This is a genomic window from Micromonospora sp. NPDC049047, assembly GCF_040649135.1.
In the GTDB taxonomy this organism is placed as follows: Bacteria; Actinomycetota; Actinomycetes; order Mycobacteriales; family Micromonosporaceae; genus Micromonospora.
In genome coordinates this window covers 56,916-114,586 of record NZ_JBEZEY010000018.1, presented here as the reverse complement: position 1 = coordinate 114,586, position 57,671 = coordinate 56,916, and the positions used below count along the sequence as shown (strand labels likewise).

The 57,671-nt window shown below is 72.4% G+C and carries 53 protein-coding genes and 1 pseudogene (2 of these 54 cut by a window edge); 49 read left to right on the top strand and 5 right to left on the bottom strand.

What is annotated here, in order from left to right:
* Window positions 1-471 carry the 3' end of a histidine--tRNA ligase gene (gene hisS, locus AB0B86_RS24905; protein WP_357413223.1) on the top strand. It extends 858 nt beyond the left edge of the window, so the window shows 471 of its 1,329 coding nt (coding positions 859-1,329); the start codon falls outside the window, past its left edge; it ends in the stop codon at window positions 469-471.
* A gap of 77 nt (window positions 472-548) precedes the next feature.
* Window positions 549-1,484 (top strand): acyl-ACP desaturase, encoded by a 936-nt coding sequence (locus AB0B86_RS24900; protein ID WP_357413242.1) that lies wholly within the window; start codon window positions 549-551, stop codon window positions 1,482-1,484.
* Between the two features lie 187 nt (window positions 1,485-1,671).
* Here the strand turns inward: AB0B86_RS24900 and AB0B86_RS24895 are convergent, their stop codons facing one another.
* Window positions 1,672-2,178, bottom strand: coding sequence for a PaaI family thioesterase (locus AB0B86_RS24895; RefSeq protein ID WP_357413225.1), 507 nt, complete (start codon window positions 2,176-2,178; stop codon window positions 1,672-1,674).
* A 56-nt stretch (window positions 2,179-2,234) separates the two neighbouring features.
* Here AB0B86_RS24895 and AB0B86_RS24890 point away from each other — a divergent pair, with 56 nt between their 5' ends.
* On the top strand, window positions 2,235-2,711 hold the full coding sequence (locus AB0B86_RS24890; protein ID WP_357413227.1) for a helix-turn-helix domain-containing protein: 477 nt from the start codon (window positions 2,235-2,237) through the stop codon (window positions 2,709-2,711).
* A gap of 273 nt (window positions 2,712-2,984) precedes the next feature.
* Complete coding sequence (locus AB0B86_RS24885; protein ID WP_357413229.1) at window positions 2,985-4,028, top strand: S1 family peptidase; 1,044 nt, start codon at window positions 2,985-2,987, stop codon at window positions 4,026-4,028.
* 97 nt (window positions 4,029-4,125) lie between these two features.
* Here AB0B86_RS24885 and AB0B86_RS24880 read toward each other — a convergent pair whose 3' ends face one another.
* Window positions 4,126-4,845: a DUF998 domain-containing protein gene (locus AB0B86_RS24880; RefSeq protein WP_357413231.1), complete on the bottom strand. Its 720-nt coding sequence runs from the start codon at window positions 4,843-4,845 to the stop codon at window positions 4,126-4,128.
* A 185-nt stretch (window positions 4,846-5,030) separates the two neighbouring features.
* Between AB0B86_RS24880 and aspS the strand changes: the two genes are divergently transcribed.
* From aspS to AB0B86_RS24860, 4 genes are all read left to right on the top strand, one after another.
* Complete coding sequence (gene aspS / locus AB0B86_RS24875; protein WP_357413244.1) at window positions 5,031-6,836, top strand: aspartate--tRNA ligase; 1,806 nt, start codon at window positions 5,031-5,033, stop codon at window positions 6,834-6,836.
* A gap of 72 nt (window positions 6,837-6,908) precedes the next feature.
* Entirely contained in the window at window positions 6,909-7,577 is a 669-nt protein-coding gene (locus tag AB0B86_RS24870; RefSeq protein WP_357419887.1) for a sugar nucleotide-binding protein, read from the top strand.
* Between the two features lie 71 nt (window positions 7,578-7,648).
* Window positions 7,649-8,248, top strand: coding sequence for a helix-turn-helix domain-containing protein (locus AB0B86_RS24865; RefSeq protein WP_357413235.1), 600 nt, complete (start codon window positions 7,649-7,651; stop codon window positions 8,246-8,248).
* Window positions 8,249-8,259: 11 nt separating this feature from the next.
* Window positions 8,260-9,546: an MFS transporter gene (locus AB0B86_RS24860; RefSeq protein ID WP_357419893.1), complete on the top strand. Its 1,287-nt coding sequence runs from the start codon at window positions 8,260-8,262 to the stop codon at window positions 9,544-9,546.
* A 34-nt stretch (window positions 9,547-9,580) separates the two neighbouring features.
* Here AB0B86_RS24860 and AB0B86_RS24855 read toward each other — a convergent pair whose 3' ends face one another.
* Entirely contained in the window at window positions 9,581-10,321 is a 741-nt protein-coding gene (locus AB0B86_RS24855; RefSeq protein WP_357413237.1) for a GNAT family N-acetyltransferase, read from the bottom strand.
* A gap of 140 nt (window positions 10,322-10,461) precedes the next feature.
* Here AB0B86_RS24855 and AB0B86_RS24850 point away from each other — a divergent pair, with 140 nt between their 5' ends.
* From AB0B86_RS24850 to AB0B86_RS24745, 22 genes are all read left to right on the top strand, one after another.
* Window positions 10,462-10,674, top strand: a complete 213-nt coding sequence (locus AB0B86_RS24850; protein ID WP_007458297.1) for a hypothetical protein — start codon at window positions 10,462-10,464, stop codon at window positions 10,672-10,674.
* Between the two features lie 74 nt (window positions 10,675-10,748).
* The gene (locus tag AB0B86_RS24845) at window positions 10,749-12,287 is read left to right on the top strand and encodes a replication-associated recombination protein A (protein ID WP_357413239.1); all 1,539 of its coding nucleotides are present in this window, start codon (window positions 10,749-10,751) and stop codon (window positions 12,285-12,287) included.
* 2,420 nt (window positions 12,288-14,707) lie between these two features.
* Window positions 14,708-15,400: a hypothetical protein gene (locus AB0B86_RS24840; protein ID WP_357411627.1), complete on the top strand. Its 693-nt coding sequence runs from the start codon at window positions 14,708-14,710 to the stop codon at window positions 15,398-15,400.
* Window positions 15,401-15,549: 149 nt separating this feature from the next.
* Complete coding sequence (locus AB0B86_RS24835; RefSeq protein WP_124823092.1) at window positions 15,550-16,014, top strand: DUF948 domain-containing protein; 465 nt, start codon at window positions 15,550-15,552, stop codon at window positions 16,012-16,014.
* A gap of 29 nt (window positions 16,015-16,043) precedes the next feature.
* Complete coding sequence (locus tag AB0B86_RS24830) at window positions 16,044-16,349, top strand: hypothetical protein (RefSeq protein ID WP_357411618.1); 306 nt, start codon at window positions 16,044-16,046, stop codon at window positions 16,347-16,349.
* Window positions 16,346-19,024 (top strand): alanine--tRNA ligase, encoded by a 2,679-nt coding sequence (gene alaS, locus AB0B86_RS24825; RefSeq protein ID WP_357411617.1) that lies wholly within the window; start codon window positions 16,346-16,348, stop codon window positions 19,022-19,024. Before AB0B86_RS24830 ends, alaS begins: the two co-directional genes overlap by 4 nt.
* 72 nt (window positions 19,025-19,096) lie before the next feature.
* Window positions 19,097-19,555 (top strand): Holliday junction resolvase RuvX, encoded by a 459-nt coding sequence (ruvX, locus tag AB0B86_RS24820; RefSeq protein WP_357411616.1) that lies wholly within the window; start codon window positions 19,097-19,099, stop codon window positions 19,553-19,555.
* Window positions 19,556-20,755 (top strand): endolytic transglycosylase MltG, encoded by a 1,200-nt coding sequence (gene mltG / locus AB0B86_RS24815; protein WP_357411615.1) that lies wholly within the window; start codon window positions 19,556-19,558, stop codon window positions 20,753-20,755.
* 93 nt (window positions 20,756-20,848) lie between these two features.
* The gene (locus tag AB0B86_RS24810; protein WP_357411626.1) at window positions 20,849-21,661 is read left to right on the top strand and encodes a shikimate dehydrogenase; all 813 of its coding nucleotides are present in this window, start codon (window positions 20,849-20,851) and stop codon (window positions 21,659-21,661) included.
* A 103-nt stretch (window positions 21,662-21,764) separates the two neighbouring features.
* A complete protein-coding gene (locus AB0B86_RS24805; RefSeq protein ID WP_357411614.1) occupies window positions 21,765-23,477 on the top strand; it encodes a glycosyl hydrolase in 1,713 nt (570 codons plus the stop codon).
* Between the two features lie 212 nt (window positions 23,478-23,689).
* Complete coding sequence (locus AB0B86_RS24800; RefSeq protein ID WP_357411625.1) at window positions 23,690-25,639, top strand: hypothetical protein; 1,950 nt, start codon at window positions 23,690-23,692, stop codon at window positions 25,637-25,639.
* Between the two features lie 112 nt (window positions 25,640-25,751).
* Entirely contained in the window at window positions 25,752-26,285 is a 534-nt protein-coding gene (locus tag AB0B86_RS24795) for a DapH/DapD/GlmU-related protein (protein ID WP_357411613.1), read from the top strand.
* Window positions 26,278-27,864: a lipopolysaccharide biosynthesis protein gene (locus tag AB0B86_RS24790; RefSeq protein ID WP_357411612.1), complete on the top strand. Its 1,587-nt coding sequence runs from the start codon at window positions 26,278-26,280 to the stop codon at window positions 27,862-27,864. Before AB0B86_RS24795 ends, AB0B86_RS24790 begins: the two co-directional genes overlap by 8 nt.
* A gap of 68 nt (window positions 27,865-27,932) precedes the next feature.
* On the top strand, window positions 27,933-29,234 hold the full coding sequence (locus tag AB0B86_RS24785) for an O-antigen ligase family protein (RefSeq protein WP_357411624.1): 1,302 nt from the start codon (window positions 27,933-27,935) through the stop codon (window positions 29,232-29,234).
* On the top strand, window positions 29,231-30,859 hold the full coding sequence (locus AB0B86_RS24780; protein ID WP_357411611.1) for a lipopolysaccharide biosynthesis protein: 1,629 nt from the start codon (window positions 29,231-29,233) through the stop codon (window positions 30,857-30,859). The genes AB0B86_RS24785 and AB0B86_RS24780 overlap by 4 nt, the downstream gene beginning before the upstream one ends.
* A gap of 8 nt (window positions 30,860-30,867) precedes the next feature.
* A complete protein-coding gene (locus AB0B86_RS24775; protein WP_357411623.1) occupies window positions 30,868-31,770 on the top strand; it encodes a sulfotransferase domain-containing protein in 903 nt (300 codons plus the stop codon).
* Complete coding sequence (locus AB0B86_RS24770) at window positions 31,767-33,029, top strand: hypothetical protein (RefSeq protein ID WP_357411610.1); 1,263 nt, start codon at window positions 31,767-31,769, stop codon at window positions 33,027-33,029. The genes AB0B86_RS24775 and AB0B86_RS24770 overlap by 4 nt, the downstream gene beginning before the upstream one ends.
* Before the next feature lie 211 nt (window positions 33,030-33,240).
* Complete coding sequence (locus AB0B86_RS24765) at window positions 33,241-33,720, top strand: UDP-N-acetylglucosamine--LPS N-acetylglucosamine transferase (RefSeq protein WP_357411609.1); 480 nt, start codon at window positions 33,241-33,243, stop codon at window positions 33,718-33,720.
* Window positions 33,717-34,385: a glycosyltransferase gene (locus AB0B86_RS24760; protein WP_357419886.1), complete on the top strand. Its 669-nt coding sequence runs from the start codon at window positions 33,717-33,719 to the stop codon at window positions 34,383-34,385. Before AB0B86_RS24765 ends, AB0B86_RS24760 begins: the two co-directional genes overlap by 4 nt.
* Window positions 34,382-35,305, top strand: coding sequence for a glycosyltransferase family A protein (locus AB0B86_RS24755; protein ID WP_357419885.1), 924 nt, complete (start codon window positions 34,382-34,384; stop codon window positions 35,303-35,305). Before AB0B86_RS24760 ends, AB0B86_RS24755 begins: the two co-directional genes overlap by 4 nt.
* Window positions 35,306-35,405: 100 nt before the next feature.
* The gene (gene aroC / locus AB0B86_RS24750) at window positions 35,406-36,584 is read left to right on the top strand and encodes a chorismate synthase (protein ID WP_357411606.1); all 1,179 of its coding nucleotides are present in this window, start codon (window positions 35,406-35,408) and stop codon (window positions 36,582-36,584) included.
* The gene (locus AB0B86_RS24745; RefSeq protein ID WP_357411605.1) at window positions 36,584-37,087 is read left to right on the top strand and encodes a shikimate kinase; all 504 of its coding nucleotides are present in this window, start codon (window positions 36,584-36,586) and stop codon (window positions 37,085-37,087) included. The genes aroC and AB0B86_RS24745 overlap by 1 nt, the downstream gene beginning before the upstream one ends.
* 28 nt (window positions 37,088-37,115) lie before the next feature.
* On the opposite strand, the gene AB0B86_RS24740 is transcribed toward AB0B86_RS24745, so the two are convergent.
* On the bottom strand, window positions 37,116-37,844 hold the full coding sequence (locus tag AB0B86_RS24740) for an alpha/beta hydrolase (protein ID WP_357411604.1): 729 nt from the start codon (window positions 37,842-37,844) through the stop codon (window positions 37,116-37,118).
* 79 nt (window positions 37,845-37,923) lie between these two features.
* On the opposite strand from AB0B86_RS24740, the pseudogene AB0B86_RS24735 reads away from it, so the two are divergent.
* The 5 genes and pseudogenes from AB0B86_RS24735 to nusB all read left to right on the top strand — a co-directional run bounded on the left by AB0B86_RS24735 (window position 37,924) and on the right by nusB (window position 41,848).
* Window positions 37,924-38,923: pseudogene (locus AB0B86_RS24735) on the top strand (YafY family protein).
* Between the two features lie 10 nt (window positions 38,924-38,933).
* On the top strand, window positions 38,934-40,013 hold the full coding sequence (gene aroB / locus AB0B86_RS24730) for a 3-dehydroquinate synthase (RefSeq protein WP_357411602.1): 1,080 nt from the start codon (window positions 38,934-38,936) through the stop codon (window positions 40,011-40,013).
* Entirely contained in the window at window positions 40,010-40,441 is a 432-nt protein-coding gene (gene aroQ / locus AB0B86_RS24725) for a type II 3-dehydroquinate dehydratase (RefSeq protein WP_357411601.1), read from the top strand. The genes aroB and aroQ overlap by 4 nt, the downstream gene beginning before the upstream one ends.
* A gap of 415 nt (window positions 40,442-40,856) precedes the next feature.
* A complete protein-coding gene (gene efp / locus AB0B86_RS24720; RefSeq protein ID WP_007458344.1) occupies window positions 40,857-41,414 on the top strand; it encodes an elongation factor P in 558 nt (185 codons plus the stop codon).
* Window positions 41,415-41,437: 23 nt separating this feature from the next.
* Window positions 41,438-41,848, top strand: coding sequence for a transcription antitermination factor NusB (gene nusB, locus AB0B86_RS24715; RefSeq protein WP_203176905.1), 411 nt, complete (start codon window positions 41,438-41,440; stop codon window positions 41,846-41,848).
* A 75-nt stretch (window positions 41,849-41,923) separates the two neighbouring features.
* Here the strand turns inward: nusB and AB0B86_RS24710 are convergent, their stop codons facing one another.
* Complete coding sequence (locus AB0B86_RS24710) at window positions 41,924-42,412, bottom strand: transcriptional regulator (RefSeq protein WP_007458348.1); 489 nt, start codon at window positions 42,410-42,412, stop codon at window positions 41,924-41,926.
* 288 nt (window positions 42,413-42,700) lie between these two features.
* Here AB0B86_RS24710 and pyrR point away from each other — a divergent pair, with 288 nt between their 5' ends.
* The 14 genes from pyrR to AB0B86_RS24640 all read left to right on the top strand — a co-directional run.
* Window positions 42,701-43,285 (top strand): bifunctional pyr operon transcriptional regulator/uracil phosphoribosyltransferase PyrR, encoded by a 585-nt coding sequence (gene pyrR, locus AB0B86_RS24705; protein WP_357419884.1) that lies wholly within the window; start codon window positions 42,701-42,703, stop codon window positions 43,283-43,285.
* Entirely contained in the window at window positions 43,282-44,208 is a 927-nt protein-coding gene (locus AB0B86_RS24700; RefSeq protein ID WP_357254827.1) for an aspartate carbamoyltransferase catalytic subunit, read from the top strand. The genes pyrR and AB0B86_RS24700 overlap by 4 nt, the downstream gene beginning before the upstream one ends.
* Window positions 44,205-45,482 carry a dihydroorotase gene (locus tag AB0B86_RS24695; RefSeq protein WP_357411599.1) on the top strand — a complete coding sequence of 426 codons (1,278 nt, stop codon included), beginning with the start codon at window positions 44,205-44,207 and terminating at the stop codon, window positions 45,480-45,482. Before AB0B86_RS24700 ends, AB0B86_RS24695 begins: the two co-directional genes overlap by 4 nt.
* Window positions 45,482-46,645, top strand: a complete 1,164-nt coding sequence (gene carA, locus AB0B86_RS24690) for a glutamine-hydrolyzing carbamoyl-phosphate synthase small subunit (protein WP_357411598.1) — start codon at window positions 45,482-45,484, stop codon at window positions 46,643-46,645. The genes AB0B86_RS24695 and carA overlap by 1 nt, the downstream gene beginning before the upstream one ends.
* Window positions 46,638-49,985: a carbamoyl-phosphate synthase large subunit gene (carB, locus tag AB0B86_RS24685; protein ID WP_357411597.1), complete on the top strand. Its 3,348-nt coding sequence runs from the start codon at window positions 46,638-46,640 to the stop codon at window positions 49,983-49,985. Before carA ends, carB begins: the two co-directional genes overlap by 8 nt.
* A 145-nt stretch (window positions 49,986-50,130) precedes the next feature.
* Window positions 50,131-51,174: a quinone-dependent dihydroorotate dehydrogenase gene (locus tag AB0B86_RS24680; protein WP_357411622.1), complete on the top strand. Its 1,044-nt coding sequence runs from the start codon at window positions 50,131-50,133 to the stop codon at window positions 51,172-51,174.
* A gap of 250 nt (window positions 51,175-51,424) precedes the next feature.
* Entirely contained in the window at window positions 51,425-52,699 is a 1,275-nt protein-coding gene (locus AB0B86_RS24675; RefSeq protein ID WP_357411596.1) for an adenosylmethionine--8-amino-7-oxononanoate transaminase, read from the top strand.
* Between the two features lie 62 nt (window positions 52,700-52,761).
* Window positions 52,762-53,598: an orotidine-5'-phosphate decarboxylase gene (gene pyrF, locus AB0B86_RS24670; protein WP_357419883.1), complete on the top strand. Its 837-nt coding sequence runs from the start codon at window positions 52,762-52,764 to the stop codon at window positions 53,596-53,598.
* A gap of 178 nt (window positions 53,599-53,776) precedes the next feature.
* On the top strand, window positions 53,777-54,094 hold the full coding sequence (mihF, locus tag AB0B86_RS24665) for an integration host factor, actinobacterial type (protein WP_112584585.1): 318 nt from the start codon (window positions 53,777-53,779) through the stop codon (window positions 54,092-54,094).
* Between the two features lie 25 nt (window positions 54,095-54,119).
* The gene (locus AB0B86_RS24660) at window positions 54,120-54,653 is read left to right on the top strand and encodes a guanylate kinase (protein ID WP_357411594.1); all 534 of its coding nucleotides are present in this window, start codon (window positions 54,120-54,122) and stop codon (window positions 54,651-54,653) included.
* A gap of 63 nt (window positions 54,654-54,716) precedes the next feature.
* Window positions 54,717-54,980 carry a DNA-directed RNA polymerase subunit omega gene (gene rpoZ, locus AB0B86_RS24655; protein ID WP_074318577.1) on the top strand — a complete coding sequence of 88 codons (264 nt, stop codon included), beginning with the start codon at window positions 54,717-54,719 and terminating at the stop codon, window positions 54,978-54,980.
* A 14-nt stretch (window positions 54,981-54,994) separates the two neighbouring features.
* Complete coding sequence (gene coaBC, locus AB0B86_RS24650) at window positions 54,995-56,203, top strand: bifunctional phosphopantothenoylcysteine decarboxylase/phosphopantothenate--cysteine ligase CoaBC (RefSeq protein WP_357411593.1); 1,209 nt, start codon at window positions 54,995-54,997, stop codon at window positions 56,201-56,203.
* Window positions 56,204-56,290: 87 nt separating this feature from the next.
* The gene (metK, locus tag AB0B86_RS24645) at window positions 56,291-57,484 is read left to right on the top strand and encodes a methionine adenosyltransferase (protein ID WP_357411592.1); all 1,194 of its coding nucleotides are present in this window, start codon (window positions 56,291-56,293) and stop codon (window positions 57,482-57,484) included.
* Between the two features lie 59 nt (window positions 57,485-57,543).
* Window positions 57,544-57,671, top strand: the 5' end (the start) of a protein-coding gene (locus AB0B86_RS24640; protein WP_357411591.1) for a primosomal protein N'. 1,792 nt of this gene lie beyond the right edge of the window; only the first 128 of its 1,920 coding nucleotides appear in the window; the start codon lies at window positions 57,544-57,546; its stop codon lies beyond the right edge, outside the window.

Genomic DNA, 57,671 nt, shown 5'->3' with positions numbered 1-57,671 from the left:
ACCGTCTACGAGACCCAGCTGCGCGGCTATGAGCGGTTCGGCTCGATCTGCTCCGGAGGCCGGTACGACAACCTGGCCAGCGCCGGTGCCACCTCGTACCCCGGGGTGGGTATCTCGATCGGCGTGACCCGGCTGCTCGGGTTGCTGTTCGGCGCCGGTGACCTGTCGGTCTCCCGCTCGGTGCCCACCTGCGTCCTGGTGGCGTTGGCCGACGAGGAGCACCGCCCGGCAAGTGACCGGATCGCGGCGGCGCTGCGGGCCCGCGGCATCGCCACCGAGGTCTCGCCGAGCGCGGCGAAGTTCGGCAAGCAGATCCGTTACGCGGAGCGGCGCGGCATCCCGTACGTCTGGTTCCCGGGTGCCGACGGGGGGCCGGACGAGGTGAAGGACATCCGCTCCGGTGCGCAGGTCACGGCGGGTGCGCAGGAGTGGGTGCCACCCCTGGCGGACCTCCGGCCGGTGGTCAGCTGACTCTCCCCACTGGCGCTCATGGCCACGGGGACCTACGGTAGCGTAAGTTACGCCACCGTAGGGAGTTTCTCGTGACCATGAGCACCACGCTTAGCCAGACCGCGCTCCTCGTCGAGTTGGAGCCGGTGGTTGCCCGCAACCTCGACCGCCACCTTTCGCTGGCCAAGGAGTGGTTCCCCCACGAGTACGTGCCGTGGAGCGAGGGGCGGACCTTCGACGGGCCGCTCGGTGGCGAGGCGTGGTCACCTACCGACTCCACGATTCCCGACGTGGCCCGCACCGCGCTGATCGTGAACCTGCTGACCGAGGACAACCTGCCCTCGTACCACCACGAGATCGCCACCCTGTTCGGCCGGGACGGCGCGTGGGGCACCTGGGTGCACCGGTGGACCGCGGAGGAGGGCCGGCACGGCGTCGCGATCCGCGACTACCTGACGGTCACCCGGGCGGTCGACCCGGTGGCGTTGGAGCGGGCCCGGATGACGCACATGTCCGAGGGCTACACGAACGCCCACGGCGACGAGGTGCTGCACTCGCTGGCGTACGTGTCGTTCCAGGAGTTGGCCACCCGCATCTCGCACCGGAACACCGGCAAGGCCACCGGCGATCCCGCCTGCGAGGCGCTGCTGGCCCGGGTGGCCGCCGACGAGAACCTGCACATGGTCTTCTACCGCAACCTGCTCGCCGCCGCGTTCGAGCTGGCCCCGAGCCAGGCCATGCGGGCGGTCGCCGACGTGGTGGCCGACTTCCAGATGCCGGGCGCCGGCATCGACGGGTTCGCCCGCAAGTCGGTGGCGATCGCCCTGGCCGGCATCTACGACCTGCGCCAGCACCGGGACGAGGTGCTCCAGCCGGTGCTGCGCCAGTGGGACGTCTTCAACGTGACAGGTCTCGACGCCGACGGCGAAGCCGCCCGCGAGCAACTCGCCGCCCAACTGGACAACCTGGACCGCGCCGCGACCCGCTTCGAGGAAAAGCGCGACGCCCGAGCCGCCCGCCTAGCCCTCCGCTAACCCCCACCCACCTGCCCCACCCCACCCCACCCCGACCCGCCCCGGCCCGCCCCGGCCGCCCCGCCCCGGCCGCCCCGCCCCGGCCCGGCCCGTTGATCATGAAGTTATTGCCACTCGCGTCGGCGTGTCGTGGCAATAACTTCATGATCGACGCAGAGGGGGGTGGGGGGCGGGGGCGGGGGCGGGGTTAGGGGAGGGGGAGGAGGAGGCAGGTGCTGGTGGCGTGGGCTATCAGGCGGGAGTTGGCGTCGGTGATGCGAGCCTCGGCCAGGGCCGTGCGGCGGCCCCGTTGCAGCACCGTGCCCGCGCAGCGCAGCGTGCCACTGTCGACGGTGACCGGACGGAGGAACTTCACGTTGAGGTCCAGCGAGGTGTAGCCGACGCCGGCCGGCAGGGTGGTGTGCACGGCGCAGGCCGCGGCGGTGTCCAGCAGCGTCGAGAGGACGCCGCCGTGAACGCTGCCGAGCGGGTTGTAGTGGAACTCCTGCGGGGTCAGCTCGACGACGACCTGACCTTCCTCGGCCGCCATCCGGGCCATGTCGATGAGGTGCATCACCGGCGGCGTGGCCAGCTCGCCGGCGATCATCGACCGGATCATGTCGAGGCCGCTCAGTTTACCGATCTGGGCGGCGTTGAGCGCCGGGTCCGCCCAGGTGAAGGTGCGGCTGCGCGCCGGTTCCTGCGTTTGCGTCATGAACCGCAGCCTGGCAGCAGGTTGCTGAGTCTGTCAACGAGACTTAGCCTGGCCGGATGCGACCCACGGCACTCGACTGGTCGGTGGAGAACTGCACGATCACCCGCGCGATGGAGATCCTCGGTGAACGGTGGACCCTGGTGGTGCTCCGCGAGGTGTTCACCGGCGTACGCCGGTTCGACGACATGCGGGTGCGCACCGGCATCCCCCGGCAGGTGCTCACCAACCGACTGGGCACCCTTGTGGAGCAGGGCGTGCTGCGCCGCGAGCCGTACCGGGAGCCGGGCAGCCGGCTGCGCCACGAGTACCGGTTGACCGAGAAGGGCCTGGATCTCTGGCCGGTCCTGGTGGCCGTGCTCGGGTGGGGTGACAGGTACCTCGCCGACCCCGAGGGGCCGCCGCTGACCGTCACCCACCGTGACTGCGGTGCCCGGGTGTTCGTCGAGTTGCGCTGTGCCGACGGGCATGACGTGCGGCCGGCGCGCGACGTGCTGCCCCGTCCCGGGCCGGGCGCCCGTCGTCGTACCCCCTGACCGACGGCGTCGCGCCGGCAGCGCGGCAGGACATCGACAGTCGTGCGCGCCGCGACCGGATCCGATGTGACGGTGGCTGTGCGCAAGCGTGTCGCGGGTGTTGCGGAGATGTGGCCGGCAACGTTCGCCGAATCCGGGCCGAATCAAGCCTTGTCAATGATCTTAAGTATGTGAATACTTCAGTGCACTTGGCCGGTTTCCCCAGATCGGCCGGGTTGTCATCGGGTCAGCCGGCCTCGGCGAGACCCGCTCCCCCGCCCAGGAGGTTGTTACATGCGACCCACGAGGTCCACATTCCGTGTTGCGGCCACTGTCGCCGTTTCCGGAAGTCTGGTCGTCGGCGCGCTCATCGGCGCACCCGCCCAGGCCGCACCCGCCGCCTCGCCCGACGCCGCCGCCGCGCTGTCCGCGCAACTCGGCGACCGCTCGGCCGGCTCGTACCTCGACGCCAGCGGCAGGTCCGTCGTCACGGTGACCGACGCGGCCGCCGCCAGCGCGGCGAACAAGGCCGGCGCCGTCGTCCGTTACGTCACCCGCGGTGCCGGCGAACTCAACCGGGCCACCGCCGAACTGGAGCGCTCCGCCAAGATCCCGGGCACCGCCTGGTGGAGCGACCCGATCACCAACCAGGTGGTCGTCTCCGTCGACAGCACCGTCACCGGCGCCAAGCTGGAGCGGGTCAAGGCTGCCGCCGCGCGCGCCAACGGCGCGGTGCGGGTCGAGGCCGAGGCCGGCGTGCTCAGCACCCGCATCTCGGGTGGCCAGGCCATCTACACCGGCGGCTACCGCTGCTCGCTCGGCTTCAACGTGCGCAGCGGCAGCACCTACTACTTCCTGACCGCCGGGCACTGCACCAACCTCGGCACCAACTGGTACTCGAACTCCAGCCAGACGACCCTGCTGGGCACCCGTTCCGGCACCAGCTTCCCGGGCAACGACTACGGCATCGTGCGGCACAGCAACTCCGCGAACGCCGCCGGCAACGTCTACCTCTACAACGGCAGCTACCGGGACATCACCGGCTCCGGCAACGCGTCGGTCGGTCAGTCGGTGCAGCGCTCGGGCAGCACCACCGGCCTGCGCAGCGGCTCGGTGTCCGCGACCAACGCCACGGTGAACTACGCCGAGGGTTCGGTCTCCGGCCTGATCCGCACCAACGTCTGCGCCGAGGGTGGCGACAGCGGCGGCTCGCTCTTCTCCGGCGGCACCGCGCTCGGCCTCACCTCCGGCGGCAGCGGTAACTGCAGCAGCGGCGGGACGACCTACTTCCAGCCCGTCACCGAGGCCCTGAGCCGCTACGGCGTCAGCGTCTTCTGATCGATTCACCGCCCGCGGGTCGCCGGAATCCTCCGGCGGCCCGCGCCGCGCGTCCGGGGCCAGGGCCGTCCGCCCCGGCGCCGACGCCCGCGCCGCCTCAGGCGAGGCGATCCCGCCCGTCGGTGGGCAGCAGGGGATCCGGGGGTACGACACCTGTCGTCGGCAGGGCGGGCCCGAGCGCCGTGGCGCCGTCGGTGGCCCCGGCGAGGTGTGCCCGTCGGGCGGCGAGGACCGCCAGCAGCGGCCAGAGTGACACGCCCACCGCCGTCACCCGTTCGGCCAGGCCGGTCCGGGATCCGCTGGTCACCTCGAACGCGAACCACCCGAAGAGGGCGAGCAGCACGAGCGTGGCGCTCAGCGCGACGCCCCGCCGAAACGCCCAGGGCGGCTGCGGGCTTCGCGGATGTGCGGCGTCCGGGCCCCGCGGCAGCCGCAGCGCCGACCCGGCGGGCCAGAGCGCCAGCGCCAGGACGGCGATGGTGGCCGCGATGCCGTGGCTGAGTGAGCCGCCGACGGCCGGCCGGGGAAAGGCGACAAGCGCGATGGTCGCCACGCCGCCGACGGCGAGCAGGAATCGGCTGGGCAGCCCGGCCGCGTGCAGCACCGCGGCGATCGCCAGGTAGCAGCAGCCGAGCAGCAGCAGACAAGTGATCATGATCCAGGAGTCGGTGGCGTCGTGCCCCGCCAGTTCGCTGATGGTGTCGCGAACCGGGTCGTACCCGGCCGGCTGGCGGGCACCCGCGACCGTCCAACCGCCCACCAGCAGCACCGGCGCGGCCACCGCGGTGGCGACGCCCCAGTTTGGTACGGCGCGCATTCGGCCACGTTAACCGGCGCGGCGGCCCGGCGAGCCGGGTTCGCCAGGCTGCCCACCGGGGAAGCGCGCGGCCTGCCGCCTGCTCACCTGCGAATCGTGCCGGCCTGCCGGGTGCCCCCGAGGTGGGGCGGCCAGCCCTGACAGAATGCCGGTGAGGACTGTTCCACGATGAGGAGTTGCCAGCCGTGATCCGTACCCACAATGCCGGAAGCCTGCGCGCCGCGGACGCCGGCTCGACGGTGACGCTCGCCGGGTGGGTGGCCCGCCGGCGCGACCACGGCGGGGTCATCTTCGTCGACCTGCGCGACGGCACCGGCGTCGTCCAGGTGGTGTTCCGCGAGGAGGACGCGCACGCGCTGCGCAACGAGTTCTGCGTGAAGGTCGTCGGCGAGGTGACCCGCCGGCCGGGCGGCAACGAGAACCCGGAGCTGCCCACCGGTGAGGTCGAGGTGACAGTCACCGAGCTGGAGGTGCTCTCCGAGGCCGCACCGCTGCCGCTGCCGGTGGACGACCAGATCGAGGCCGGCGACGACATCCGGCTCAAGTACCGCTACCTGGACCTGCGCCGCAGCGGGCCGGCGAACGCCCTGCGGCTGCGCTCGCGGGCCAGCCACCTGGCCCGGGGGGTGCTGCACGAGCGGGACTTCCTGGAGATCGAGACGCCGACGCTGACCCGGTCGACGCCCGAGGGCGCCCGCGACTTCCTGGTCCCGGTGCGCTTGCAGCCCGGCAGCTGGTACGCGCTGCCGCAGTCGCCGCAGCTGTTCAAGCAGCTGCTGATGGTCGGCGGCATGGAGCGGTACTACCAGATTGCCCGCTGCTACCGCGACGAGGACTTCCGGGCCGACCGGCAGCCCGAGTTCACCCAGCTCGACATCGAGATGTCCTTCGTCACCGAGGACGACGTGATCGACCTCGGTGAGGCGATCGTCTCGACGCTCTGGAAGGACCTCGCGGGGCACGAGATCAGCCAGCCGATCCCGCGGATCACCTGGCACGACGCGATGGCCCGGTACGGCTCGGACAAGCCGGACCTGCGCTACGGCGTCGAGTTGACCGAGCTGACCGACTACCTGCGCGGCACGCAGTTCCGGGTCTTCGCCGGCGCGATCGACGCGGGCGGCTACGTCGGCGCGGTGGTGATGCCCGGCGGCGCGGCGCAGAGCCGCAAGGAGCTGGACGGCTGGCAGGACTGGGCCAAGGCGCGTGGTGCCCGTGGCCTGGCGTACGTGGTGCTGGACGCCGAGACCGGCGAGGCGCGCGGGCCGGTGGCGAAGAACCTGTCCGCCGAGCACCTGGGTGGGCTCGCCGACGCGGTCGGCGCCAAGCCGGGTGACGCGGTCTTCTTCGCCGCCAGCACGAACACCCGGGAGGCGCAGGAGCTGCTCGGCGCTGCCCGGGTCGAGATCGCCAAGCGGTCCGGCCTGATCGACGAGAGCGCCTGGGCGTTCTGCTGGGTGGTCGACGCGCCGATGTTCGAGAAGACCGACGAGGGTGGCTGGACTGCCGTGCACCACCCGTTCACCTCGCCGAACGCCGAGTGGGTGGACCGGTTCGAGGAGGCCCCGGACCGGGCCCTGGCGTACGCGTACGACATCGTCTGCAACGGCAACGAGATCGGCGGCGGCTCGATCCGTATCCACCGGGGTGACGTGCAGAAGCGGGTCTTCGACCTGCTCGGCATCACTCCCGAGGAGGCGCAGGACAAGTTCGGCTTCCTGCTGGAGGCGTTCAAGTACGGCGCCCCGCCGCACGGCGGCATCGCCTTCGGCTGGGACCGGGTCTGCATGCTTCTCGCCGGCGCGGACTCGATCCGCGAGGTCATCGCGTTCCCGAAGACCCGGGGCGGCTTCGACCCGCTGACCGGCGCGCCGACCCCGATCACCGGCCAGCAGCGCACCGAGGCCGGCATCGACGCCAAGCCGAAGCCGCCGGCCACCGCCCACACCGGCACCGCCGGCCCGGCCGCTCCGGTGGCCGACCCGGTCTGACCCCCGCCCGTTTGGTTGATCAAGAGGTCTGCGTCATCATCGCCCCGCGGGATGACGCAGACCTCTTGATCGATGGATCGGGCCGCGGTGCGCGCGCTGGTCGCCGAGGTGCGGCCGGACGCGGTCGTCGGGACCCCCTACCGGTACGGGGACTGGGCGGTCACCGCCGACGGGGCGGCGCACGTGGCGGTCGCCGCCGCCGAGGTCGGTGCCCGACTGGTGCACGTGTCGAGTGACGCGCTGCACGCCGGTCGTCCCACGCCGTACGCCGACGACGACCCACCCACCCCGGTGCACGCGTACGGGGCCGCGAAGGCGGCGGCGGAGACCGCCGTGCGGGCGATCGACCCGGGGGCGGCAGTGGTGCGTACCTCGCTGATCCTGGGCGAGGGCAGCAAGCAGATCCAGCTCTGCCGGGACGCGCTCGCCGGGCGGGCCGTCCTGTTCACCGACGAGCTGCGTTGCCCGATCGACGTGACCGACCTGGCCGACGCGGTGCTGGAGTTGGTCGCCTCGTCGTACGCGGGTCCGCTCAACGTGGCCGGCCCCGATGCGGTGAGCCGGGCCGACCTGGGCCGGCTGGTCGCCGAGCGGTCTGGTGTGAGCACGGCCGGCCTCAAGACCACCACCGGCGCCTCGACCGGCCTGACCCGCCCCCTCGACGTACGCCTCGACAGCTCCCGCGCCGCCGGCCTGCTGCGGACCCGGCTGCGCGGGGTACGCGAACTCCTGGCGCACTGAGAGGAGCGCGTCTGCACACTTCTTATGCACGAGACTTGTGCATAAGAAGTGTGCAGAGATAGTGTGCAGGCATGGAGAACTCCCCACCCGGCAAGCGCGCCGAGCCCCGCCGCGTCGATCTGGACGCGCGACAGGTCCGGGTGCTGGCCCACCCGCTGCGGATGCGGCTGCTCGGCTCGCTGCGAATCGACGGCCCGGCGACCGCGACGGCCCTCGCCGAGAAGTTGGGCACCAACACCGGCGCGACCAGCTATCACCTGCGGCAGCTCGCCGAGGTGGGGCTGGTGGCCGAGGATCCCGACCGGGGCACCGGTCGGCAGCGCTGGTGGCAGGCCGCGCACGACATGAGTCACTTCGAGCCCACCGACTTCGACGACGATCCGGACGCCCGCGCCGCGGTGCAGTGGATCCAGACCGACCAGGTGCGGCTGATGGCCGAGCTGGCCGAGCGGTGGATGGCCGTCGAGCACACCCAGTCCCGTTCCTGGCGCGACGCCGCCGGCATGAGTGACCTGGTGTTGCCGCTCGACCCGGCCCGACTGCGTGCGCTCAGCGACGACCTGTGGGCGGTGCTGCTGCGCTACCGCGACGACGCCGTCGTCGACGCCCCGGACGTCAAGCCCGTGCACGTGTTCCTGGCCGGCTTCCCGCGCCTGGACGAGCGATGGTGAGCGCGAGCAGGGTGAGCACGCTCTCCGTCCGTCAGGTCCGGCATCGCTACCTGACGCTCTATGGCCTGCGCTGGCTGCCCACGGGTCTGCTGATCCCGGTGATGGTCCTGCTGATGCAGGAGCGGGGCCTGTCGCTGCCGCAGATCGGCCTGGCCTTCACCGCCCAGGGGTTGCTGGTGCTGATGCTGGAGCTGCCCACCGGCGGGCTCGCCGACGCCCTCGGCCGCCGTCCCGTGTTGATCGTCGCCGGGACGCTCAGCCTCGTCTCGCTGTCGCTGTTCGCGGTGGCCGACTCGTTCTGGATGTTCTTCCTGGTCTACGCCGTGCAGGGGATCTACCGGGCCCTGGACAGCGGCCCGCTGGAGTCCTGGTACGTCGACGCCACACTGGCCGCCGACCCGAGCGCGGAGTACGAGCGGGGCCTCGGGCACGCCGGCGCGGTCAGTGGCGCGGCCATCGGCGCCGGTGCGCTGCTCAGCGGTGGCCTTGTCGCCCTGGGCCGGATCGGGCCGGTCAGCGCACTCACCGTGCCCGTGCTGGCCGCGATCGTCGCGCAGGCGGTCGCGCTTGTCGCCCTGCTCGTCCTGCTTGTCGAGCAGCGGCCGGCCACCGGGTTCGCGGCGGTGCGGGCCTCGGTGGTCCAGGCGCCCCGGATGATCGGCGAGGCGGTCGGGCTGCTGCGTCGCTCCCGGGTGCTGCTGGCCCTGGTCGCGGTGGAGCTGTTCTGGGGCTTCGGCATGGTCACCTTCGAGTCCCTGCTGCCGATCCGGCTCGCCGAGGTGATCGGCAACCCGGACCGCGCCGCGGCGCTGCTCGGACCGGCCAGTTCGGCCGCCTGGCTCGCCTCGGCTGCCGGCGCGGCACTGACCCCGCTGCTGCTGCGCTGGCTGGGCGCCGCGCCCGGCGCCGCCCTGCTGCGCATCCTGCAGGGTGTGACGGTGGTCGGGATGGGGCTGTTCGCCGGCCCGGTCGGAGTGTTGGCGGCCTACCTGGCCTGCTACGCCGTGCACGGCGCGTCCAACCCGTTGCACAGTGGCCTGTTGCACCGACAGGTCGACGGCCCGTACCGGACCAGCGTGCTCTCCCTGAACTCGATGATGTCGGCACCGGCCGCCGCGCTCGGCGGGGTGGTCCTGACCGCGATCGCCGCCGCCGCCAGCGTCAGCGCCGCGATGGTGGTCGGCGCGGTGGTGCTTGCCGTCGCCGCCCCGCTCTACCTGCCCGCCTGGCGGGCCGGGCGTCGGGCCACACCCGCCGTCGAGCCGACCGCGGTCCCGGTACCCGCCGTCGACCGTTAGCGAAGACCCCTCGCCGGACCGGCCGGAACGCCGGTCAGGCGAGGCGGACCGAGCTGAGCGGGAGAGTGTCGGTGAAGCCGAGCCGACGGTAGAGCCGGGCCGCACCGACGTTGTGCGTGTAGACACCGAGCCCCACGGTGTCGTGGCGGGCCAGCAGCGCCCGGGTCATCCCGGCGGTCAGGGACGCGCCCAGCCCCCGCCCCCGCTGGTCGGGTGCGACGGTCAGGCCGGCGAGGAAACCGATGTCGCCCTGGCTGCGGTCCGCGCCGCACGCCACCAACCGGTCGCCGACCCGGATGCCGTACCAGTCGAGCACCCGGGGGTCGCCGGGGCGGGAGGTGCTGGCGGGGAACGCCTCCTCGACCAGCGCGGCCAGCTCCGGCCGGTCGGCGTCGGTGAGGCGGACGACCGGCTGCTCGTCCGGCTGGGCCGGTGGTGGCGCGGTGGTCCAGTGGAAGTCCCAGTCGCTGTGTTCGGCAACCGCCAGCCGGTCGGCCGACAGCGCGCGATCGTGCCGGGGCAGGTGCAGCCGCTGTCCCGGGTGCAGCATCCCGTCGGCGGCGAGCGCGACACAGATCTCCAGCGCCGGTTCGGCCGGGCCGATCGCGCAGCCGGCCGGTCCGTGCTCGGGCGGCACCTGCCACAGCACGGCACCGGCACGCCGGTACGCGCGCACCGGCGCGCTGCGCGGGAGCGCGTGCCGGGCGAACGGGTGGTGGCCGACGGTGGCCAGGACGGCGCTCCGTCCCAGGAGCACCTGGTCGTCGATGATCATGGACACCAGCCTAGGAGCAGCTGCCGCAACGCCCGCGCCGGCCTGGGGCGATGCGACCCCATCCATCGTGGAGATTGACGAGCCGACCGATTGGGTACATCTCGCGCCGACCTACTGGGAACCCCCACCGGAGGACCGACATGCTCGCCATTCTCGCGGCTATCGTCTTTGGCTTCGCGCTGCTGCTCGACCTGCTCAACACCGACTTCGGAGCACCGGACCTGTTCAACTGGAACACGCTCGTGCTCATCGGTCTCCTCCTGCTCTCGCTCTACCTGGCCGGCGTCGGCAGCGGCCCGCGCGGCGGTGGCGGCGGCCGCTGGTACCGGGGCCGGCGCCCCGGTCGTGGCTGACCGGAACCGATCACCGGTGGCGGGCCCACGGCGCGATTCCGGCCCCGTGGGCCCGGCCCGGTACTGTCTTCGTGATGGAGTCCGACGCCCTTTTCTCTCTCGGTGAACCCGCCGGGGCGCGTAGCGCGCCCGACGGTCCTGCCGGCGTCGACGGCTTCACCGCGGTGGCCGACGATTCGCCCCTGCCCGTCCGGATGCGCCCGGCAACCCTCGACGAGTTGGTCGGGCAGGACCACCTGCTCGCCCCCGGTGCCCCCCTGCGGCAACTGGTCTCCGGCGGCGCCCCGATGTCGGTGATCCTCTGGGGTCCGCCCGGCAGCGGCAAGACCACAATCGCGCACCTGGTGGCCGGGGCGACCGACCGCCGCTTCGTCGCCATGTCGGCGCTCTCCGCCGGCGTCAAGGACGTCCGGGCGGTGATCGAGGCGGCCCGTCGCCAGCGCCGCGCGGGCGGCCCGCAGACCGTGCTCTTCATCGACGAGGTGCACCGGTTCAGCAAGACCCAACAGGATTCGCTGCTCGCCGCGGTCGAGGACCGCACCGTCACGTTGCTGGCGGCGACCACCGAAAACCCGTACTTCTCGATCATCTCGCCGCTGCTGTCGCGGTGCGTGCTGCTCACCCTGCAACCGCTCGACGACGAGGCGGTCCGGGGCCTGCTGCGCCGCGCGGTCGCCGACAAGCGCGGCCTGGACGGCGGGCTCACCCTGGCCGCCGAGGCCGAGGACCACCTGGTCCGGCTCGCCGCCGGTGACGTCCGCAAGGCGCTCACCGCGCTGGAGGCGGCGGCGGCCTCCGCCACGGCGGTCGGCGGCGGACGGATCGACCTCGCCACCGCCGAACAGGCCGTCGACGTCGCGGCGGTGCGCTACGACCGCGACGGCGACGCCCACTACGACGTGGTCAGCGCCTTCATCAAGAGCATGCGCGGCTCGGACGTCGACGCCGCGGTGCACTGGCTGGCCCGCATGCTTGTCGCCGGCGAGGACGCCCGGTTCATCGCCCGCCGCCTGGTCATCTTCGCCAGCGAGGACGTGGGCATGGCCGACCCCACCGCGTTGAGCGTCGCCACCGCCGCCGCCCACGCCGTCGAGTACGTGGGGCTGCCCGAAGCGCAGCTCAACCTGGCCCAGGCGGTGATCCACCTGGCCACCGCCCCCAAGTCCAACTCGGCCACCACCGCCATCGGGGCCGCGATCGCCGACGTCCGGGCCGGTCGGGGCGGCCCGGTGCCGCGCGGGCTGCGCGACGCGCACTATTCCGGCGCCCGCGGCCTGGGCCACGGCACGGGTTACCGCTACCCGCACGACGACAAGCGCGGCGTGCTCACCCAGCAGTACGTGCCGGACGACCTGGTCGGCATCGACTACTACCAGCCCAGCCCGCACGGCGCGGAACGGTCGGTGGCCACCCGGCTGCCGGTGCTGCGCCGGATCGTGCGTGGCCTGCCGGCCCCGGCCACCCGTCCGGACACTCCGACAGCCGAGCCGCCGGTAACACCACGGACGGCGTCCGCGCTTCCTGATGAGAACGACCGCGCGACGACGGGCGCGGGCACCTCCGGCACGACGCAGGACAGCGGCGCTGACGCCGCAGGAGAGGGTCAACAGTGAGATCGCGTGGTGGGGACCGCCCGGACGAGGGCCCGGACGAGCGGCGCGATCCCCGCGCCAAGACGCGCCGGTGGGGTCGGGGCCGGGCGGCCGAGACCGAGCCGGAGGAGCCGGTCGCCGGCGAGGAGTTCGGCTGGATCGACGACCTCCGTTCGGCCAAGCAGCAACGCGGCGAACTGGGTCCGGACGGTGCACCGGCGGCACCCAACCGTCCCCAGGGTGGCCCGCCGGTGGAGCCGGTCGGGCCGCGGCCGGGTGCGCCGGGCGAGCCGGCCGGGGCGCGTGCGCCGGTGCCCCCGACGGCCGCGGTACCGCCTGCCCCGCGCCAGAGTGGCCCAGGTGGTGGTGCCGCCGGGCGTCGACCGGACGACAGCCCCTGGCCGGGGGACGTGCCGCCAGCGGGCCGTCGCCCGGACGCTCGACCACCTGCCGCGGCCCCCGGCCCGGGCCAGCCCGCGCGCCGCGGCGTGCAGCCGGCACCCGCTGCCCGTGCCGCCGTACCGCCGGCACCCCCCGCCGCCCGTCCGGTCGGCGACCCCGCCAACCCGCCGGTGCCTCGCGCCACACCCGGCGGGCCCGGCGGCCCGACCCGTCCCCGTCCGGCGACGACTCCCCCCGGCCCGGCCGGGGGCCCGCCGACCTCTGGCGCTCCGACCGGTCGGCGGCCGGACGCCGCCGTTGCGCCGGGTCGCCATCCGGACGCCGCCGCAGCCGGGGGTCGGCCCGAAGCGATGCCGCCCCTGCGCCGTCCGGACGCCGGCCCGCCGGGTCGACGACCTGTTCCGGAGCCCACCGAGCCCGGTCGTGCACTGCCCCCGGCCGCGGGAACGTCCGCCGCTCGACGGGTCGGATCGGCGCCCGATCCGGCCCGGGCCGCCGAAGCGTCGGCCGCCGCCGGTCCGGCGAACCTGGCCGGCGGGCCGTCCGCGCCACCGGCCGGGGACGGCCTGCGACCCGACCCCGCCATCGACCGTGACCCGCGTACCGCGCGGCGTCGCCCGGGTCCGGTCGACCCGGGCGCACCGGAGCCCACCGACCGTCGTCCCGCCGAGCGCTCCCGCCCGGCCGCCGGCCGTCGCCGTGCCGCCGAACCCGACGAGCCCGTGGTGCCCCGCACGGGCAACGCCCCGCCGGTGCCCCCGGCCACCGGGGCGCACAGCGGTGCCACGCCCACCATCGGGACGGCCGACGGCACCGGCCGTCGCCGGGCCGTCGCCGACGAGCCGGAGCGACGGACGGCCGAGCCGGAGCGACGGACGCCGGCCGGCGGCGAACCCCGGGCGGACCGCCCCGAACGACCCGCCGACTGGCTGCGCCAGGCCGGCCGCCTGCCGCACACCGACCCCGGCCTGCCCGTGGTAAACCCTCGCGGCGGCACCCCGCCGGCCACGGGTCGCCGTCCGGCACCGACCGGCGACGCGGGCGAACTCGTCGATCACGCGTCGGGTCGCCTCGGCGTGCCCGACCCGGCCGCGGCGCGCACCACCGCCCGCCGGCCCGCCGGCCCGCCGGCCGACCCCGGTGCGGAGGGCCCCACCGGTCGTCGGGCCAGCCGACCTGCCACGGCGGGCAGCCCCGGAGAGCAGGCGCTGCCCCATCCGCCGACGTCCGGTGGTCGTCCCAACCGTGGCCGGGGCGCAGCGGCGCCCGGCCCCGACACCACCGGCGGGCGCGCCCGGCCGGCGGGCATGCCCGGCCCGGACGCGACGCCCCCGCCGGACGCGACAGCCCGACGACGCCGACCGCCCGCCGAACCCGGCCCGGACGGCCGGGGGCGACCCGGCCCGGCGAACGACCGCGACGATGACCCCTACGCCAGCGGACGACCCGCGCCCGGCGGCGGTCCCGGCGCACCGGTGCGCGGCGCCGCCCGCTCCGCCCCACCCGGGCGGGCGCGACCGATCCCGGGCGGGGCAGCGGTCCCCGGCGCCGGACGCCGGGACGCCGAGGCCCCGCCCCGCCCCGCCCCGGGCAGCGAGGCGACAGCCCGCCCGGACGGCCCGGCGCGCGCCGCCGTCGCACCGGGTGTGGACGGCCCGGCTCGTGCCGTCGCCGCGGCGGGTGTGGACGGCCCGCCGCGGACGCGCCCGGATGGTCCGGCGCGTGCCGCCGTGCGCCCACCCGGCGGCGCGCAACCGCCCCTCACCGACGACCGGGGGCACGGTGAGCCGGCTGCCGGCCCCGGCTCCCCGGCGCGAGGTGGCGCACCGGGCGGGCGACCCGCGCCCGGCGACCGTGCCGCGGGACGTGCCCTGCCGCCACACCGGGAGCCCGGCCGCGCCGACCCGAGCGGCGTCGCCCCGGTGCCACCGCCCGGCCGCCCCGGCGAGCCCGTCGGGGTGGCTCGTGCCGCCGCCGCCGTGCCGGCCCCGGTCGGCCCGGTGGACCGGCCGGCAGGTGAGCAGGCCGGTCCGCCCGCGCTGCGCGCCGCCGGGCAGGACCCGCCCGAGGACGCCAAGCCGGGTGCCCGGTCCGAGTTGCGCCGCCAGTTGCGGGAGCGCCGTCGACTCCGGGCGGCGGTGCTGGTGGTGGTGAGCGTCGTGCTGCTCGGTGCGGTGCCGCTCTTCTTCGGCATCCGGACGCTGAGCCGTGACCCGGTCTTCGACAACCTGGATCAACTGAACGTGCCCGGCTGGGCCGCCGCCAAGACGGTCGACGACGTCAGCGGCAGCCGGTGGTGCCTGCTCGACTGCCGGCTGCGGGAGCGCACCGTCACCTCGGAGAAGTCGCCGCAGGACACGGCGCGGGTCTACGAGGACGCGCTGCGTCAGGACGGCTGGCGGCCGTGGCAGGTGAGCCGGTGCCCGGAGCAGAAGACGAAGGGCAGCTACACCTGCTGGCGTCGCGACGAGTTGACCCTGGACCTGTGGGTACGCGAGCCGACGTGCGTGCCGCCGCCGGTCGACGGTGAGCCGGCCGTCGTGCCGTCCGCCGACCCGTCGGCCGCTGCGACGGAGTGCACCGGCTCGTTGGTGTCGGTGAAGGTACGCAACGCGATCGACGATGAGCGGACCAGGCCGCAGCCGACCACCGACCCGTCACTTACCGGAGAGGACCCGTTCCCGACGGTCAGCGGGGATCCGCTGGGTGAGCTGACCCCCTCACCGTCGTGAGCCGGTCTCCATCACGGACGGTAGGGTCTGGGGCTGGCGGGCTCGCCCGCTACCGCTGAACGCCGACGGCGTGCCGGCCGGTACGGGTGCCATGGTTCTGCGTTCCGGGGACGTCGGGTCCTGCGGAACTCTGCTTGAGGAGGACAGGCGTGGGCGACATTGGAGCTATCGCGGCGCTGATCGCGGCAAGCGCGTTCGCGGTGCTGGTGCTCATCCTGACGCTGCCCATCCTGCGGCTGCGCCACACGGTGGACGCCACCACCCGGATGATCAACGATCTGAACGATCGGACGGCGCCGCTGCTCGGTGACGTGAACACCACTGTGAAGAACGTCAACACCGCGCTGGAGCAGGTGCAGATCTCGCTCGACGGCGTGAACCTCCAGCTGGCGAAGGTCGACACCATGACCAGCCACGCGCAGAACGTCACCGCCAACGTCGCCAACCTGGCCACCGTGGTCTCCGCCGCCGCCGCGAACCCGCTGGTGAAGGTGGCCGCGTTCGGTTACGGCGTGCGCAAGGCCGCCGCCGGTCGCCGGCACGCCGAGACCGAGCGCGAGGTACGCGACACCATCAAGCAGCAGCGCCGGGCCGCGCGGCGCGGCAACAGCTGACCGGCCGGCGCAGCAGGAGGTAGCGAGACATGAGGCGCTTGTTCTGGCTCGGCATCGGGGTGGCTGTCGGGGTGATCGTGGTCCGCAAGGCGACCCGGACCGCGCAGGCGTACACGCCGGCCGGCATCGCCAGCTCGCTGACGGAATCCGCTGGCGGGCTCGTCGAGTCGTTGCGTAGCTTCGTGGAGGACGTCCGGGTCGGGATGGCCGAGCGCGAGCAGGAGATCCACCAGGCCTTCGCCCAGGGCGAGGCGTTCGACGATCAGTTCGCTGAGCTGCGGGAAGACCCGCGGATCGGCGATCGAGAAATTTTCCCGGAGGAACACCAGCGATGAAGACGGCGGAGATCAAGCGGCGGTACCTCGCGCACTTCGAGGCGAATGGCCACACCGTGGTGCCGTCCGCTCCGCTGCCCGCCATCAGCGACCCGAACCTGCTGTTCGTCAACGCCGGCATGGTGCAGTTCGTGCCGTACTTCCTCGGTCAGCAGACGCCCCCGTACCAGCGGGCGGTGAGTGTGCAGAAGTGCATCCGCACCCCGGACATCGACGAGGTCGGCAAGACCAGCCGGCACGGCACGTTCTTCCAGATGAACGGCAACTTCTCCTTCGGTGACTACTTCAAGGCCGGCGCGATCCCACTGGCCTGGGAGTTGTCCACGAAGCCGATCGCCGAGGGTGGTTACGGCCTGGATCCGGAGCGGATCTGGCCGACGATCTACCTCGACGACGACGAGGCGTACGAGATCTGGCGGTCGGTGGGGGTGCCGGCCGAGCGGATCGTCCGCCGGGGCAAGGCGGACAACTTCTGGTCGATGGGCATTCCCGGGCCGTGCGGTCCGTCGTCGGAGCTGTTCTACGACCGGGGCCCGGAGTACGGCCGCTCGGGCGGCCCGGCGGTCGACGAGGACCGCTACATGGAGTACTGGAACCTGGTCTTCATGCAGTTCGAGCGGGGCCCGGGCACCACCAAGGAGGACTATCCGATCCTGGGTGACCTGCCGGCAAAGAACATCGACACCGGCATGGGCCTGGAACGGATGGCCTCGATCCTGCAGGGCGTCGACAACCTCTACGAGATCGACGAGGTCCAGCCGATCCTGGCGCGGGCGGCCGAGCTGACCGGTAAGCGCTATGGCGCGCACTCCGGGCACGTGGCGAGCGAGTCGCACCCGGACGACGTCCGGCTGCGGGTGATCGCCGATCACGTCCGTACGGCGCTGATGCTGATCGGCGACGGGGTGACCCCGAGCAACGAGGGCCGCGGCTACGTGCTGCGCCGGATCATGCGCCGGGCGATCCGGTCGATCCGGCTGCTCGGCTGGCAGGACCGGGCGCTGCCCGAGCTGCTGCCGGTGGCGCGGGACTGCATGGCCCCGTCGTACCCGGAGCTGGCGACCGACTTCGACCGGATCGCGGACTACGCGTACGCGGAGGAGGAGGCGTTCCTGTCCACCCTGCGGGCCGGCACCACGATCCTGGACACCGCGATCGCGGAGACCCGCACCGCGGGCGGCTCGGCGCTGTCCGGGGCGAAGGCGTTCCAGCTGCACGACACGTACGGTTTCCCGATCGACCTGACCCTGGAGATCGCGGCCGAGCAGGGCCTCACCGTCGACGACGAGGGCTTCCGGCGGCTGATGGCCGACCAGCGGACCCGGGCGAAGGCGGACGCGCAGGCCCGCAAGACCGGGCACGTGGACCTGTCGGCGTACCGGTCGGTGCTCGACGCGGGTGGCCCGGTCACGTTCACCGGCTACAGCGAGGTGTCCCGCGAGTCGACGGTGCGGGCGCTGCTCGGCGCCGACGGTCCCCGCCAGGCGGCGACCGAGGGCGACACCATCGAGCTGGTGCTGGACACCACCCCGTTCTACGCCGAGGGCGGTGGCCAGCAGCCCGACCAGGGCATGATCACGGTGGGTGGCGGGCAGGTCGAGGTGCTCGACGTGCAGCAGCCGGTGCCCGGCCTGATCGTGCACCGGGCCCGGGTGATCCGGGGTGAGGTACGCGCGGGCGAGGCCGGCTACGCCGAGATCGACACCACGCGGCGGCGGGCGATCTCCCGCTCGCACACCGCCACCCACCTGGTGCACCAGACCATGCGGAACTTCCTCGGCGAGTCGGCGACCCAGGCGGGTTCGCTGAACGCGCCCGGTCGGCTCCGGTTCGACTTCAACACCCCGACCGGGGTGTCGCCGAGCGTCCTGCGGGACGTGGAGCAGCAGGTGAACGAGGTGCTCCTGGCCGACCTGGAGGTGCACGCCTTCATCACCTCGCTGGACGAGGCGCGGCGGATCGGCGCGATGGCGCTCTTCGGCGAGAAGTACGGCGAGGAGGTGCGGGTCGTCGAGGTGGGCGACTACGCCCGGGAGCTGTGCGGCGGCACCCACGTGGCCCGCTCGGCCCAGCTCGGCCTCGTGAAGATCCTCTCCGAGTCGTCGATCGGCTCCGGTGTCCGCCGGGTCGAGGCGCTTGTCGGCATGGACGCCTTCGGCTTCCTGGCCAAGGAACACCTGCTGGTGTCCCGGCTGGCCGAGCTGTACCGGGTGCCGAACGACCAGGTCGCCGACCGGGTGGAGCAGACCGTCACCCAGCTTCGGGACGCGGAGAAGGAGCTGGAGAAGCTGCGCGCCCAGTTGGTGCTGGGTGGGGCGTCGGCGCTCGCGGCGCAGGCCAAGGATGTGCGGGGCGTCGCGTACGTGGGCACCGAGGCGCCGGAGGGGGCGGCCGGCAACGACGTGCGGACCCTGGCCCAGGAGATTCGCGGCAAGATCGACCCGGCTCGGCCGGCGGTGGTCGCGGTGGCGGCCCGGTCGAACGGCAAGGCGTCCCTGGTGGTGGCGGTCAACGCCGCCGCGCGCAGCCGGGGTCTGGCCGCGTCGGAGCTGGTGAAGGCGGCGTTCTCCGGGCGTGGCGGGGGCAGCCCCGACCTGGCCCAGGGCGGCGGACTGCCGGCGGCCGAGGCACCGAACCTGCTGCTCACCGTCGAGAAGGCGATTACCGAAGCGTGAAGGACGATCACTGTCGGTCAGGGCGGGCCTTTTGGCCCGCCCTGGTTCGTACCCGTCGGGTGGTGACCGTCGGTGGCTGAGCTCACGCGTGGTGTGCGGATCGGCGTCGACGTCGGTCAGGTGCGGGTGGGTGTGTCCCGCTCGGATCCGGACGGCATCCTGGCTACGCCCCTGGTCACCCTGGCCCGGGACCTCACGGCGGCGCCGGACGCCGTCCCGAGCGATCTCGCCGAGTTGGCCGCGCTGGTGGCCGAACATGAAGCCGTGGCGGTTGTCGTCGGCCTTCCGGTCAATCTCGCCGGTAAACACGGCCCGGCGGCTGTCCACGTGAAGGCGTACGCTGACCGACTGGTCGATGTGATAGCGCCCGTGCCGGTAACGCTCACTGACGAGAGGATGTCGACGGTGGTCGCCTCTCGTAGGCTTGCCGAGCGTGGCGTCCGAGGTAAACGTCAACGTGCGGTTGTCGATCAGGCGGCCGCAGTGGAGATCCTGCAGAGCTGGCTGGACGCGCAGCGGAGGCGGACGTAAATGATCGACGATCTGGACCTGGGGTTCGACGAGGCGGAGCGGGGGGAGAAGGGCCGGCATCGGCGCAGCTTCCGCAAGCGCAACGGTGGGTCCGGCGGTGGTCGGGGCAAGACGTTCCTGGCGCTGCTGATGGCCCTGGTCCTGTTGGGCGTGATCGGCGGCGGCGCGTACTACGGCTTCGACCGCATCCAGAGCTACTTCGTCACCCCCGACTATGACGGCTCCGGGACCGGTGAGGCCACCGTCGAGATCAAGAACGGTGCGCTGATTGCCGACATGGCGGAGGCCCTCGTCGCGGCGGACGTGGTGAAGAGCCAGAAGGCGTTCATCGAGGCGGCCGAGGCCAACTCGCGCAGCAAGAACATCCAGCCGGGCACGTACAAGCTGCGCAAGCAGATGAGCGGCGAGAGCGCCGTCACCGCGATGCTCGACCTGAAGAACAAGATCGTCAACGGGTTGACGATCCCCGAGGGTCGCACCAGCCTGAACATCTACAAGCTGCTCTCCGAGAAGACCAAGATCCCGATCAAGGATTTCCAGACCGCCGCGAAGGACCCGGAGGCGCTCGGTGTGCCGGACTGGTGGTTCACCCGCGAGGACGGCAAGAAGGTCGTCAAGTCCATCGAGGGCTTCCTCTACCCGGACACGTACGAGATCCCGCCGAAGGCCACCGCGCAGAGCATCCTCAAGCTGATGGTGAACCGCTTCCTCTCCGTGACCGGCGAGATGAAGTTCGCCGACACGGTGCAGAAGGAACGGCAGGGCATCAGCCCGTACGAGGCGTTGATCGTGGCGTCGTTGGCGCAGGCCGAGGCGGGCAACGCCGAGGACCTCGGCAAGGTGGCTCGGGTGGCGTACAACCGGGCGTACGGCGAGTTCCCCTGCAACTGCCTGGAGATGGACGTCACTGTCAACTACTACCTGGAGTCGATCGGCAAACCGACCAAGTCGTCCAGGCAGATGACGGCGGCCGAGATGGACGACTCGAAGAACCCGTACAACCGCAAACTGCGGGGCATGATCCCGACGCCGATCAACAACCCCGGCAAGGAGGCCCTGGAAGGGGCGATGGATCCGCCGCCGGGTAAGTGGCTGTTCTTCGTGGCGGTCGACAAGCAGGGTCACTCCGAGTTCGCCGAGACTCCCGAGCAGCACGAACGGAACAAGGACAAGGCCCGGGCGGCCGGCATCATCGACTGACGCAGCCGATCCGACGAACGCGGGAGGGCAGGGCAGTGACGCGCACCGTGGCGACGACAACCGGCGGTGGACGTGCCGACCCGTAGGGCCGCGGTGCTCGGCAAGCCGATCGCCCACTCACTCTCGCCGGTGATCCACAACGCCGGGTACGCGGCGGCCGGCCTGACCGGGTGGTCGTACACCCGGATCGAGTGCGCGGCCGCGGAGTTGCCGGATCTGGTCGCCGGCCTGGGGCCGGACTGGGCCGGTCTGTCGGTGACCATGCCGGGCAAGGAGGCCGCGCTCGCGGTGGCCGACGCCGCCTCGCCGGTCGCGGTCGCCGTCGGTGCGGCGAACACGTTGGTACGCCGTGCCGACGGCTCCTGGTACGCGGACAACACGGACGTCGCCGGCATGGTGCGGGTGCTCACCGAAGCCGGGGTGGTTTCCGGTGCCGCCATGACGGTGCTCGGTGCGGGCGGCACGGCCCGCGCCGCGCTCGCCGCCGCCGCGCGGTTGGCCTGCTCCTCGGTCACTGTGGTGGCCCGTCGGGCGGCGGCGGTCGACGAGCTGCGGCCGGTGGCGGACGTGCTGGGGGTGGCAGTGATCCCCGCCGACTGGGCCGCCGCGCACCGCCACCTCGCCGCCGCCGACCTGGCTGTCTCCACAGTGCCGAAGGGCGTCGCCGACCCGTTGGCCGGCGCGGTGGCCTGGCGGGCCGGGGCGGTGTTCTTCGACGCGCTCTACGACCCGTGGCCCACGCCGCTGGCCGCTGCCGCCGGCGCGGCCGGCGCGCGGGTGGTGTCCGGTCTGGACCTGCTGCTGGCCCAGGCGATCGGGCAGTTCGAGCAGTTCACCGGCGTGCCCGCGCCGGTCGCGGCGATGCGGGACGCGGTGCGACAGGCGACCGGCGGCGGTCTTCTTTAGCTGACGGTTAAGACCCGCTTACGGGAAACTGTCCTCCCCACGATGTGTCCCGGCCATCGATACGCTGCTCACCGTTACTGACGCATTCACACGGGGAGTTTTCTTGACCAGGCACGGACTGCACCGCATAACCCGGTTAGGCTCCACACCACGGCGCAAGGCGATCGCCGTCGGCGTGGTCGGCGGATCCGTGGTGGCCGGCATCGTGGCGACGATGATGCCGCTGCTTGCCAGCGACGATCTGTCGATCCGGGCGAGCGCCGACACCACCGCGACCGCTGTGACGCAGGACGGCGACAACGCCGCCAAGCCGACGCTTGCCACCTGCGCGACGCGCTGCGAGGGCAATCCGCGCGGTGGCCGCGAGGCGGTCATCGAGTTTTCGGTGACCACGGTGCCGGCCGCCGCAGTGAACGTGCGGGCGACGCTGCGGATGCACGCCTGGCAGAAGTTCGACGCCACGGTGACGGCGCACGCCTCGCCGCTGAGCGCCCGCGAGGCGCGGCCGGCCCCGGTGCCGGTGGGCGCCGCGTTGGACAGCGTGACAGGGGTGTCCAAGGGCTTCAACGAGTGGGACATCTCCAAGCTGGTCACCGGCAACGGCACCTGGACCGTCGCGTTGGCGCAGACCGGTCTGGAGAGCCGGATCTACTGGGCGTCGGTCGAGAACCGCAACCCGGACCTGCGTCCCAGCCTGGTGATCAGCTACGACATCGGCACCCGACCGTCGTCAGTGACGACCACCCGGCCCGCGTCGTCGCCGAGCGCCGCGCCGACCACCGCGCCGACCACCGCCGCGCCGAAGCCGTCGGCCACCATCGCGCCGAGCCGGACCGCCACACCGAGTCCGAGCGGCACCCTCCCGGACGGCCGGTGTGGATCCGTGTCGGACAAGCTCGTCCCGTCCTGCGGCGCCTGGTGGGGCATGTACTCACCGGCCGGGGCGGCCGGCGGCTGGGACCACGGCAAGGCCGTCACCGACGTGGAGGCGCAGGTCGGGCGCAAGTTCGACATCGTGCACCGCTACCACGACTTCTCCAACGCCGGCAGCAACGGTGCCTTCCCGGACAAGTACGAGGCGCAGCAGATGCGCGAGGGCCGGTTGATGTTCTTCGCCTGGGAGTCCCGCGACTTCTCGGCCGGCACCACGCTGAAGTGGTCCGATGTCTACAGTGGCCGCCAGGACGCGACTATCGACGCGGTCGCGGGCCGGATCCGTGCGGCGGGCGTGCCGGTGTTCATGGGCTTCGACCACGAGCCGGAGGACGAGCCGAACAAGGGCAGCGACGCCGACTTCGTCCGGGCCTGGAAGTACGTCTACGAGCGGTTCGCCAAGGCCGGCGCGACGAACGCGGTCTGGGTCTGGACGATGATGGGCTGGTCCGGGCACTACTCCCGGTACGCCGGTCTCTACCCCGGTGACCAGTACGTCGACTGGGTGGCCTACGACCCGTACAACTTCCACGTCTGCAACGGCAGCACCGTGTGGAAGAGCCCGAACACGACCGTGAGCGGCTTCTACGACTGGTTGGACGCCAACGGCATCGGCGCCGGCAAGCCCCGGATGCTCGCCGAGTTCGGCACCAACTTCGACGCCAAGGACCTGGGGGCCAAGCAGCGCTGGTTCCAGGACTTCCCGGCGGCGCTGAAGGCCCACCCGAAGATCAAGGCCGCCATCTACTTCAACTCACCGGGCATGACCAGCCGTACGGCGACCTGCGACATGACGATGAACCACGATGCCTCGGCCGTGGCCGGCTTCGCGAAGGCCGGGCAGGATCCGTACCTGCGGCAGCCCACCGGAGGGAGCCGCTGACGAGCGTCTCAGCGCCGTGACAGGACGCCGGGCGCCGGAGGTCGGACATCCGACCGCCCGGCGTTCTGTCGGCTAGCAGATTCATGCACCGCCCAATCGGCGGATTTCTTTGACCAAGATGGCCGAGGCACGCTACCTCGGGTTCTCATCCATCTTGGAGGCGCAGCGTGCCCAAACTCTCGCACTTGTGGCGTTTCGCAGGACGACGTCGTATCAGAGCGGGGATGGTCGCGTTGGCGATCGTCGCCGCGGTTCTAGGCGTACCCACCACCGCGTCGGCCGCGGTGGTGCCGGTCCCGGCGACGGCGACCCTGGTGTCGGCCAATCCCGCCGACGTGACGCCGCACGCCCGAGACGGTGAGACCCGTGCCTTCGCCCAGGTGGGCAACACGGTCTTCGTCGGCGGCAGCTTCACCCAACTCCGGCAGACCGCCAGCTCCGCCTGGGTCACCCAGCGCTACCTCTTCGCGTACGACCGGCTCACCGGCACCATGTCCACCACCTTCCTGCCGGTGCTCGACGGCGCGGTCAACACGCTTGTCGCCGGCCCCGGCGGCACGCTGATCGTCGGCGGCACCTTCAAGAACGTCAACGGTGTCTCCCGCAAGAACCTGGTCGCGCTCGACCCGGCCACCGGCGCGACCATCGACAGCTGGGTCGGGCGCTCCGACGGTGGCACCGTCCGCGACCTGGCGCTGCACGGCAACTGGTTGTACGTGGCCGGCGCGTTCAACTGGCTCAACGGCACCGCGCACGTCGGTCTCGGCCGGCTCAACGCGACAACCGGCGCGATCGACCCGAGTTTCGTCATCGACGCCACAGTGGGACGGCACGGCACCACGTCGTACGTCTGGACGCTCGATGTCGCGCCGGACGGCAACACGCTTGTCGTCGGCGGCAACTTCACGCTCGTCAACGGCGTGGCGCGCAACCAGATCGCGCTTGTGGACGTCTCCGCGACGCCCACCCTGCTCGACTGGAGCACCGAGAAGTACACCTCGCCCTGCGCGTCGCCGTCGACCTTCGTGCACTACGTCCAGGACGTGAAGTTCGGTGAGGACGGCAGCTGGTTCGTCGTCGGCAGCAACGGTGGCGGCGGCTGGCCGACCGCGTACTGCGACGTCCTGGTCCGTTTCGAGACCGCCGCGCGGGGCAGCGGCCTGGTCGCCACCTGGACCGACTTCACCGGCAACGACACCATCACCTCGGTCGAGGTGGCGGACAACGTGATCTACCTGGGCGGGCACTTCCGCTGGATGAACAACCCGAACGCCAGCGACAACGCCGGTCCGGGCGCTGTCGACCGGCTCGGCATCGCCGCGGTCACCCCGGCCACCGGGATGCCGGTGAACTGGAATCCGCGCCGCAGCGGGAGCGCCTCGATGCCCGCCGGCACCAGCAGTTGGGGTTCGGCGGTGCCGGTGCTCTGGCGCGGTTCGGACGGCCTCTACTTCGGGCACAACTCCGATGGCATGGGCGAGGAGTACCACGGCCGGCTCGGCATGTTCCCGCTGGCCGGCGGGCGGACCTTCACCCCGAAGAACCCGCCCTCCGGCACCACCGGCAACCTCTACCTGAACACCGGTCCGGGCACGGTGGCGAAGGTGCCGTTCGACGGCACCGCGCTGGGCACCGCGACCACTGTCAGCCAGCCGGCCTACACGGCGGCCGGCGCGACGTGGCGGGTGGACGACCGGATCTACTGGTCGCACACGGTGGCCGGCACGCCCACCGGCAGCCGGATCGACGTCTCACTGTTCAACGGCGGCGCGATCGGCTCGTCGTGGGAGGCGTCCGGCTACAACGACTGGTACAACCCGGCGATCCTGACCGGTGCCTTCTTCCTCGACGGTCGGCTCTACTACACCCGCACCGGGGCCAACAATCTCTACTACCGCTACTTCGAGATCGACGGCAACTACCTCGGCGCCACCGAGTTCACCCTGCCGACCACCGGGGTGACCTGGTCCGGAGTGCGTGGCATGGCCTGGGTGGGCGGTCGGATCGTCTACGGTGGAACCGACGGCGCCCTGCGCAGTGCGCCGTTCGACCCGACGGCTTCGCCGAGCATGGCGGTCGATGGCACCACGGCGACAGTCATCAGCACCGCTACGCCCGAGTTGTCCTGGTCCACCCCTGCGACCTTCTTCTCCGTGCAGTAATGGTCAACCGTTCGTAACGGAGCGTCGGTAGATTGTTCACGTTGGGTCGGTGGCGGGCACACCGCCGCCGACCCCGTGACGTGGGGGAGGCTCGTTGCTCGGCGCCGCTGGCATGCGTACGAGACGCGCGGTGCGTCTGGTCTTCGCGGTCAAACGTGGGTGGTACCGGCTCCGCTACCGGCGGCTGACGCTCGGCCGGGACGTGGAGATCCGGGGCCGGGTCCGGCTGCGCCGGGGCGTGCGGGTGACCATCGGCGACCGCACCCGGATCAACAAGTTGGTCCGCTTCGCGGGCCCCGGCGAGGTGCGCGTCGGCGCCGACTGTCTGCTCAACGCCACCTGGATCGGCACCTGGACGTCGGTCACGGTGGGGGACCGGTGCCTGCTGTCGGATTGTGAACTTCTGGACAACGACTTCCACAACCTGCCGCCCGCGCACCGACACGCCCCGCCCGGCCCGGCCACCCGTGCCCCGATCGTCCTTGAGGACAACGTGTGGGTCGGCGCGCACGCCCTGGTGTTGAAGGGCGTCCGGGTCGGCCGGGACAGCGTCGTGGGTGCGGCCACTGTGGTCCGCACGGACGTCCCACCCGGCGTCGTGGTCGTCGGCAATCCTCAACAGGCGGTGAAGAAGTTCCATGACTGATGCGACTTCCGGCTCCTGGACCACCGACGGCCCGCCCGCCGCGACGCCCGGCGCGGTGACCCTGACCGACCTGCTGCGGGTGCCCATGCACCGGCTGCGGCTGGTCGGCGCGGCGGCACTGGTCGGTCTACTCGCCGCGCTCGGTTACGTGCTGCTGGTGCCGGCGGCGCTTACCGCCAACGCAGTGGTGGCGGTCCGGCCGGTGGTGACCGACGCGTTCACCCCCAGCGGCGCGGGCGCCGACCGGGCGGTCAACATGAACGTGGAGAGCGGCATCGCCACCGGCACCGAGGTGGTGCAGCGGCTCGCCACCGCTACCGGCGGGCGCCCGCGCGACGTCCGCGCCGCGCTCGAGGTCGAGGTGCCCACCGGCGGACAGATCCTGCGCTTCACCTACCAGGCGGGCACTGCGCCCCGGGCGGTGCAGGGCGCCAACCTGGCCGCCCAGACCTACCTGGACGTGCGACGCACCATGTACGAACAGCAGCGCGCCGAGATGCTGCGCTCCTACGACACCAGCATCACCAAGGTCGCGGCCCAGCAGGCCGCGCTGCAGAAGCGGGCCGTCACCACCAAGGACCCCGCCGCCGGCAACGCGGTGGTCGCCGAGTTGGCCGGCATCAACAACCAGCTCACCCAGCTCAACGCCGCGCGTACCGAGATCGCCGCGGTCGACGTCAACCCCGGCTGGGTGACCCAGACCGCGGAGAAGTCGCTTGTCACCTCCGCCGGGCACCGGCCGCTCTACCTGGTGGCCGGCCTGCTCGGTGGCGCGCTGATCGGCATCGTGCTCGCCTACGCCTGGGAGTCGACCGACCGGCGGGTCCGCTCGGTCGCCGACGGTCGGGACGCCACCGGTCTGCCGCTGCTCGGCACCGTACGTCGGCCGGCGTTTCGGGGCAGCCCCCGGGCTGTCGACGCCGACATCAGGTACGTGGCGATGGCGGTCGCCGAGCGGGTCCGCCAGCCCGCCCGGGTGGCGCTGCTCAGCGCCCGGGAGGACGCCACCGCGCTCACCGCGGGGCTCGCGGTGGCCTTCGCCGCCGACGGCCGCGACGTCTTCGTCGCCGACGACAGCGGGCGCACCGAACGGCTGCGCGCCACGGTGCTCGCCGACCGGGGACGGCTGCCCATCGACCCGGCCCGACCGCTGGTGCCCAAGCCCCGCCCGGCCGGTAGCCCGCCGGCCGCCGAAGCCCCGGCCCCCCGCCGGCCCTCCCCGCATCCGCCCGGCGCCCGCCCGGCCGCCGAGGCGGACGCCACCCTGACGCTGCCCCGGGTGTCGTCCGCCCGTCCGGAGAACGGGCGGGTCGTCGACCCGGACGAGGTGAGCGTCGGGGTGGGCAGCGTCCGGTTCGGCACCTGGCGGCAGGGCGCGGATCACGGTCTGGTGCTGTTCAACGCCCCACCCGCCGAGTCCGACGAGCGGGGCGTCGCCGTCGCCCGGCAGGGCAGCGCGGTGGTGGTCGTGGAGCGCGACCGCACCCGGCAGAGCGACCTACGACGCCTGGTGGAGCGCCTGCGCGCCGCCGGCGTCACCCCGCTGGGCTTCGTGCTCACCCGCAACGGCCGGGCCTGAGCGTGTCGGTCACCCGCGCCCCGGCGACCCACCCACCGCCCGGCGGCGCCCCCGTCGGCGACGGCGCGGTGCCCGCGCCCCCGCCGCCCCGGCTGCCGCTCTGGCCGCTGTCACTGATGTTCGGCCTGGTGCCACTCTGGTGGCTGCTCGGCGCGTTCTACCTCGGTTGGCCGCTGCTGGGTGCGTTGCTGTTCGCGTTGCTGCTCACCCGGGGTCGGGTGCCACTGCCACCGGCGGCCAGGATCTGGCTGCTGTTCCTCGCCATCGTGGTGGTCAGCGCCACCCAGTTGGCATCGCCGGCCTCACTGCTGACGTTCGCGTTGCGCCTGGCGTTCTACCTGACCGCGCTCGTGGTCGGCGTCTACGTCTACGTCGCCGCCCGGGAACGCGCGAACCTGGTGGCGGTGCTCAGCCCGCTCTGCGCGTTCTGGTTCGGGCTGGTGGCACTCGGCTGGCTCGGGGTGCTGATGCCCCGGCTGGCGCTGGCCACCCCGATGGAGGTGCTGCTGCCCGGCGGGGTGGCCGGCACTCCGTTCATCCAGGACATGGTGCACCTGACCACAGCGGAATACAGCACCCGATCGCTCAACCCGATCTACCGGCCGGCCGCGCCGTTCGCGTACACGAACAACTACGGCAGCGCGTACGCCATGACGCTGCCCTGCGTGGTGGCCTTCACGATGCTGCGCCGGAAAGGTGTCCTGCGCTGGGCCCTGCTCGCGTCGTTGCCGTTGTCGCTCGCTCCGGCGTTCCTCACGCTCAACCGGGCGATGTTCCTCAGCCTCGGCGCCGGGCTGGCGGTGCTCGGGGTGCGGGCCAGTCTGCGGGGCAACGTCCGGGTGGCCGCGTCAATCGTCGGGGTGGTGGTGATCGGGGCGTTGGCCACGTTGTTCATCCCGATCACCGAGCTGATCAACAACCGGGTCGAGTCGAGCGACACCAACACCGACCGACTCTCGCTCTACACCGAGGTGATCCGCCGGGTGCAGGAGTCGCCGTGGTTGGGCTACGGCGCGCCGGTGAACGTCGACACCGTGTCGGCGGACGCGCCGATCGGCACCCAGGGGCAGCTCTGGATGGTGCTGTTCAGTCACGGCGTACCAGCGCTCGGCTGTTTCCTCGGCTGGTTCGTCGCCGCCGCGGTGATCTGCGCGCGGGCGACCTCGGCGGCCGGGCAGTGGCTGGCGGTGGTGCCGGTGGTCTGTCTGGTGCAGGTCCCCTTCTACGGCATGGCCAACCAGAATCTCGCTGTCGCGTTCTTCGCTGTCGGCTTCGCGATGGCGCTCACCGAACGGGAACGCCGGGTCGGGTCGACCCGGGCGGCTGGCTGGCCACGGCCCGCCGCGCCGGCACCGGCGGTGCCGGTATGACCGCCGCGACCCGACCACCGACCGGCCCGGAGCATCCGACGCCGGTGTCCGCCGGTGCGGACCAGCCGGCCGTCGTCGCGGACGCGGGCTCGACCGAGACCCGACGCAGCGCGCGTAGCGGCGTGGCCGGGCTGCTCGGCGCGGCCACCAGCGGACTGTTCGGCTTCGTGCTGGCCGTGGTGATAACCCGGGGGTACGGCACGGCCGGCGCGGGCGCGTTCTTCGCGGCGATCGGGGTGGTCACCGTGGCCACCGCGGTCTGCACGCTCGGCGCGGAGACGGGTCTGATGTGGGCGCTGCCCCGCCGCGCTGCCGGCGTGCGCGGCGACGCGGCCCGGGTGCTCCCGGTGGCGTTGATCCCGCCGCTGCTGGCCGGGCTCCTGGTCGCCGTGGCCGGTGTGCTGGCCGCCGACGCGCTCGCGCCCCGGCTGCTGCGCGGCTCTGGCGCGAGCGGTCACGCGCTGCTCACTGTCACCTTCGCCGCCGTGCCGGTGGTGGTCGCGATGACCCTCCTGCTGGCCGCGTTGCGCTGCGTACGGCCCATCCGGGCGTACGTCGGGGTGCAGTTCCTGCTGCTGCCGGTGGCCCGGCCGGTGCTTGTCGGCGCCGCCGCGCTGGCCGGCGGCGGCCTGGTCGCCGGCATGGCCGGCTGGTTGGTGCCGGCGGCGGTGGCGCTGCTGGTCTGTCTCGTCCTGGTGGCCGGTCCGCTCGGGGTGGGCCGGGGCGCGGCGCTTCGACCCCACCGCGACGACTGGTCGACGTTCTGGCGCTTCGCGCTGCCCCGGGCCGCGTCGGCGGCGATCGACGCAGGCAGCATGTGGGTGGGTGTGCTGCTCACCTCCGTGCTGGCCGGGCCGACCGACGCCGGCGTGTTCGGCGCGGTCGGCAGGTACGTGCTGGCCGGCCAGCTCGCCATGCAGGGGTTGCGGGTGGCGGTGTCACCGCAGTTGTCCCGGCTGCTCGGGCGCGGCGAGCGGGCCGCGGCGGCGGCCGTGCACAGGCAGTTGACCGTCTGGGGGCTGGTGTTGTCCTGGCCGGTGTACCTCCTCCTTGCGGTCTTCGCGTTGGCCTTCCTGCAACTGTTCGGGCCGGAGTTCACCGCCGGGGTGCCGGCGATGACGGTGCTCGCGCTGGCGATGCTCGTCAACACCGGGGTGGGCAACGTGCAGAGCCTGCTGCTGATGGGCGGGCGCAGCGGGCTGCACCTGGTGGCCACCCTGGCCGGCCTGACGGTGACCGTGTCACTGGGCCTGTGGCTGATCCCCGGGCACGGCGCCACCGGGGCGGCGGTGGCGTGGGCCGCCGGCATCGCCACCGAGAACCTCACCGCCGCCGGGTTCGCCCGGTCGGTGGTCCGGGAACCGCTGTTCGACGGCGCGACGGTGCGTGCCGCGGCGGCCACCGCCGCAACTGTGGGGGTGGCGGCCGGAGCCGGTGTGCTGGCGGGCGGGCGCGGCCTGCCCGGCCTGACGGTGGCGTTGGCCGTGCTGCTGGCCGGCTGCGTCGGCATGTTGACGTTGGCCCGGGTGCGCGCCGGCGTCCGGGAGACCATGAGGCAGCTCCGTGGACGGGACAGCGCGGCGGTGGCCGCCGACCCCGGCCCGGCATCGACGAGAGGCAGGTGAGGTCCGTCGTGGCGTCCATCCGTGACCGGGTCAAGCAGTTGGTCCCGACCCAGGTGACAGTCCGGGTCAAGGAGTCCCTTGTGGACTACGGGGTCCGCACGAGTGACCGGCGGCCCCTGCCGGACTTCTTGATCATCGGCACGAAACGGGGCGGCACCACCTCCCTGTGGAACTACCTCATCCAGCATCCGCTCGTGCCCCGCCTCTTTCCGGCGTGGAACACGAAGTCGGCGCACTACTTCGAGGAGCACTGGGGGCGCGGCGAGGCGTGGTACCGCTCGCACTTCCCGACCCAGCGCCACCGCGATGCCCTGTCGAAGCGGCACGGCGGGCCGGTCCGGGTCGGCGAGGCCGCCCCGCTGTACATGTTCCACCCGCTCGCCGCGCAGCGGGTCGCCGCGCTGCTGCCCGGGGTGAAGCTGATCGTGCTCCTGCGGGATCCGGTGGAGCGGGCGTACTCGCACTGGAAGGAGCGCCGCACGCACGGCATCGAGCCGCTGGACTTCGCCGCCGCGCTGGCCGCCGAGCCGGAGCGCACGGCGGGGGAGCGGGAGCGGCTGATCGCCGAGCCGGAGTCGTTCAGCGAGGCGTACGACTGGTACACGTACCGGGCGCGGGGGCGCTATCTGGAGCACCTGGAGCCGTGGTTGGCGCTTTTCGACAGGCAGCAGATCCTCTTCCTGCCCAGCGAGGACCTCTACCGCGACTCCCGGGCGACCTATCGGCGCACCCTGGACTTCCTCGGGCTGCCGGCGTACGACCTGCCCGACTTCAAGGTCTACAACGACCGACGCTCGGCCCCGCTGGAGCCGGCGCTGCGCGCCGAGTTGACCGACTACTACCGGCCGCACAACGACGCGTTGCGCGAGCGGCTCGGGCTGGACCTCGACTGGGCGGACCGGCCGGCGTGACGACGCGGGTGGGCCCGAGCACCGACCCCCGGGCCCGGGTGGACGGTCTGGGCTGGGTGAGCCGGGCGGTCTTCCCGGATGAGCGGGTGAACCTGACAGTGGGCGGCGGCGCACCAGCCGGACACCGGGCGGTGGCCCGGTACGCGGTGGTGCCGTCGGTCGCCCGGGCCCGGTTCCTGGTGCCGTTGGGCGCTCCGCGGGCCGGGGCGGCGTCGCTGTTGGCGTACAACGCGTTACGACCGCCGAAGGTGCGCGCGCTGCGGGCGGTGCTCGGCGGGCTGGCCCGGCTCGGTGCGGTGGGGCTCGCGCCCTTTCCGACGTTGACAGTGTCGGTGCCCGTCGGTGCGACGGCGGCGGAGTTGCTGCTTGCCGAGCGGCTCGCGGCCGAGCTGGGCGGCACGCCGCTGCTGGCCGCGTGCGGGGTCCGACCGCCCGACCCGAACGGCAAGCCCACCCTGCAACTCTTCACCGTCGACGGTCGGCCGTACGGCTACGCGAAGATCGGCTGGAACGACGCGACCCGGGCGCTTGTCACAGCTGAGGCGGCGGCGCTGCGGGCGCTGCGGGCGGTGACAGGTGTCGCCGACCACCCGACACCGCCGCGGCTGCTCGCCGAGACGGCGTGGGCGGGCCAGGTGGTCGCGGTGATCGAGCCACTGCCACCCGCGGTACGCGGGGTGCCGGTCGACGACCCGCCCCGGATCGCGGCGCTGCTCGCTGTCGCCCGGCGGGGCGGCCCGCCGTCCCCGCCCCGGGCACTGGCCGGGTCGACGTTCCTGACCCGCCTGGCCGGGCAGGCCGAGCGGGCCGCCGCGGCCGAGGAGAGCGGCGCGCGGGCGGTCGCCGCGGTCGCCGCGCTGGCTCGCCGGCACGGCGACACGAGTGTCGAGTTCGGCCACTGGCACGGTGACTGGGTGCCCTGGAACCTCGGCCGGCACGACGGCCGGCTGGTCGCCTGGGACTGGGAGCACAGTGCGGCGGACGTGCCGGTCGGGTTCGACCTGGCGCACGACGCGTTCCAGCGGGCCCTGGTGCTGCGGGGCGAGACGGCCGCCGTCGCGGCGTCGGCAGTCGACGCGTACCTGGACCGGCACGGCGACCGACTCGGGCTCGGCGCGTCACAACGCCGGCTGGTCGCCGACGCGTACCTGGTGGAGATGTGGTTGCGGACCTGGCGGCTGGCCGATGCGGGCGCGGGCTGGAACCCCGCGCTGCATCCCGCACTCTTGGACGTCATCGAGAAAAGACATAGCGGCTGATCCGGCGGAATCACGACGTCGGGTACGCCGAAGAGTGACGACAAAATCGCAGGTGGTGATAACGATCGATGGGCCTCGGACGTCCGACGCGTCCGAGCGCCGGGGGCAGAGATCGATGCTCGTCCGGTTGCGCTATTCAACGACCGGAGAACGTGTGATCTGCTTCTGCGTGGCGTGAACTGGAATTCCAAGCGAACTTGTGGGGAGTCGCGTGGACACGAAGAACGACGACGATGCCGCGCCAGTGCTTCTGCTGGTCGGCTCCAGCGGCGGCCATCTGGCCCAACTACTCGCCCTGCGGCCCTGGTACGAACGGTGGCGGCGCTGCTGGGTCACCTTCGACACCCCCGAGGCGGTGTCCCTGCTGACCGGCGAGGACCTGGTGCCGGCGCACCACCCGACCACCCGCAACATCCCGAACCTGCTGCGCAACGCGTTGCTGGCCTGGCGGGTGCTGCGGTCCCGGCGGGTCGCGGCGGTGGTCACCACCGGCGCCGGGGTGGCGGTGCCGTTCGTGGTGCTGGCCCGGCTGTGGCGCATCCCGACCGTCTACATCGAGGTGTACGACCGGATCGACACCCCGACGATGACCGCCCGGCTCTGCCGGCCGTTTCTGTCCGCGATGCTCGTGCAGTGGGACGAGCAGCGCCGGCAGTACCCGGAGGCCACCGTCGTCGGGACGCTGCTGTGACGGGGGAGGCCGGCACCGCCCGGCGTCCGCAACCCGGGTCGACCGGCGAGCAGCCCCGGCTGCCGCGCCAGCGCGACAGCTCGACAGGTCACCTCGGCCTGCTGGTCGCGGTCGGCACCGACAAACACCCCTTCGACCGGCTCGTGGACTGGTTGGCGCAGTGGCACGCGCAGGCCGCCGAGCAGGTCGGGCTGACGGTGCAGCACGGGCACACCCGGGCTCCGCAGCTGCCCGGCGCGGTGCCCTTCCTCGGCCACGACGCGCTGCAACAGGCAATGGGCGAGGCCGACCTGGTGGTCTGCCACGGCGGCCCGGCCACCATTCTGGAGGCCCGCCGGCACGGCCACCTGCCCATCGTGGTGCCCCGTGACCCGGCCCGTGGTGAGCACGTCGACGACCATCAGTTGCTGTTCGCCCGCCGGCTCGGCGCCGCCGGCCTGGTCGCGCTCTGCGAGACCCGGGAGGCGCTGCACGGCGCGTTGGCCGCCGGGTTGGCCGACCCGTCCCGGTACGCGGTGGCCCACGACCCGCAGGCGCACCAGGCACAACGGGCGGCGGTGGCCCGGGTCGGCCGGATCGTCGACGACCTGGTGGCCCGCTCGACCCCGCGCCCACCGCGGCGGGCCTGGTCCCGGCCGCGCCCGGGTGCGAAGGAGATCCGATGACCCACCAGCCCAGCGTCAGCGTCGTGGTACCCACCCGGGACCGCCCCGAGCTGCTGCGCTCCGCGGTCCGCGCGATCCTGGCGCAGGACTACCCGGGCCCGATCGAGGTAGTGGTGGTGTTCGACCAGTCCGTGCCGGACGAGTCGCTCACCGAGTTGGGCAGCGGCCCGACCCGGGCGGTACGGGTGATCGGCAACAGCCGTACCCCGGGGCTGGCCGGGGCCCGCAACAGCGGCACCCTCGCCAGCGCGGGTGAGCTTGTCGCGTTCTGCGACGACGACGACGAGTGGCTGCCCGGCAAGCTGGCCGTGCAGGTCGACGCGCTGGCCGCCGACCCGGGGGCCGAGTTCGTCTGCTGCGGCATCCGGGTCAGTTATGACGGGCACACCGTCGACCGGGTGCTGGACCAGGACCGGATCAGCCTGGACGACCTGCTGCGCGACCGGTTGACCGAGCTGCACCCGTCGACCTTCCTGATCCGTGCCAGCGCGCTGCGCGACGGGTTCGGGCTGGTCGACGAGGAGATCCCGGGCAGCTACGCGGAGGACTACGAGTTCCTGCTGCGGGCGGCACGCAGCGCGCCGCTGATCAATCTGCGGACGCCCTCGGTGCTGGTGCGCTGGCACAAGCGCTCGTACTTCTCGCAGCGCTGGGACACCATCTCCGAGGCGTTGCAGTGGCTGCTGCGGCGCTACCCCGAGTTCGCCGGCCAGCCGGCCGGTGCGGCCCGGGTCGCCGGTCAGATCGCGTTCGCCCAGGCCGCCGCCGGCAACCGCCGGGGTGCGCTGCGGTGGGCCCGGCGCACCCTGCGCAGCAATCCCCGCGAGCCGCGCGCCTACCTGGCCCTCGCCGTCGCCGGTCGGGTGGTGCGGGCCGACGCGGTGCTGCGCACCCTGCACAAGCGCGGTCGGGGGATCTGACCTGCCGCCGGTGCCCGCCCGAGCGGGCGCCGGCGTCCGCAGGGCGGGACGCGGCGGGCAGCGTGCCGGGTCGGTGGCACGCCGTGACAGACTGACCGCCGTGTTGCGTTGGTTGACTGCAGGTGAATCGCACGGTCCCGCCCTCGTCGCGATGCTGGAGGGGGTGCCGGCCGGCATTGAGGTGACCACCACCGAGATCGCCGACGAGCTGGCCCGTCGACGGCTGGGCTACGGTCGGGGTGCCCGGATGGCGTTCGAGCGAGACGAGGTCGAGCTGCTCGGCGGGCTGCGGCACGGCGTCACGCTGGGCAGCCCGGTGGCGATCCGGGTGGGCAACTCCGAGTGGCCGAAGTGGCAGACAGTGATGGCCGCCGACCCGGTCGACCCCGACGAGCTGGCCCGGCAGGCCCGCAACGCCCCGCTCACCCGTCCGCGGCCGGGCCACGCCGACCTGGCCGGCATGCAGAAGTACGGCCACACCGACGCCCGGCCGATCCTGGAACGCGCCAGCGCTCGGGAGACCGCCGCCCGGGTGGCCGTCGGCACCGTCGCCAAGGCGTTGATCCGGCAGGCACTCGGCATCGAGATCGTCTCGCACGTCGTCGAGCTGGGCCCGGTGGCCGCGAAGCCCGGGCTGCGTCCGGTGCCGTCCGACGCTGCCCGGATCGACGCCGACCCGCTGCGCTGCCTCGACCCGGAGGCCAGCGCGCTGATGGTCGCCGAGGTCGACGCGGCGAAGAAGGCCGCCGACACCCTCGGGGGTGTGGTCGAGGTGCTGGCGTACGGGGTGCCGCCGGGGTTGGGCAGCCACGTGCAGTGGGATCGCAAACTCGACGCCCGGCTGGCGACCGCGTTGATGTCCATCCAGGCGATCAAGGGCGTGGAGATCGGCGACGGCTGGCAGCAGGCCCGATCCCGGGGCTCGGAGGCGCACGACGAGATTATTCCGTCGGCGACCGGGGTCCGCCGGGTCACCGACCGGGCCGGCGGGCTGGAGGGCGGCATCACCACCGGCGAGCCGTTGCGGGTCCGTGCCGCGATGAAGCCGATCTCCTCGCTGAACCGGGCGCTGGCCACCGTGGACATCACCACCGGCGAGCCGGCCACCGCGATCAACCAGCGCTCCGACGTCTGCGCGGTGCCCGCCGCGGCGGTGGTCGCCGAGGCGATGGTGGCGCTGGTGCTCGCCGAGGCGGCGACCGAGAAGTTCGGCGGGGACTCGATCGCCGAGATCCGCCGCAACCTGGCCGGCTACCTCGACGCGCTGGTGATCCGCTGATGGCACCTGTCGTCGTGCTGGTCGGCGTGCCCGGCTGCGGCAAGACCACGGTCGGCCGGGCGCTCGCCGCCACCCTCGGTGTGGAGTTCCGCGACACCGACATCGACATCGAGCAGATGGCCGGCAAGCCGATTCCGGAGATCTTCGTCGACGAGGGTGAGGCGCACTTCCGTACCCTGGAACGGGCTGCGGTGGCGGCGGCGCTGGCTGGCGGCACGGGTGTGCTCGCGCTCGGCGGCGGCGCGGTGTTGGCCGAGGAGACGCGGGCCGCGTTGATCGGGCACCGGGTGGTGCACCTCTCGGTGGAGCTGCCGGACGCGGTGAAGCGGGTCGGGTTGGGCGCCGGCCGGCCGCTGCTGGCGATCAACCCGCGCGCCACCCTGAAACACCTGATGGACCAGCGCCGGCCGCTCTACCGCGAGGTCGCCACGGCGACGGTGACCACCGACGGTAAGACCCCGGCGGCGGTCGTCGCCGAGGTCGCCGCCCTGTTACAGAGCTGACCGGCCCGGTCGCGGCGGTCCCGGCCGCTCAGCCGCGGGCGATCAGGCCGAGGACGTCGGCAAGCGCCTTCGGCTCGCTGAGCATCGGCCAGTGCCCGGTGGGCACCTCGTGCAGTTGTCCGTCGGCCAGCCCGGTGAAGAACGGGTGCCGCTGGTCGATCATGTCCCGCACCACGTCGAGCGGAAAGGTGCTGGCCACCAGCGCCGTCGGCACCTGCCGCCCGCCGGTGCGACGTACCGGGTCGGTGGCGGTCCGCAGGGGCTGGGCGGTGGCCCGGGTCCGCAGCAGGGCCAGCGTCGGCTCGTCCAGCCCGGCGAGGTTCACCGGGTCGGCGAGCGGATCCCAGGCCGGCGGCGGCAACAGGTGGCCGTCGCCGATCGCGACCCGCAGTCGCCGCTGCTCCTCCGGCGGCACGGTGTCGAACTGCGCGGTGCCGTCGGGTAGCGGCCCGCTCTCCACGTAGATCACCCGGGCGATCCGGTCCGGGATGCGGTCCGCCACCTGGGCGACCGGCATGCCGCCGCCGGAATGCCCGACCAGCAGTACGTCGCGCAGGTCCTCCACCTCGATGAGCCGGACGATGTCCGTGGTGTGCGTCTCCAGGCTCACCTGCGGCCCGGCCAGGTGGTCGCGTTCGGCCAACCCGGTGAGCGTCATCGGGTAGACGTCGTGGCCCTGCGCCCGCAGGGTCCCGGTCACCTCCCGCCACGCCCAGGCGCCCAACCAGAACCCCGGTACCAGCACGTACGTTGCCATCTGTCGCTCCTTCTCTCGGTTACCGGAAGAACGTACGATCGAATCCGGACAGAATCCGCCCGGTTTCGAGGAGTGGTCCGTGACACATCCCGCCGGCCGGGTGCTGGCCCTGCTGGAGCTGCTCCAGGCCCGGCACCGCGCGACCGCCGCCGAGCTGGCCGAGCGGCTCGGCGTCGACGAACGGACCGTGCGCCGATACGCGGCCACCCTCGTCGAGCTGGGCATTCCGGTCACCGCGGACCGGGGGCGAAACGGCGGCTACCGGCTGCACCCCGGCTACAAGTTGCCGCCGCTGATGCTCACCGACGACGAGGCGGTGGCCGTGCTGCTCGGTTTGGTCGTCGCGGAGCGCGTCGGGCTGGCCACCGAGCAGCCCGCCACGGCCACGGCCCTCGCGAAGATCCGTCGGGTGCTGCCGGCGGCGCTCGCCGACCGGCTCGCGGCCGTGCAGGAGCACCTCGGTTTCACGCTGCGACGTCCCGAGCCGGAGCTGCGGCCGGCGTCGGGCACCCTGCTCGCCCTGGCCGCGGCGGCCCGCCACCGGCAACGGGTGGCCCTGGACTACCGCTCCTGGCGGGGCGAGCGGTCCCACCGGGAGCTCGACCCGTACGGCCTGGTTTTCCACTCCGGCCGGTGGTACGTGACGGGCCACGACCACCGGCGCGGGGAGGTCCGCACGTTCCGGCTGGACCGCGTCGGCGCGGTGTTGCCCGGCACTGCGACGTTCACCGTCCCGGCGGGTTTCGACCCGGTGGCCCGGGTGACCCGGTCGCTTGCCGGCGTGCCCTACCCGCACGAGGTCGAGGTGCTCCTGGAGACCGACCTGGACACGGCCCGGCGCCGCATCCCGCCCAGCGTGGCCGAGCTGACCGTCACCGCCGCGGGAGTGCTGCTGAAGGCCCGGGCGGAGAGCCTGCCCCGGGATGGCCGCGCTGCTCGCCGGTCTGGGCTGCCCGTTCACGGTGCGGCACCCGGAGGCGCTGCGCGCCGCGGTGGCCGAGCACGCCCGCCTGCTCGCCGACTGGGCGGCCCGGCCAGCAGGTGGACGGACGCCCGCGCCGCGTGGCCCGCTGGACTAGGCTGCCGGCGATGGACGAGGTGACCCGGATTCCGGTCGGCGGCGAGCGGCCGTACGACGTGTTGGTGGGACGTGACCTGCAGGGCGCGTTGCCCGGCCTGCTGCCCGGCGCGAGCCGGGCGGCGGTGCTGCACGCGCCCCCGCTCAAGACCCTGTCGGACGCGCTCGGCGAGCGGCTGCGCGCCGCCGGCATCGAGCCGCTGCTGATCGAGGTGCCGGACGCCGAGTCGGGCAAGCAGATCGAGGTGGCGGCCGGCTGCTGGGACCGGCTCGGCGCGGCCGGCTTCACCCGCACCGACGCGGTGGTCGGGGTGGGCGGCGGCGCGGTGACCGACCTGGCCGGCTTCGTCGCGGCCTGCTGGTTGCGCGGGGTGCGCTGGGTGCCGGTGGCGACCTCGCTGCTGGGCATGGTGGACGCGGCGGTGGGCGGCAAGACGGGCATCAACACGGCGGCCGGCAAGAACCTGGTGGGCGCGTTCCACCCGCCGGTCGGGGTGCTCGCCGACCTGACCACCCTGGACAGCCTGCCCGCTGTCGACCTGGCGGCCGGGCTCGCCGAGGTGGTCAAGTGCGGGTTCATCGCCGATCCGGTGATCCTGGACCTGGTCGAGCGTGATCCGGTGGCCGCCACCGACGCGGGCGGGCCGGTGACGCGGGAGCTGATCGAGCGGGCGATCCGGGTCAAGGCCGACGTGGTCACCGGTGACCTGCGCGAGTCTGGTGTGCGGGAGGTGCTCAACTACGGTCACACCCTGGCCCACGCCATCGAGCAGAACGAGGGCTACCGCTGGCGGCACGGCCACGCCGTCGCGGTCGGCCTGGTCTACGCGGCCACGCTGGCCCGGCTCGCCGGCCGGCTGGACGCGCCGACCGCCGACCGGCACCGGGCCACGGTGAGCGCGCTCGGCCTGCCGGTGAGCTACCCGGCCGACGCCTGGCCGCAGTTGTTGGCCGCGATGCGGGTCGACAAGAAGACCCGGGGCAGTCGGCTGCGCTTCGTGGTGCTCGACGGGCTGGCCCGACCGGCGATGTTGGAGGGCCCGGACGACGCGTTGCTGGAGGCCGCGTACCGGGAGGTGTCCGCCTCGTGAGGGTGTACGTCCTCAACGGGCCGAACCTGGGCCGGCTGGGCACCCGGGAGCCCGAGGTGTACGGCGCGACCACCTACGCCGATCTGGTGGAGCTCTGCGCGGCCACCGGCAGGGAGTTGGGGCTGGACGTGACGGTCCGGCAGACCGACGCCGAGCACGAACTGCTCGGCTGGCTGCACGCCGCCGCCGACGAGGCGGCCGCGGTGGTGCTCAACCCGGCTGCCTGGTCGCACTACTCGTACGCGGTGCGCGACGCGTGCGCCATGTTGCGGGCGCCGTTGGTGGAGGTGCATCTGTCGAACATCCACGCCCGGGAGCAGTTCCGGCACCATTCGGTGGTGTCCGCGGTGGCGACCGGGGTGATCTGCGGCCTCGGCATCGACGGCTATCGCCTCGCTCTGCATCACCTGGCCGCCCGGGGCGGCTGACCACCGGCTTCCGGCCCGCCCATTCCGGCCGGCTGTGACAAATCACCGATTGTGAGCGTTAACGTTTTTCGTTTGCAGGTGACCCGGCGCCCTGCGCCCGGTGGCGGAGTGCCTGCCCGCTTCGACCCTTTGCCCTGCTCTGTCCGGTGCGATAGCGCTGTGAGCTGCGACTTTGTGTGTCGCATCGGGTTGGGGCGGCTGGCCGGCCGGCACGCTGGGTCACCGGTGGGCGGGTCGACGCAGCGCAACGGGTCCGAACGGTGGAGTCGACACCCCTCCAGCGGGTCACTGTGTGTTACCTTCGTGGGCGTCGATGGCCGCTGGTCGACCCCCGCCCACGTACGGCAGTCAGCAGGTCTTGGCGCAGCTAGTAGACTCGTCAGGTCTGTCCGCCAATTGATGATCAAGGCAGGAAATGGCCTCCACCAACGACCTCAAAAACGGCCTGGTACTCAACCTGGACGGCGAGCTCTGGGCTGTCGTCGAGTTCCAGCACGTCAAGCCCGGTAAGGGTGGTGCCTTCGTGCGCACCACGCTGAAGAACGTGCTGTCCGGGAAGGTGGTCGACAAGACCTTCAACGCGGGCACCAAGGTCGAAACCGCGACCGTTGACAAGCGCACTATGCAATACCTGTACGCCGACGGTGAGGACTTCGTCTTCATGGATCTGGAGACGTTCGACCAGATCACCGTGCCCGGCGGCACCGTCGGCGAGGCAGCCAACTACCTGCTGCCCGAGGCGGAGGCGACCGTCGCCCAGCACGAGGGTGTGCCGCTCTACATCGAGCTGCCCACGAGCGTCGTGCTGGAGGTCACCTACACCGAGCCCGGCCTGCAGGGCGACCGCTCGACCGGCGGCACCAAGCCGGCGACCGTGGAGACCGGTGCCACAGTGCCGGTGCCGCTGTTCATCACCACCGGTGAGAAGATCAAGGTCGACACCCGCGACGGCCGTTACCTCGGCCGCGCCTGATGGCTGAGGGTGCCAAGCAGCAGATGCCGGCGCGCCGCAAGGCGCGCAAGCGGGCGCTGGATGTCCTCTACGAGGCTGACCTGCGGGACAAGCCTCCGGTGGAGGTGCTGGCCGGCTACGTGCAGCGGATCGAGCAGCCCCGACCGGAGCACCTCGGCTACGCGGTGAGCCTGGTCGAGGGGGTTGCCGAGCACCTCAATCGGATCGACGAGCTGATCGCCAGCTATGCCGAGGGTTGGACGCTTGAACGGATGCCGGTCGTCGACCGGAATCTGGCCCGGATCGCCGTCTACGAGCTGCTCTACGTCGACGAGATCGACGACGCGGTGGCGATCAGTGAGGCCGTGGAGCTGGCCCGGCAGATGTCCACTGACGATTCGCCGCGCTTCCTCAACGGGGTGCTCGGCCGGATCGCCGAGTACGCCACCCGCTGAACGGCGCAGCACCGCACGCCGTAACCGGAAAGGGCCCGTGCCAGGTGGCACGGGCCCTTTCGGTACAGCGACAGCTCAGGAGGCGAAGAACGCCCGCGGGTCGGCCACCAGCACACCGTGCTCGGTGAGACGCTCGATCAAACCCGACGGCGAGGCGTCGTAGACGATCGCGAGCGCCCGCAGGTCGTCGGCGCGGATCGAGAGCACCCGGCCGTTGTAGTCACCACGCTGCTGCTGGATGGCGCGGGCGTAGCGGGCGACGTAGGCCAGGTCCTCGGAGGCCTCGTCGTAGAGCCGCTCCAGGTCCAGAACGATCTTGCTGGTGGGCTCGTGCCGGACACCACTGCCGTCAGGCAGCAGCTCCGAAACGGGGACCCGGTAGAACTCGGCCAACTCGGCCAGACGGGACACCGTCACGGCCCGGTCGCCGCGCTCGTACGAGCCGACCACCACGGCCTTCCACCGCCCATTCGACTTCTCCTCCACACCCTGCAGGGAAAGACCCTGCTGCTGGCGGATGGAGCGCAGGCGGGCGCCCAGAGACTTGGCGTATTCAGAGGGCATTCGGACACTCCCAGTGCTGCTCGGGGTTCTCCCGTCGATCGCTACGGAGCGTGACGGTACGGGGAATGCGACACCTGGTCAAGTGGTCGGGACCCGACCGTTGGGGAGCGTCCGGGAAGTTATCCCCATTTCCTGGTCCTGATCCGATGGTCAGCGGCCGCCGTCCATCGGCCCGGTGACCACTGGTAACGTGGCGTGAAGCCCCGGTCAGGTCCGCTGCGCGGTCCGGCCGGAGGTGCCCGACATCCTTTAACGACCCGTCCCGTGAGGCGGGGAAGGAGGTCCGCCGTGGCATACCCACCGGCTGCCCGCTCTTCACCACCGCGACAACCCTCGGTAAAGGTGATCCTCGCCAGCGCCGACGTGCAGCGCGTGGTCGACCGCATCGCCCACCAGATCCTGGAAAAGACCCAGGGCGCCGCCAACACGGTGCTGCTGGGCATTCCGACCCGGGGGACGCCCCTCGCCCGCCGGCTCGCCGCCCGGATCAGCACCTTCGAGGACGTCGCCGTCGGCGTGGGTGTGCTCGACATCACTCTGTACCGCGACGACCTGCGGCGGCACGCCACCCGCGCGGTCGGTCCGACCGAGTTGCCGGCGGGCGGGATCGACGGCAAGCGGGTCATCCTCGTCGACGACGTGCTCTTCTCCGGCCGCACCGTCCGGGCCGCGCTCGACGCCCTCAACGACGTGGGCCGTCCGGCGTCGGTGCAGCTTGCCGTCCTGGTCGACAGGGGCCACCGCGAGCTGCCGATCCGCGCCGACTACGTCGGCAAGAACATCCCGACCTCGCTCGCCGAGAGCGTGAAGGTGACGTTCGCCGAGACCGACGGGACGGACGAGGTAAAGCTGTACGGGGGAACAACTTCATGATCAAGCATCTGCTCTCCGGCGCGGACCTGGACGCCGACACCGCCACCGAGATCCTGGACACCGCCGCCGAGATGGCCACCGTCGCCGGCCGGGAGATCAAGAAACTGCCCGCGCTGCGCGGCCGGACCGTGGTGAACCTCTTCTACGAGGACTCCACCCGCACCCGGATCTCGTTCGAGGCGGCGGCGAAGCGACTCAGCGCCGACGTGATCAACTTTTCCGCGAAGGGCTCAAGCGTCACCAAGGGCGAGAGCCTGAAGGACACCGCGCTGACCCTGCAGGCCATGGGCGCCGACGCCGTGGTCGTGCGGCACCCCGCCTCGGGCGCGCCGCACCGGTTGGCCAACTGGGTCGACGGGTCGGTCGTCAACGCCGGCGACGGCACCCACGAGCACCCCACCCAGGCGCTGCTCGACGCGTACACCATGCGGTCCCGGCTGGGCCGGCTCGCCGGGCTGTCGGTGGCGGTGGTCGGAGACGTGCTGCACTCCCGGGTCGCCCGCTCCAACGTGCTGCTGCTGTCCACCCTCGGCGCGAAGGTCACCCTGGTCGGACCACCGACCCTCATCCCCGTCGACATCGCCGGCGCCCTCGCCCCGGCCACCGACGTCTCCTACGACCTCGACTCCGTGCTGCCGAACGTCGACGTGGTGATGATGTTGCGGGTGCAGCGGGAACGGATGAACGACTCCTACTTCCCCTCCGCACGCGAGTACGCCCGCCGCTACGGGCTGGACGGCCCGCGGATGCGTCGGCTGCCCGAGCACGCGATCGTCATGCACCCCGGCCCGATGAACCGGGGGATGGAGATCACTCCCGAGGTCGCCGACTCACCCCGCTCCACAATCGTCGAACAGGTCACCAACGGGGTCTCCGTGCGGATGGCTGTTCTTTACCTGCTGCTCGGAGGGAACAACCGGTGACCGCGTACCTGATCACCAGCGTGAGTGTCGTCGGCGGCGCGCCGACCGACCTGCTGATCCGCGACGGCCTGGTCGCCGAGGTCGGCTCCGGCCTGTCCGCGCCGGACGCCACAACCGTCGACGGCACCGGGCTGGTCGCCCTGCCCGGCCTTGTCGACCTGCACACCCACCTGCGCGAGCCCGGCCGGGAGGACGCCGAGACCGTCGAGTCCGGGTCCCGCGCGGCGGCCCTGGGCGGCTACACGGCGGTCTGCGCGATGGCCAACACCTCCCCGGTCGCCGACACCGCCGGCGTTGTCGAGCAGGTCTGGCGGCTCGGCCGCGAGGCCGGTCTGGTCGACGTGCAACCGATCGGCGCGGTCACCGTCGGGCTGGCCGGGGAGCGCCTGGCCGAGCTGGGCGCGATGGCGGACTCCGCGGCCCGGGTGCGGATCTTCTCCGACGACGGGCACTGCGTCGCCGACCCCAAGCTGATGCGCCGGGCGTTGGAGTACGTCAAGGCGTTCGACGGGATCATCGCCCAGCACGCCGAGGAGCCGCGGCTCACCGAGGGTGCCCAGATGCACGAGGGTGAGGTCTCCACCCGGCTCGGTCTGATCGGCTGGCCGGCGGTCGCCGAGGAGGCGATCATCGCCCGCGACGTGCTGCTCGCCGAGCACGTGGGCAGCCGACTGCACGTCTGCCACGTCTCCACCGCCGGCAGCGTCGAGGTGCTGCGCCAGGCCAAGGCGCGCGGGGTACGCGTCACCGCCGAGGTCACCCCGCACCACTTGCTGCTCACCGACGAGCGAGCCGAGAGCTACGACCCGGTCTTCAAGGTCAACCCGCCGTTGCGGACGGCCACGGACATCGCCGCGCTGCGCGCCGCGCTCGCCGACGGGGTGATCGACATGATCGCCACCGACCACGCCCCGCACGCCGTGGAGGACAAGGAGTGCGAGTGGGCGTACGCCCGGCCGGGCATGCTCGGCCTGGAGACGGCCCTGTCCATCGCGCTCGACGTGTTCGGCCCCGAGTGGGACCTGATCGCCGAGCGGATGTCGCGTACCCCCGCCCGGATCGCGGGGTTGACCGGGCACGGCGTCGACCCGGCACCCGGCGTGCCGGCCAACCTGACACTCATCGACCCGGCCGCCCGCCGCACCATCGAGCCGACGGAGCTGGCCAGCCGCAGTCGCAACACCCCGTATGCCCGCATGACGCTGCCGGGTCGCATCGTGGCGACCTTCCTGCGTGGCGAGCCGACGGTCCTGGACGGAAAGGCTGTCAAGTAATGGTCAAGCGCAGACCCGCGACCCTGGTTCTCGAGGACGGGCGCACGTTCCCCGGTGAGGCGTACGGCAGTGTCGGGGAGACCTTCGGCGAGGCGGTCTTCAACACCGGCATGACCGGTTATCAGGAGACGCTGACCGACCCGTCCTACCACCGGCAGGTGGTGGTGCAGACCGCCCCGCACATCGGCAACACCGGAGTCAACGGCGAGGACGACGAGTCCGGCCGGATCTGGGTCGCCGGTTACGTGGTGCGCGACCCGGCGCGGATCGGGTCGAACTGGCGGGCCACCGGCGGTCTCGAGGACCGCCTCGCCACCGAGGGGGTGGTGGGCATCAGCGGGGTGGACACCCGGGCGCTGACCCGGCACCTGCGCGAGCGGGGCGCCATGCGGGTGGGCATCTCCAGCGTCGACAACGACCCGCAGAGCCTGCTGGCCCGGGTCCGCCAGGCGCCACAGATGGTGGGCGCCGACCTGTCCGCCGAGGTGAGCACCGACAAGCCGTACGTCGTGGAGGCTCTCGGCGAGCACCGGTTCACAGTGGCGGCACTGGACCTGGGCATCAAGCGCAACGTGCCGCGCCGGCTCGCCGCGCGCGGGGTGACCACCCACGTCCTGCCGGCCGGATCGAGCATCGAGGACCTGCTCGCCACCGGCGCGGACGCGGTCTTCTTCTCGCCCGGCCCGGGTGACCCGGCGACCGCCGACGGGCCGGTGGCGCTGGCCCGGGAGGTGCTGACCCGGCGGATCCCGCTGTTCGGCATCTGCTTCGGCAGCCAGATCCTCGGGCGGGCGCTCGGCTTCGGCACCTACAAGCTGGGCTACGGCCACCGGGGGATCAACCAGCCGGTGCTCGACCGGGCCACCGGCAAGGTGGAGGTGACAAGCCACAACCACGGCTTCGCGGTGCAGGTGCCGGGCGCCGGGTCGGGCGCGGTGGTCCCCGACCAGGTGATCGACACCGACTTCGGTGGCGTTCGGGTGTCGCACGTCTGCCTCAATGACAACGTGGTCGAGGGGCTGCGGGCGATCGACGTGCCCGCCTTCACCGTCCAGTACCACCCGGAGGCGGCGGCCGGCCCGCACGACGCGGACTACCTCTTCGACCGATTCGCCGACTTGATCGAGGGTCGGACCCACAGCGAGGGGCGCAGCAATGCCTAAGCGGACCGATCTCAAGCACATCCTGGTGATCGGCTCCGGCCCGATCGTCATCGGGCAGGCCTGCGAGTTCGACTACTCCGGCACCCAGGCGTGCCGGGTGCTGCGCAGCGAGGGGATCCGGGTCAGCCTGGTCAACTCCAACCCGGCCACGATCATGACGGACCCGGAGTTCGCCGACGCGACCTACGTCGAGCCGATCACCCCGGAGTTCGTCGAGCTGGTCATCGCCAAGGAACGCCCGGACGCGATCCTGGCCACGCTCGGCGGGCAGACCGCGCTGAACACGGCCGTCGCCCTGCACGAGGCCGGCGTCCTGGAGAAGTACGGCGTGGAGTTGATCGGCGCGAACATCGACGCCATCAACCGGGGCGAGGACCGGCAGCTGTTCAAGGAGATCGTGGCGAAGGCCGGCGTACGTCTGGGTGTCGAGGACCCGGCGGGCCTGGTGCCCCGCTCCCGGGTCTGCCACTCGATGGACGAGGTCGAGGCGACGGTCGCCGAGCTGGGCCTGCCGGTGGTGATCCGGCCGTCGTTCACAATGGGTGGCCTGGGCTCCGGCATGGCGCACACACCGGAGGACCTGGCCCGCATCGCCGGCGACGGCCTGGCCGCCAGCCCGGTGCACGAGGTCCTCATCGAGGAGAGCGTGCTCGGCTGGAAGGAGTACGAACTCGAACTGATGCGCGACCGGCACGACAACGTGGTGGTGGTCTGCTCGATCGAGAACATCGACCCGATGGGTGTGCACACCGGCGACAGCGTCACTGTGGCCCCGGCCATGACGCTCACCGACCGGGAGTACCAGCGCCTGCGTGACCTGGGCATCGCCGTGCTGCGCGAGGTCGGGGTGGACACCGGCGGCTGCAACATCCAGTTCGCTGTCAACCCGGTCGACGGCCGGATCGTCGTGATCGAGATGAACCCCCGGGTGTCCCGCTCGTCGGCGCTGGCGTCCAAGGCGACCGGTTTCCCGATCGCGAAGATCGCCGCCAAGCTGGCCATCGGCTACACCCTCGACGAGATCCCCAACGACATCACCCTGAAGACCCCTGCGGCGTTCGAGCCGACCCTGGACTACGTGGTGGTGAAGATCCCCCGGTTCGCGTTCGAGAAGTTCCCCGGCGCGGACCCGGAGCTGACCACCACGATGAAGTCGGTGGGCGAGGCGATGAGCCTCGGGCGTAACTTCACCGAGGCGCTGAACAAGGCGATGCGCTCGATGGAAACCAAGTCTTCTGGTTTCTGGACCGTGCCCGATCCGGCCGGCGTGACCCTCGCCGACACTCTCGCCGCGTTGCGGATCCCGCACGACGGTCGGCTCTACACCGTGGAGCGGGCACTGCGCCTCGGCGCGTCGATCGCCGAGGTCGCCGAGGCGTCCGGCGGGATCGACCCGTGGTTCCTGGACCAGATCGCCGCGTTGATCGAGCTGCGCGCGGAGATCGTCGACGCGCCGGTGCTCGACGCCGAGCTGCTGCGCCAGGCCAAGCGGGCCGGCCTGTCCGATCGGCAGCTCGCCGCGTTGCGCCCGGAGTTGGCCGCCGAGGACGGGGTACGGACCCTGCGGCACCGCCTCGACGTGCGGCCGGTCTACAAGACGGTGGACACCTGCGCTGCCGAGTTCGAGGCGACGACTCCGTACCACTACTCGACGTACGACCTGGAGACCGAGGTCGTGCCGTCGGACCGGCCGAAGGTGCTGATCCTGGGCTCCGGCCCGAACCGGATCGGCCAGGGCATCGAGTTCGACTACTCCTGCGTGCACGCCGTCCAGGCGTTGCGCTCGGCCGGCTACGAGACCGTCATGGTCAACTGCAACCCGGAGACGGTCTCCACCGACTACGACACCGCCGACCGGCTCTACTTCGAGCCGCTGACCTTCGAGGACGTGCTGGAGGTCTGGCACGCGGAGGACTCGTCCGGCCGGGCGGCCGGCGGGCCGGGTGTGGTCGGGGTGGTCGTGCAGCTCGGCGGTCAGACCCCGCTGGGGCTGGCGCAGCGGCTCAAGAACGCGGGCGTGCCGATCGTCGGCACCTCCCCGGAGTCGATCCACCTGGCCGAGGAGCGGGGCGCGTTCGGCGCGGTGCTGGCCCGGGCCGGGCTGCGCGCGCCGGCGCACGGCATGGCCACGTCCTACGACGAGGCCAAGACGATCGCCGACGAGATCGGCTACCCGGTGCTGGTCCGGCCCTCGTACGTGCTGGGCGGGCGGGGCATGGAGATCGTCTACGACGACCCGACGCTGCGTGACTACATCGGCCGGGCCACCGACATCTCCCCGGATCACCCGGTGCTTGTGGACCGGTTCCTCGACGACGCCATCGAGATCGACGTCGACGCGCTCTGTGACGCCGACGGCGAGGTCTACATCGGCGGTGTGATGGAGCACATCGAGGAGGCCGGCATCCACTCCGGCGACTCGTCCTGCGCGCTGCCGCCGATCACCCTCGCGGGTTCGCACCTGGCCGAGGTCCGCCGCTACACCGAGGCCATCGCCCGGGGCGTCGGCGTCCGTGGCCTGCTGAACGTGCAGTACGCGCTCAAGGACGACGTGCTCTACGTGCTGGAGGCCAACCCGCGGGCGTCGCGGACCGTGCCGTTCGTCTCCAAGGCGACTGCGGTGCCGCTGGCCAAGGCGGCGGCACGGATCGCGCTCGGCGCGAGCATCGCCGAGCTGCGCGCCGAGGGTCTGCTGCCCGCGTCCGGGGACGGCGGCACGATGCCCGCCGACGCGCCGGTCGCGGTCAAGGAGGCGGTGCTGCCGTTCAAGCGGTTCCGGACCCGCGCCGGCAAGGGGATCGACTCGCTGCTCGGCCCGGAGATGAAGTCGACAGGCGAGGTGATGGGCATCGACACCAACTTCGGGCACGCCTTCGCCAAGAGCCAGTCGGCCGCGTACGGGTCGCTGCCGACCGCCGGGAAGATCTTCGTCTCGGTGGCGAACCGGGACAAGCGCGGCATGATCTTCCCGATCAAGCGGCTGGCCGACCTCGGTTTCGAGATCGTGGCGACCACCGGCACCGCCGAGGTGCTGCGTCGACACGGCATCGCCTGTGAGCAGATCCGCAAGCACTACCAGGCGGGCGAGGGCGACGACGCGGTGTCGTTGATCGGCGGCGGCCAGGTGGCGCTTGTCATCAACACGCCGCAGGGTTCGGGTGCCAGCGCCCGCTCCGACGGCTACGAGATCCGCAGCGCCGCCGTCACCGCCGACATCCCGTGCATCACCACGGTCCCCGGCGCGGCGGCGGCGGTCATGGGCATCGAGGCACGCATCCGGGGCGACATGCGGGTACGCCCCCTGCAGGACCTGCACGCCACCCTGCGGGCCGCCCACTAACCACCCAACCGCCCACCCTCGTCGATCATGAGGTTATCGCCCGCCCAGACGGCGTGTCGGGGCAATAACTTCATGATCGGCGGCGGGGCGTGCGGGCGGGAGTGGGGTTTGGGTGGGGTGGGTGGGTGGGAGAGGGAGGGTGGGGTTGATGTTCGAGCGGGTTGTTCGGCCCTGGTTGTTCCGGCTCGGCGGTGGGGACGCCGAGGCGGCGCACGAGTGGACGCTGCGCCGGCTGACCGCGCTGTCGCGGCGGCCGGTGGCGCTGGCGGCGCTGCGGGCCCGGTACGCGGTCCACGCGCCGCGCACTGTGTTCGGGGTGCGCTTCCCCAACCCGGTCGGGTTGGCCGCGGGGATGGACAAGGACGGCGCGGCGCTGCCGGCGTGGCCCGCGCTCGGCTTCGGTTTCGTCGAGGTCGGCACTGTCACCGCGCACGCCCAGCCGGGTAACCCCCGGCCGCGGCTGTTCCGCCTGCCGGCCAGCGAGGCCGTGGTCAACCGGATGGGCTTCAACAACGCCGGGGCCGCCGCGCTGGCCGCCCGGCTGGCCGCGCTGCCGCGTCCGCTCGGGGTGCCGCTGGGCATCTCGTTGGGCAAGTCCAAGGTGACCCCGCTCGACGAGGCGGTCGAGGACTACCTCGCCTCGTACCGGGCACTTCGCGGGCACGGCGACTACTTCGCGGTGAACGTGTCCTCACCGAACACCCCGGGCCTGCGTGCGTTGCAGGACCGGGCCCATCTGGACGCGCTGCTCGGCGCGCTGGTGGGGGAGAAGCCGGTGCTGGTCAAGATCGCACCCGATCTGACCGAGGCGGCGATCGCCGAGTTGCTGGAGGTCTGCCTGGCCCGAGGCGCGGCCGGGGTGATCGCCACCAACACCACGCTGGCCCGTACCGGTCTGGCCACTGTGGACGTCGAGCGTGGCGCCCAGGCCGGTGGTCTCTCCGGTCGGCCGTTGACCGGACGGGCCCGCGAGGTGGTCGACTTCGTCCACCGGGAGACCGGCGGTCGGCTACCGATCATCGGTGTCGGCGGGGTCCTCGACCCGGACGACGCGGCGCGGATGTTCGACGCGGGCGCCGCCCTGGTGCAGCTCTACACCGGCTTCATCTACCGGGGCCCGGCCCTGGTGCGTGCCGCCGCCCGCGCGACTGCCGGGTCAGCGGCTCCGGACCATCTCGCGGGTCGGTGACCGCCCTCGACGCGGTGTTGGCGGCGGCGGGGGAGGCCGAGATGCTCCGCCCCGCCGCCGCATGCGGCAAGGTCGCGCTTGATCCTGGATGTAGTGGCCTCGCTCGCGCCGGAGGCCACTACATCCTTGTTCGAGCACGATCTTGCGGTTGGACCCGACCGACACGGCACGAGCGCGACCCACATGGCGCGCGAGACGCTGCCGGCGGATATTCGCCGTCCGGACCGCTTGAGGCGCAGAGGAGTTACCCGTGACACCCGAGGAGATCCTGGCCGCCGACCGGGCGCACGTCTGGCATCCGTACGCCGCGCTGCCGCCGACGAACCCGCCGTACGTGGTGCACAGCGCCGAGGGGGTGCGGCTGCGGCTGGCCGACGGGCGGGAACTGGTGGACGGTATGTCGTCCTGGTGGGCGGCGATCCACGGCTACCGGCACCCGGTGCTTGACGCGGCGGTGACCGACCAGCTCGGCCGGATGAGCCACGTGATGTTCGGCGGGCTCACCCACGAGCCCGCCGTGCGTCTCGCCCGGACCCTGGTCGAGCTGACCCCTGACGGTTTGGAGCACGTGTTCCTGGCCGACTCCGGCTCGGTGAGCGTCGAGGTGGCGGTGAAGATGTGCCTGCAGTACCAGCGGGCCGTCGGCCGGCCGCAGCGGCGCCGGTTGGCGACCTGGCGGGGCGGCTACCACGGCGACACGTTCCACCCGATGAGCGTCTGTGACCCGGAGGGCGGCATGCACCACCTCTGGGGCGACGTGCTGCCCCGGCAGGTGTTCGCCCCGGTCCCGCCCGGCGGTTTCACCGACCCGCCCGACGACGCGTACGTGGCGGCGTTGGTGGAGACCGTCGAGCGGCACGCCGACGAACTGGCCGCGGTGATCGTCGAGCCGGTCGTGCAGGGTGCCGGCGGGATGCGGTTCCACAATCCCGGCTACCTGCGGGTGCTGCGCGAGGTGACCCGGGCGCACGGGGTGTTGCTGATCTTCGACGAGATCGCCACCGGCTTCGGCCGTACCGGTGCGATGTTCGCCGCCGAACACGCCGGGGTGACGCCTGACGTGTTGTGCCTGGGCAAGGCCCTCACCGGCGGTTACCTGACGCTCGCGGCGACGCTCTGCACCCCGGAGATCGCCCGGGGCATCTCCGCCGCCGGCGTGCTGGCGCACGGGCCGACGTTCATGGGCAACCCGTTGGCCTGCGCGGTGGCCAACGCCTCCATCGGGCTGCTGCGGGCCGGGGACTGGTCGGCCCAGGTGGCCAGGGTCGGCGCCGGCCTGCGCGCCGGCCTGGAGCCGCTGCGCGCCGCGCCCGGCGTGGCCGACGTGCGGGTGCTCGGCGCGATCGGCGTGGTCCAGCTCGATCACGAGGTCGACCTCGGCGCGGCCACCGCCGCCGCGGCCGGGCAGGGGGTGTGGCTGCGCCCGTTCCGCGACCTGGTCTACACGATGCCGCCGTACGTCACCGACGACGCCGACCTGGCGCGGATCGCTGCCGGCGTGGCGGCGGCCGTGGCGGCCGGCTGAACCCACGGGTAAACCCCGGGAGGCGCGTCGCCGCCCGGGCGAGAAGAGAGAGGGAGCACCGGATGGAGAGCTTCGGAACCCGGCTGCACCGGGCGATCGGCGAGCGGGGGCCCCTGTGCGTGGGCATCGATCCGCATCCCGCTCTGCTGGCCCGTTGGGGCCTTCCGGACGACGTTCAGGGGCTGGACCGGTTCGCGCGGACCGTGGTCGAGGCGCTCGGTGACCGGGTTGCGGTGGTGAAGCCTCAGTCGGCCTTTTTCGAGCGATTCGGATCCCGCGGAGTGGCGATTCTTGAGTCAACTATCCGACAGTTACGGGATGCTGGCTCGCTCGTTCTCCTCGACGTGAAACGCGGCGACATCGGTTCGACGGTGCGCGCGTACGCCGCCGCGTACCTCGATCCATCCAGCCCGATGTATGTCGACGCGGTCACCGCGAGCCCCTACCTGGGAGTAGGTTCGCTGGCGCCGATGTTCGAGCTGGCCGCCGAGCACGGCGGTGGTGTGTTCGTGCTGGCCCTCACCTCAAACCCCGAGGGCGCGGCCGTGCAGCAGGCCCGCACGGCCGACGGCCGCACCGTCGCGCAGACCGTGATCGACGAGATTTCCCAGCTCAACAGGGGTGCGACTCCGCTCGGGAGCTTCGGTCTGGTGGTCGGCGCGACCATCGGCGACACCGGTCACGACCTCTCCGGGGTGGGGGGTCCGCTGCTCGCTCCGGGGCTCGGCGCACAGGGTGCCGGCGCCGCCGATCTGCGTACCGTCTTCGGTTCGAGCCTCGCCTCGGTGCTCCCGTCGTACTCCCGGGAGGTGCTCTCGGTCGGCCCCGATGTCGACGCTCTGCGGGCCGCCGCGGACCGCGTGTTGGCCGACTGTCGGGCCGTATTGCCTGCCCGGTGACTGACTGACGGGTCGGTCACCTTACGGTGATCATGCGGCCCCCACGTTGCCGAAAGTTCCGTTGGCCGCTAGTTTTCCCCGCGCTGGGAACCATGGACCCCTTGGTTCACAGCGACACCACGTTTCACAGATGCGGCGGTGCGCCCCGCCCGCCGCGATAGGGACCTGAGGAGAACTGGTGCCGCTCCCGTCACTGACCCCCGAACAACGCGCTGCCGCGCTCGAGAAGGCCGCGGAGATCCGCAAGGCCCGTGCTCAGCTGAAGGAGCAGCTCAAGCAGGGCAAGACCACGCTTGGTGCCGTCCTCGAGCGCGCCGAGAACGACGACGTCGTCGGAAAGCTCAAGGTTTCGGCAGTCCTGCAGGCCATGCCGGGTATCGGCAAGATCCGGGCTACCCAGATCATGGAGAAGCTCAAGATCGCCGACAGTCGTCGCCTGCGTGGCCTCGGCGAGCAGCAGCGCAAGGCACTGCTTGGAGAGTTCGCCGCCAACTGAACCTGGCAGCGTGTAGAAACAAGCAGTGAGCACGGATGACGAGGCGCGCCCGGCTGCTCGGCTCACTGTCCTGGCTGGACCTTCGGGTTCCGGCAGGGAGAGTGTCGTCGAGCTGGTCCGGGCGCGTTCTCCGTCCGTGTGGGTCCCGGTGCCGGCAACCACCCGGCCGCGCCGGGAGTCGGAGATCGACGGGGACGACCGGGTTTTCCTCGCCCCCGCCGAGTTCGATCGCCGGCTCGCCGTCGGCGAGCTGGTGGAGTGGTCCCGGATCGGCGACTACCGCCGGGGCACGCCGTACCCGCCGCTGCGCGCCCGGCTCGACGCCGGGCAGCCGGTGCTGCTCCCGCTCGACCTGCCCGGCGCTGCGCTGGTGCGGGCCCGCCTGCCCGACGCGCGGCTGGTGCTGCTGAGCCCACCCGGGTACGAACCCGACCCGGCCGTGGCGGTCACCTTCACGCACACGCTCACCCACGACCGCACCGAGCGGGTGGCGGACGAGCTGGTAGGCTTACTCGGTTCTTCTTATCCGGATCCGGCCTGGTCGCGCGTGCGCGGCTGACCGCCGGCGCCGTTGAGACTCAGCACCGCGTGCGCGCGGCTCGAAAGACGCAGAGGTTAATTCGTGGGATCCATCGCCAACCCCGAAGGCATCACCAACCCGCCGATCGACGAGCTCCTCGAGAAGACGACGTCGAAGTACGCGCTTGTCATCTTCGCCGCCAAGCGCGCGCGCCAGGTCAACGCCTACTACAGCCAGCTCGGCGAGGGCCTGCTGGAGTACGTCGGCCCGCTCGTCGAGACCACCCCGCAGGAGAAGCCCCTCTCCATCGCCATGCGCGAGATCAACGGGGGCCTGCTCACCGCCGAGCCGACCGACCAGCCGTAAGCCCTCGCCGGCCGATGTCCGCCTCGATCGTCCTCGGGGTCGGCGGCGGCATCGCCGCCTACAAGGCGTGTGAGCTGCTGCGACTCTTCACCGAATCCGGTCACCGGGTTCGGGTCGTGCCGACCGCGTCGGCGCTCCGGTTCGTCGGAGCGCCGACCTGGGCGGCGCTGTCCGGCCAGCCGGTCGCCGACGACGTCTGGACCGACGTCCACGAGGTGCCGCACGTCCGCCTCGGTCAGCAGGCCGACCTGGTGGTGGTCGCACCGACCACCACCGACCTGCTCGCCAAGGCCGCGCACGGGCTCGCCGACGATTTGCTGACGAACACCCTGCTGACCGCCCGCTGCCCGGTGCTGCTGGCCCCGGCCATGCACACCGAGATGTGGGAGCATCCGGCCACCGTGGCCAACGTCGCCACGCTGCGCGCCCGGGGGGTCCGGGTCATCGAACCGGCCGTCGGGCGACTGACCGGCGTCGACACCGGCAAGGGCCGGCTGCCCGACCCGGCGGAGATCTTCGCCGTCGCCCGTCGGGTCCTGGCCCGGGGCGCCGCCGCCCCCGCCGACCTGGCCGGTCGCCGGCTGGTCGTCACCGCGGGTGGCACCCGGGAACCACTGGACCCGGTCCGGTTCCTGGGCAACCGCTCCTCCGGCAAGCAGGGGTACGCGTTCGCCCGCGCGGCGGTCGCCCGGGGCGCCCGGGTCACCCTGATCGCGGCGAACGTCGCCCTCGCCGACCCGGCCGGCGTCGACCTGATCCGGGTCGGCACCACCGCCGAGTTGCGGGAGGCGACGCTGAAGGCCGCCGTCGAGGCCGACGCTGTGGTGATGGCGGCGGCTCCGGCCGATTTCCGGCCGGCGGCCTACGCGCCTGGCAAAATCAAGAAGTCGGACGACGGTGTCGCGCCCACCATCGAACTCGTCACGAACCCGGACATCGCGGCGGAGCTCGGCCAGCGCAAGCGACCGGAGCAACTGCTCGTGGTGTTCGCCGCCGAGACCGGCGACGCCGAGGCCAACGGCCGGGCGAAACTCGCCCGGAAGCGGGCCGACCTGATCGTCATCAACGAGGTCGGTCCCGACCTGGTCTTCGGCGCCGACACCAACACGGTGACGGTCATCGGCGCGGACGGCTCGGTCAGCCGGCTGCCCGAGCAGGCCAAGGACGCCGTGGCCGACACCGTCTGGGATCTCGTCGTGGCGCGGCTACCCGTCCGCTCCTGACGGGTGGAACAGAGCGCGACCGCTCCCTGCACCGGCCGCAGTGGTGACTAGACTGCCGCGGAACGACCTCACACGCTTAGGAGTGCCGTGACACGCCGCCTCTTCACGTCCGAATCGGTCACGGAAGGCCACCCGGACAAGATCGCCGACCAGATCAGCGATGGCATCCTCGACGCGTTGCTGACCGAGGATCCGCACAGTCGGGTGGCCGTGGAAACCATGATCACCACCGGCCAGGTGCACATCGCCGGTGAGGTGACCACCAAGGCGTACGCCGACATCCCGACGATCGTCCGCCGGACCATCCTCGACATCGGCTACGACTCGTCGAAGAAGGGCTTCGACGGCGCGTCCTGCGGCGTCAGCGTCTCCATCGGCGCGCAGTCCGAGGACATCGCCCAGGGCGTCGACAACGCCTTCGAGCTGCGTACCGGGGCGTCGGAGAGCGCACTTGACGCGCAGGGCGCCGGCGACCAGGGCATGATGTTCGGCTTCGCCTGCTCGGAGACGCCCGAGCTGATGCCGTTGCCGATCGCCCTCGCCCACCGTCTGGCCCGTCGGCTGGCCGCCGTGCGCAAGGACGGCACGATTCCCTACCTGCGCCCGGACGGCAAGACCCAGGTGACCATCGAGTACGAGGGGCTGCGCCCGGTCCGGCTGAACACCGTCGTCGTGTCCAGCCAGCACGCCGCGGACATCTCGCTGGACTCGCTGCTCACCCCGGACGTGCGCGACCACGTGATCGCCCCGGAGTTGGAGAGCCTCGGTCTGGACACCGACGGCTACCGACTGCTCGTCAACCCGACCGGCCGGTTCGAGATCGGCGGCCCGATGGGTGACGCCGGCCTGACCGGTCGCAAGATCATCGTCGACACCTACGGCGGGTACGCCCGGCACGGCGGTGGCGCGTTCTCCGGCAAGGATCCGTCCAAGGTGGACCGCTCCGCCGCGTACGCGATGCGCTGGGTCGCCAAGAACGTGGTCGCCGCCGGTCTGGCCGAGCGGTGCGAGGCGCAGGTCGCCTACGCCATCGGCAAGGCCCACCCGGTGAGCCTGTTCATCGAGACGTTCGGCACCGAGACCGTGCCGGTGGCCTCGATCGAGAAGGCCGTCGCCGAGGTGTTCGACCTGCGTCCGGCCGCGATCATCAGGGACCTCAACCTGCTCCGCCCGATCTACCAGCAGACCGCCGCGTACGGCCACTTCGGCCGGGAGCTGCCGGACCTCACCTGGGAGAGCACCGACCGGGCCGCCGACCTCAAGTCGGCCGCAGGAGCCTGACCGCCACCACGCGCAGCGACCGGCGACCCGCGGACGGGTCGCCGGTCGCGCGCGTCTGCGTGGACGTCGGCCTGGCCCACCTGGACCGGCCGTTCGACTACCTGGTGCCGGCGGAACTGGACGAGGTGGCGGTGCCCGGCACCCGGGTGAAGGTGCGCTTCGCCGGGCAGCTCGTCGACGGGTGGCT

What these genes read in the sequence shown, in the direction of transcription:
- AB0B86_RS24900 (WP_357413242.1), top strand. Translation starts at nt 549, where the DNA reads ATGAGCACCACGCTTAGCCAGACCGCGCTCCTCGTCGAGTTGGAGCCG.
- AB0B86_RS24895 (WP_357413225.1), bottom strand. Translation starts at nt 2,178, where the DNA reads ATGACGCAAACGCAGGAACCGGCGCGCAGCCGCACCTTCACCTGGGCG.
- AB0B86_RS24890 (WP_357413227.1), top strand. Translation starts at nt 2,235, where the DNA reads ATGCGACCCACGGCACTCGACTGGTCGGTGGAGAACTGCACGATCACC.
- AB0B86_RS24885 (WP_357413229.1), top strand. Translation starts at nt 2,985, where the DNA reads ATGCGACCCACGAGGTCCACATTCCGTGTTGCGGCCACTGTCGCCGTT.
- AB0B86_RS24880 (WP_357413231.1), bottom strand. Translation starts at nt 4,845, where the DNA reads ATGCGCGCCGTACCAAACTGGGGCGTCGCCACCGCGGTGGCCGCGCCG.
- AB0B86_RS24870 (WP_357419887.1), top strand. Translation starts at nt 6,909, where the DNA reads ATGGATCGGGCCGCGGTGCGCGCGCTGGTCGCCGAGGTGCGGCCGGAC.
- AB0B86_RS24865 (WP_357413235.1), top strand. Translation starts at nt 7,649, where the DNA reads ATGGAGAACTCCCCACCCGGCAAGCGCGCCGAGCCCCGCCGCGTCGAT.
- AB0B86_RS24855 (WP_357413237.1), bottom strand. Translation starts at nt 10,321, where the DNA reads ATGATCATCGACGACCAGGTGCTCCTGGGACGGAGCGCCGTCCTGGCC.
- AB0B86_RS24850 (WP_007458297.1), top strand. Translation starts at nt 10,462, where the DNA reads ATGCTCGCCATTCTCGCGGCTATCGTCTTTGGCTTCGCGCTGCTGCTC.
- AB0B86_RS24845 (WP_357413239.1), top strand. Translation starts at nt 10,749, where the DNA reads ATGGAGTCCGACGCCCTTTTCTCTCTCGGTGAACCCGCCGGGGCGCGT.
- AB0B86_RS24830 (WP_357411618.1), top strand. Translation starts at nt 16,044, where the DNA reads ATGAGGCGCTTGTTCTGGCTCGGCATCGGGGTGGCTGTCGGGGTGATC.
- alaS (WP_357411617.1), top strand. Translation starts at nt 16,346, where the DNA reads ATGAAGACGGCGGAGATCAAGCGGCGGTACCTCGCGCACTTCGAGGCG.
- mltG (WP_357411615.1), top strand. Translation starts at nt 19,556, where the DNA reads ATGATCGACGATCTGGACCTGGGGTTCGACGAGGCGGAGCGGGGGGAG.
- AB0B86_RS24795 (WP_357411613.1), top strand. Translation starts at nt 25,752, where the DNA reads ATGCGTACGAGACGCGCGGTGCGTCTGGTCTTCGCGGTCAAACGTGGG.
- AB0B86_RS24790 (WP_357411612.1), top strand. Translation starts at nt 26,278, where the DNA reads ATGACTGATGCGACTTCCGGCTCCTGGACCACCGACGGCCCGCCCGCC.
- AB0B86_RS24780 (WP_357411611.1), top strand. Translation starts at nt 29,231, where the DNA reads ATGACCGCCGCGACCCGACCACCGACCGGCCCGGAGCATCCGACGCCG.
- AB0B86_RS24755 (WP_357419885.1), top strand. Translation starts at nt 34,382, where the DNA reads ATGACCCACCAGCCCAGCGTCAGCGTCGTGGTACCCACCCGGGACCGC.
- AB0B86_RS24745 (WP_357411605.1), top strand. Translation starts at nt 36,584, where the DNA reads ATGGCACCTGTCGTCGTGCTGGTCGGCGTGCCCGGCTGCGGCAAGACC.
- AB0B86_RS24740 (WP_357411604.1), bottom strand. Translation starts at nt 37,844, where the DNA reads ATGGCAACGTACGTGCTGGTACCGGGGTTCTGGTTGGGCGCCTGGGCG.
- aroB (WP_357411602.1), top strand. Translation starts at nt 38,934, where the DNA reads ATGGACGAGGTGACCCGGATTCCGGTCGGCGGCGAGCGGCCGTACGAC.
- efp (WP_007458344.1), top strand. Translation starts at nt 40,857, where the DNA reads ATGGCCTCCACCAACGACCTCAAAAACGGCCTGGTACTCAACCTGGAC.
- nusB (WP_203176905.1), top strand. Translation starts at nt 41,438, where the DNA reads ATGCCGGCGCGCCGCAAGGCGCGCAAGCGGGCGCTGGATGTCCTCTAC.
- AB0B86_RS24710 (WP_007458348.1), bottom strand. Translation starts at nt 42,412, where the DNA reads ATGCCCTCTGAATACGCCAAGTCTCTGGGCGCCCGCCTGCGCTCCATC.
- AB0B86_RS24700 (WP_357254827.1), top strand. Translation starts at nt 43,282, where the DNA reads ATGATCAAGCATCTGCTCTCCGGCGCGGACCTGGACGCCGACACCGCC.
- carA (WP_357411598.1), top strand. Translation starts at nt 45,482, where the DNA reads ATGGTCAAGCGCAGACCCGCGACCCTGGTTCTCGAGGACGGGCGCACG.
- carB (WP_357411597.1), top strand. Translation starts at nt 46,638, where the DNA reads ATGCCTAAGCGGACCGATCTCAAGCACATCCTGGTGATCGGCTCCGGC.
- pyrF (WP_357419883.1), top strand. Translation starts at nt 52,762, where the DNA reads ATGGAGAGCTTCGGAACCCGGCTGCACCGGGCGATCGGCGAGCGGGGG.
- coaBC (WP_357411593.1), top strand. Translation starts at nt 54,995, where the DNA reads ATGTCCGCCTCGATCGTCCTCGGGGTCGGCGGCGGCATCGCCGCCTAC.